This is a genomic window from Microbacterium sp. NPDC096154 (assembly GCF_040302945.1).
Classification (GTDB): domain Bacteria; phylum Actinomycetota; class Actinomycetes; order Actinomycetales; family Microbacteriaceae; genus Microbacterium.
Genome location: NZ_JBEOSM010000002.1, coordinates 396,557 through 450,594 on the forward strand (window position 1 = coordinate 396,557; position 54,038 = coordinate 450,594).

Sequence of the window (54,038 nt, forward strand, 5' to 3'; positions counted from 1 at the left end):
CCGTACATCGGGTCGAGGTCGTGCACCGGCAGCAGATACCCGTTCACGACAGACAGCCCGGCGACCCCCGCGATGCAGACACACGTGAGCAGCGTGAAGCGCAGGCCCTTCTTCCACAGCGCGAGGAAGGCGAACGGGAAGTTCACGAGCACGAAGATGAGCCAGAACGGCAGCTCGGTGGCCTGGTCGAGCAGCAGGGCCAGCCCCGCGGTGCCGCCGGTCACGGCACCGGCCGCCTTCAGCAGGTACAGCCCCAGCGCGGCGACGAACGTGCCGATGACGATGCCCTGCACGTCCTCGGCCACGGTGTGCCGGGTCTGCTCCCAGTCGAAGACGAGGGTGCGGTCGGCTGTCTCGTTCGTCACGCCTCAACGATACGGGCCCTTCCTGGGGCTTTCGTCACGCAGTCTGCTCAGCCACCTCTGTAACACGCGCGACATGTGCCAGGCCCCGCCGCGGGAATATGCCCGGGTACCCCCTCGTTGTGATCAGTGTCCGGCCTCGACCGGGGCCGCGGAAAGGCGCTCAAGACCGAAAGGCGCTCAAGACCACTGTGGGCAAGAACTACGTCGATATCGAGAACGATCACGGCGAGACGCTGCGTTACCGCAAGCACGTCAACGGCCGTGGTCTCGTCGCGCACGGAGCCAAGGTGCACCCCGATGCGCGCGTGGAAGCGGGCGCGTACATCGAACCCGGCGCGCAGGTCGCCGCCGGTGCGGTGGTGGCGCGCGGAGCCTGGATCGAGTCGGAGGCCCTGATCGGCCCCGACGCCTACATCGACGCGAACGCGCACGTCGGCCCGAAGGCCGCCGTGGGTGCGCGCGCGCATGTCGGGGTGCGCACCCGGGTGGGTGCGGGCGCCCGCATCGCGAAGAACGCGAAGATCGGCGACGACGAGGCGATCCCGGCCGGCGGCACGGTCGTGACCGACGCACGCGGGCTGCACCTGGCGGCCTGAGCGCCTCGCTGACTCGCGTCAGCAGCTCCCCCAGATGCCCAGGCCCTGCGCCTGGGCTTTCTGCTGTGCGGCGGCCAGCAGCTCTTCGTGCGCGTCGTTCGGCGGGATGACCATGACCTCGCCCGCGCCGGATGCCACCAGCTCGCGATTCACGAATCTCCCGTCCGCGGTCCACGCGTAGAGCAGCGCACGGTCGTACCGGTCGCGCGGCTCCCGGTCGGGCGCGACCCACAGCGTGGATCCCTCAGGCGCCAGCCCACGCAGTGCGTCGCGCGCGGCATCGGCTCCGCACTCCGGCTCATCCGACCCCGAAGCGCCCGGGCCCTCGGGAGTGTCCACCCCGATCAGTCGCACCCGCTCGAGGCCGCCGCCCTCCCCCATCAGGCTCAGCGTGTCGCCGTCGTACACGTGCTCGACCGTCATCGCGACGGCGCCCTCGGGACGCCCCGGCACATCCTGCGTCTCAGGCGCGGATGCGCCGCGCATGCTGGACACGGCGACGGCTCCGACGCCTCCCACGACCACCACAGCCGCCAGCAGCATCACCACCCGCGACCCACGGCCCATCCCCTCCCCTTTCGCGTGGCGGCCGAGCGTCACACGCCATTGCCCGCGGCGAGCGCAGGCGGAGGGCTTCCGGCGACGAAGAAGGAGGGAGCCGAAGGCGACCCGGGCCACCTTCGACGCCGGAAGTCCGCAGCCGGCGCGTGAACCTTGGACCAGAACTACCGGAGCCCGGACGCGACGGCGGCCGTGACCTCGAGCCAGGCCTCGCGCGACTCGTCGCTCAGCGCGTCGTAGTCGATCACGTCGCCGCGGTCGAGCGCCGGGTCGAACGGAACCGACACGACCTGGCGCGTCAGCTGGCCCATGTGGTCGACCAGCCGCCGCTCCAGGTCGGGATAGCTCGTGGGCGACGGGTGGCTCATGACGGTGACGGCATTGCGCAGCTTGTCCTCGTGACCGTGCGCGACGAGCGTGTCGGCCATGGATGCCAAGGTGCGGGCGCTGTCCTCCTTGACGATGGTGGTGAGCACCAGCACGTCGGCCGCGGCGACCGCCGACTGCCAGGTGCCGGCCTTCGAGTTGTTGCCCGTGTCGACGATGATGACGCGGTACGAGCGGCTGAGCGTGTCGTGCAGCAGCGCGAAAGCCTCCGCGTCGATCACGTCGCTGTCTCCGTCGAGGTTCTGCGAAGCGAGCACATCGAACTTGTTCTCACCCTGGCCCCGCACGAAGTCGATGAGGTCGGCCGAGCTGAGCTCCCCGGTGCCCACCGACTGCACGTGCCCGAGCAGGTCGATCGCGGTGTGGTCATGAGCCGGCGACGGCAGCGACCGGATGCCCAGCGTGCCCTTGTACTCGTTGTTGTCCCACGCGAGCACGCTGCCGCCGCGCACGCGCCCCAGGGTGGCCCCGAGCAGGTAGGTCGTGGTGGTCTTGCCCACGCCGCCCTTCTCGCCGATGACCGCGACGGTCTTGCGCCCCGAGAACGCGCGCTGCACCGTCTCGCGCCGCTCGCGCTTGAGCTGCTCGTGCTTGCCGGGCTTGAGGCGGAACCCCAGCTTGTTCATGCCGCCGCGGAAGCCCTCGGTCGCCGGCACGGGCTTGGACGGCTTGGCCGACTCGGCGAAATCGCGCGCGGTGAGCAGCCGTGCCTCGCGACGCGTGAGGCCATGGTCCGCCCCCGGCTCGGCCGGGACCGACGCGGCCCGGGACGACGGCGCGGCTGCCGGTACCGCGGCGGGGACGGGGGCGGCGGGGTCCGCCGACTTCGGCACGCTCGTGACGATCTCCTCCTGTGCGGGCGCAGCCGACGCGGGTGCAGCCGGCGCAGGCGCAGCCGCAGCCGGCGCAGGCGCAGCCGGCGCAGGCGCAGCCGGCGCAGGCGGGGCAGCAGGTGCGGGCGCGGACGCCGCAGCAGGCGCAGCCGGCGCAGGCGCAGGCGCAGCCGGCGCGGGCGGGGCAGGCGCAGCCGGCGCGGGCGGGGCAGCAGGTGCGGCCGACGCCCCGCCCGCGGGCGCCTCGACGTCCTCCTTGACCGACCCATCCGGATGCACGACGAGCATCCGCACGCCGTCGCTGCCGCTGGCCGCCACCTTGACCGGACGGCCATACTCCTGGGCGACGAGCACCACGGTGGTCAGCACGGCCTTGCGAGCCCCCGCCGCGTCGCGCGCTTTGACCGGGTGCACCGCGCCGTCGATGGTGACCTGACCGGAGCCGTCGTCGTTCGTGACGGCCGAGATGCGGGGGCGATCCTGAGCTTCGGTGCTGTCGGTCACGGTGTCTCCTCGACTCGGTTGCGGCGCGTGGCCCGCCAGGGGGCCGGAAGCCGGTGGAACTCGGGTTCAACCGTATCCCGCGCGCCCGCGAGCATTCAGCGCGGATTCCCCGGCGGGCATGGCGACAGCCGGGTAGGGGTGCCCACGCCGCGCCGCGTAATCTGGCGGCATGTCATCCGGCGGCATGTCATCTGGCGGCAAAGCGCAGCGCGGTCGCGGCGGGGCTCGCGGAGGGCGCCGCGCCGCCCCGCAGCGAGGCACGACCCCCCGCGCCCCCGCCCGGCGGGCGGCCGCACCCTCCCCTGCCCCGCCCGCGGAGGCTCCCCGTACCTTCCGACTGGGTGCGGTCCCGGGCGCGACACCCGGCAAGTGGATCGACCGCTGGCGCGAGCGCATGCCGCATGTCTCGCTCGAGCTCGTGCCGCTCGATGTCGCGATGCAGCGCGAGCCGATCCTGTCGGGCGACGTCGACGCCGCCCTCGTGCGGCTGCCGATCGACGCGAACGACCTGCACGTCATCCGGCTGTACGACGAGTCGCCCGTGGTGGTCGCGTCCATCGATTCGACGCTGATGGCGGCCGACGAGCTGGAGCCCCGGGATCTCGCCGGGGAGGTCGTGATCGTGCCGCGCGACGACGTGCTCGGTCCGCTGGAGCTTCCGGCGGCCGAGGCGCCGCGCTTCGACGCTCCCGAGACGACGGCTGACGCGATCGCGACGGCCGCTGCGGGTGTGGGCGTCGTGATCGTGCCGATGTCGCTGGCGCGCCTGCACCACCGTCGCGATGTCGACTACCGGCCGCTGCGCGAGGCGCCCACCTCGACCGTCGCCCTGGCATGGCACGCCGACCGCACGACCCCCGACGTCGACACGTTCGTCGGCATCGTGCGCGGCCGCACGGCGAACTCCTCGCGCTGACCGAGCCGTACCCCGGCCCCGCGCGCACGCGCGGTCGTACCCCTAGGTTCCCGCGGGCGGGTCGAGCAGCAGGTCGATGCGCTCGGAGAGGTATGCCGCGAGCGGCATGAGAGCGCCGGCCGCCGTCCAGCGGATGAGCGGCACCTCGCGGTCGAGCACGAGCGGACCGTCGGCGGGCGCCGAGAGGTCGAGGGGGCGCCATCCGAGGTGCACCGTCTCGCCCCTGTCGAAACCGCCGCGCACCGCCATGGCCCGCAGCTCGGCGCGCCGGCGCGCCGACTCGGCGGTGTAGCCGCGACGTCCCGGATCGACCGCGCGCAGCACCTCCCCCTCCTGGTGCACCGCGTCGTCGCCGATCAGCAGCACCCCCACGCGCCACACCGCGCCGACGCGCACGATGCGGGCGCCGCCGCCCAGAAGCCGCCGCACGCGTCCGGGCTCCTCAATGGCTCCGAGCGCCTCGCGCGGGGCGGACGCGAGGCGACGTCGCGCATCCGCGAGCAGCTGCGCGACGTCGTCTCTCATGCGGTCCAGGCTAACCACGCTCCCGGCTCATCAGCTGATCCGGCGGCGGTAGACCAGCACGGCCGCGCCGTACGCCACCACCAGGATGCCGACCATCCACGCCAGCGCGATCCAGATCTCGCCGCCGACCGGCTCCCCGGCGAACAGGGCGCGGATCGTGTCGACGATCGACGTGACGGGTTGGTGCTCGGCGAACCACGCGACGGGGCCGGGCATCGACTCCGTCGGCGCGAACGCCGAGCTGAGGAAGGGCAGGAAGATCAGCGGGTAGCTGAACGCGCTCGCCCCGTCGACGGTCTTCGCCGACAGACCCGCGATCACCGCGATCCAGGTCAGCGCGAGTGTGAACAGGATGAGGATGCCCGCGACCGCCAGCCACGCGAGCGGCGAGGCGCCGGTCCGGAAGCCCATGAGCAGTGCGACGCCCACGACGACGGCGACCGAGACGAGGTTCGCGACGAGCGAGGTCAGCACATGCGCCCACAGCACGCTCGATCGGGCGATGGGCATCGACTGGAAGCGCTCGAAGATGCCGCCTTGCATGTCGAGGAACAGCCGGTAGGCCGTGTAGGCGATGCCGGATGCCACCGTGATGAGCAGGATGCCCGGCAGCAGGTACTCGAGGTATGACGTGCCGGCCCCCGTGCGGATCGCCCCGCCGAAGACGTAGACGAACAGCAGCATGAGCGCCACGGGCGTGACCGCGGTCGTGATGATGGTGTCGGGGCTGCGCAGGATGTGACGCAGTGAGCGGCCCGTGAGGGCGGCGGTGTCCCCGAGGACGTGCGTGGTCATGAGAGGTCCTTTCCAGTGGATGAGGCTGCGGGATCCGGCTCGCCGACGAGCGCGAGGAAGACATCCTCGAGCGACGGCTGCTTCTCGACGTACACGGGTTCGCCGCCCGCGGGCAGCAGCGCCCGGAGCTCGGCGAGCGTGCCGTTCTGGATGATGCGGCCCTGGTGCAGGATCGCGATGCGGTCGGCGAGCTGCTCGGCCTCGTCGAGGTACTGCGTCGTCAGCAGCACGGTCGTGCCGCCGTCGGCGAGCTGCCGCACGGTCTGCCACACCTCGATGCGCGCCTGCGGGTCGAGGCCCGTGGTCGGCTCGTCGAGGAAGATCACCGACGGCGCGCCGATGAGGCTCATGGCGATGTCGAGCCGGCGGCGCATGCCGCCCGAGTAGGTGCCGGCGCGGCGCGCTCCGGCCTCGGTGAGCGAGAAGCGGTCCAGCAACTCGTCGGCGACGGCGGCCGGATCCTTCTGGTGCCGCAGACGTGCGACGAGCGCGAGGTTCTCGCGTCCGGTGAGGATCTCGTCGACGGCGGCGAACTGGCCAGTCAGGCTGATGGCCTCGCGTACCTTGTGCGGCTCGACCGAGACGTCGCGCCCGGCGACCTCCACCGTGCCGGCGTCGGCCTTCAGCAGCGTGGACAGGATGCGCACGAGCGTCGTCTTGCCGGCGCCGTTGGAGCCGAGCAGCGCGAAGACCGTGCCGGGCTCGACGTCGAAGTCGACGCCGCGCAGGACGGACAGTCCGGCGAACGCCTTCTCGACGCCGCGGATGCGGATGGCTGGGGGGTTGTTCATGGCGGATCTCCTGTGAGAGTGAACGCGGATGACGGTTTTCGGGCGCGACGAACAGCGCCCCGTTCGGGCGTTCGTCGCTCCGGTCCGCGCGGCCGGGCTGAGGGTCAGCAGGGCCGCGCGGATCCGGACGTGGGAGGGCCGCTCAGCGGTCGAGGGCGGTCAGCCCGCCGCGCGCTCCGCGTCCTCGATGGACTTCGTCAGGCGGGCGCGCTCCTTGTCGATCCAGCGCTCGCCGGCGTAGGCCTGGGCGAAGCTCTCGGCGAACTCGACCGGGTCGTCGCCCACGATCTGCCGCAGCGGCGTCTCGTCGGCTGCGGCGCGCTCCCAGAGGTCGGCGAGGTCGGTGAACATCGCGACGAGCGTGTCGCCGCCGGTGATGCCGCCGTAGTACATGAGGTAGCGGTGCATCGCCTTGGCGGCGGCGCCGTAGGGCTCAGGCAGCGCGTCGATGCGGCGCTTGTCCTGCTTGTACTGCTTCTTCTGCTCGAGGGGCCCGGTGAGGGCCTCGATCCACTTCGCGGCCATGTCAGTTCTCTCCTTCGGTGAGTGCGGCGTGGAGCTTTGCGATGCGTTCCGTGAGGAAGCTCCAGGTCCCCCAGAACTCGTCGAGCTGCTCGCGCCCCTGCGCGTTCAGCGAGTAGACCTTGCGCGGCGGGCCCTTCTCCGACGGCACCTTCTCGACGTCCACGAGCCCGCGCTGCTCGATGCGCAGCAGGAGGGCGTACACGGTGCCCTCGACGATGTCCTCGAAGCCTTCGTCGCGCAGTCGCGTCGTGATCTCGTAGCCGTATGCCGGCTGCGAGGCCAGGATCGCGAGCACGATGCCCTCGAGCGTGCCCTTGAGCATCTCGGTGGTCTGTCTGCCCATGTCGCTCCTCCTACTCTGTGTCACTGGGTACCGGTACATAGTAAGCATGAGTACCGGTACCTAGCAAGACCGAATAGCAAGAAAGCTAAGGCCCGCACGGATCTCCGTGCGGGCCTGAGCTCGTGGGTCGGGAGAGGACTACTTCCAGACGTCCGCCGCGATGTCGACGACCGCGCGGATCTTCGCCCACTGCTCGTCCTCGGTGAGCACGTTGCCCTCCTCGGTCGAGGCGAAGCCGCACTGCGGACTCAGCGCCAGCTGCTCGAGCGGCGCGAACTGCGATGCCTCGTCGATGCGGCGCTTGATCTCATCCGCGTCCTCGAGCTCGCCGCTCTTGGTCGTGATGAGGCCGAGGACGACCGTCTGCTCTCCCTTCGGCAGGAAGCGCAGCGGCTCGAACCCTCCGGCGCGGTCGCTGTCGTACTCGAGGAAGAAGCCGTCGTATGCCACGCCGAACAGCTGCTCGGCGATCGGCTCGTAGCCGCCCGAAGAGATCCAGGTCGAGCGGAAGTTGCCGCGGCAGATGTGGGTCGTCACCACCAGGTCGTCGGGCTTGCCCTCCAGCACGCGATTCAGGATCGACGCGTAGCGCTCCCCGAGCCCGTCGGTCTCGATGCCGCGCTCGGTGCGCGCGCGCTCGAGCTCGGTCTCGCTGCACAGGTAGGCCCAGGCGGTGTCGTCGAACTGCAGGTACCGGCCGCCGGCCTCGTAGAACGCGCGCACGGCGCCCCGGTACGCCTCCACGAGGTCGTCGACGTACTCGTCGCGACTCGCGTAGCCGCCGACGATGTTCTGCGGCTCGACGCGGAAGTCGAGCACGGTCGGCGACGGGATGGTCGCCTTCGCCTGGACGCCGGCGGCTTCGGCCAGCGGCAGCAGGGAACGGAGGTGGTCGACGTGCGGGTGCTCGCCGAACCGGATCCGGTCGCTCACCTGAACGGCGAGCTGTCGCGTCTGCGCCCCCTGGAAGGGCAGACCGTGGTCGGTCTCGACGATGTCCACGCCCTCGAGACCGCCGAAGAAGTCGAAGTGCCACCACGAGCGACGGAACTCGCCGTCGGTCGCCAGGGCCAGCCCGTTGTCGGCCTGCTTGCGCACGAGGTCGGCGATCTGGGCATCCTCGACCTCACGGAGCGCATCGGCCTCGATGCGTCCTGCGGCCTGGTCGGCGCGTGCGGCCTTGAGGACGTCAGGGCGGAGGAAGGAGCCGACGATGTCGGCGCGATACGGGGGGTTCACGGTCACGGGCGCCAGCCTAGCCCGCGCGCAGGCGACGCCGAAGAATGGCCCGTCACCCCGCGTAATACCGGGGTATCGGCGGGCCGACGCGCGTCGGAATCGCGGTTTATTTTGCGCACGAATCGCCGCGGGTTACTCTTCCCGCATGGGCATCCTTCATTACGGCACCGACTCCGCTCCGATTCACATCGCGGACCGCGCTCTGGCGCATCTGAAAGTGGTGGTCGTCGCCAAGCTCCGCCGCCAGGAGAGCTTCACGGTCTCGTGGCAGCACCCCGCCGAAGACGGCACCGGCCGAAGCACGATCTGGATGCACCCGTCGATCCCCGTGCGCTTCGAGTTCGACGAGGCCGTCGGTCCCGAGCTGAACCGCGCGTGGATCGAAGAGCTCGCACATTCCGCCAATGCCCTGGGCGGAATCACCCTGGTCGCCGAGCACGTCGGCACCGACGCCGACAACAGCCCGGAGTCGGACGGACGGCCCGAGGTCCCCGCCGCCTGACGCCCACGCGCAGAGAAGAAGTCCCCGTCCGGCTGACGCCGCGGCGGGGACTTCTTCGTGGGCGCCGGCCCGGGCTGTGGCGCCGCACGCCCGAGCGGATGGCCCCAGCCGTGCGGCGCCGAGGTCAGGCGTCGGTGGCGGGCTGCTCGCTCGGGTCCGGCGGCTCGGGCATCACCGTGAGTCCGTTGGGACCGCTGGCCGCCTTCATCAGCTCGTCGAGCCACGCGCGGTTGATGCGAGGCGCCCGACCGCCGGAGAAATGGAACTGCAGCGGGACCGACGGATGCAGCCAGAAGCTGCGCCGGCCGATGCCATCGCCAAGTTTGGTGTCGTACATGAATGGCTCGCCGCGGCGGAGCTTGTTCATGACGACGATGCGCAGATGCGCCAACGTCCGGTCATCGATATCGACGGAATCGGCCGCCGCCCCATAAATGAATCGCCCCACGGTGCGACGATACCCGAGTCGTCGCGCCGTGGGGCGCACCTGCCGCTGCAGAATGGGCAGGCTCTTCACATCCGGAGGTTTTATCCCGATATCCCCATATACGGAATCTCCCCTTCCGGATTACGTCACCCGACGAGCCTCATGCGTCGGGCGAGGTCTCCTGGCGACCGTGGATCTCGCCGCGCCAGCCGCCGGTCTCCGCGCCGCGCTTCTCCATGAACTTCTTGAACCGCTGGAGGTCCATCTGCGCCTGCGCGTCGTCGATGCCGACAGCCGCGCCGATCTTCTCGATGGCGCCCTGCGGCTCCCACTCCATTCGCAGCTTCACGTGCGTCTCGTCGCCGTGCGGCTCGAACTCTACGCGGCCGGCGTGGAACGCGCCGTCGGTGCTCTGCCACGCGACGTGGGAGTCGGGCACCTGGTCCACGATGTCGGCGTAGAAGCTCTCCTCCTTGCCGGCGATGCTCACGGTCCACTGCGTGCGCACGTCGTCGATCTGCTTCACCTGCTTCACCGCGCCGAGGTACTCCGGAAACGACTCGAACTGCGTCCACTGGTTGTAGACGGCGTTGATCGGCGCCTCGACGTCGATCTCGGCGGTGAGGGTGGTGGTCATGGTGGTGTCTCCTGGGTTCGGGTCTGCGTTCACTCTGATTGCTTGCGTTCGACGGTAGGCGCGACGAGAAAGGCCCTGAAATGGGGTTGACTCGGCGAGGAGCGCGAGTTATGCGGCGCGTGCCTCGGTTCGCCAAATCCGGCGACGCCCTGGCCGCGCATTCGCCAGGGCGCGCGCGGAAGTCAAGCCCTTCGCGACACCGCTCCCGCCGTCATAGGTTCTGGCCATGGCAGAGACACACGAGCGGGTCGAGGACACCCCGGGCATGAGGGTGGCGTTCTGGTCATGGGCCGTGATCGTGGCTGGCGGCCTCGCCGCGATGATCGTCCTGCCCCTCCTGGGGCGGTGATCGCGTGAAGCGCGCCCTCAAGGACAACGCCCTCACCTACCTGTTCCTGGCCCTGTTCCTCCTGACCGTGGCCGGACAGTCGATCGTCGGTCTGGCGTACGAGAACGAGCAGCTGGTCAGTCACGGGCGAGCGCCGGTGTCATACGGCGACTTCGTCACCTCGTCCGAGTTCCTCGTCGACCTCTCCGAGAACTGGCAATCCGAGTTCCTGCAGTTCTTCGTGTTCATCCTGGCGACGATCTGGCTGGTTCAGCGCGGGTCGCCCGAATCGAAGAAGCCCGAAGACGAGGGGGTCGGCAGCGACGAGGATCAGATGCTCGGTCGCCACGCGCGTCCCGACTCGCCGGCGTGGGCCCGGGCCCATGGATGGCGGCGCTGGCTCTATTCGAACTCGCTGCTGATCGTGATGGGGCTGGCGTTCGTGTTCTCGTGGCTGGCGCAGTCGCTCTCCGGCCACGTGGTCGCCAACGAGGAGGCGGCTCAGCACGGCGAGCTGCCCATCACCTGGGGCGCATACGTGATGTCGCCCGAGTTCTGGAACCGCACGCTGCAGAACTGGCAGTCGGAGTTCCTCGCGGTGGGCTGCATGGTGGCCTTCTCGATCTACCTGCGCCAGCGAGGTTCGGCCGAGTCGAAGCCCGTGGGCACTCCCCACGGCACCTCCGCGCTCGAATCCGAGTAGCGGCCGCCCCCGGACGCAGACGAGGGGTCGGTGCTCCCCGCACCGACCCCTCGTCGCGTGGCTCAGGCCCCGACGAGCTGCTTCAGGCGCTCGGCGAGCTCCTCGCTCGTGTGGATCTCCTGTTCGCAGTTGGCCTGCAGCAGCTGCAGCGCGTCGGTGGCGCCCATGGCGGTCACCGGGATGATGATCCCCTGATACGCCGCCATCTCGTAGTGCTCGTTGCCGAGAGCGGCCGAGAGCGTGACCTGGTCGCGCAGCTCCTCCGCGCTGCGCGCGATCAGCGACTCGGCGTGCTTGCTGATGCCGGTCGTGCTGGGCGACGGGGCGGTCGACTCGGGCACCTCGAGCAGCTGGAACACCTTCTTCAGGTTCTCGATCTGCTCGCGCGTCTCATCGGCGTGGTGACGGAACAGCTTCTTGATGTCGGCCGTCACGGCCGCCTCGCTCAGCTCCTCGAGCGCGGCGAGGGAGTCGTGCTCCATCGTCATCGCGGTGCGCAGCTGGAAGCGCAGCAGGTCTTCGGGAGTCTCGAGGTGGGTCTGACTCATGGGTCCTCCTTCATGCGAGCGCCGACGCATCCGCCGGCGCCCTCGACGCTAGGCGGGCCGGCGAGCGGCCAGCAGGGGATTGCGCAGACCCTGGACGGGCGCTAAATCGCGCGGGCACAGGCCGAGACCCCGCGCCCGTGCATATTGCCTCCCGGCTTATTGGCGAGAAGCGCTTCTGTCAACCCGCTTCCACTGAGCGAGAACCGCTTCTACCGTGCCTGCCGGGGGAAAGACAGAAGGAGACTTCGATGAGCAGGTTCCGTACGACGATCGCGGCGCTCGCCGCGGGCGGGGCGCTCACGCTCGGCTTGACCAGTTGCGCCGTGGGGACCGGCGGCGCCGACGACGCGGATGCCGCCTACGACGCCTCCGCGGAGCTCGAGGGCACGCTCGAGGTCATGGGATTCGGCGGCGTCGACGAGGTCGCCACCACGCGCATGGATCTCGCAAAGGCCGAGCTCGGCGACGGCGTGGACGTGAACGTGGTCGAGGGCGAACTCGATCTGCAGCAGTTCCTGTCGGCGGCCGCGACCGGCGACCCGCCGGACCTCATCTACGCCAACCGCGACCAGATCGGCTCGCTGGCCGCACGCGGCGCGATCATCCCGCTCGAGCGGTGCATCGAGGGCGAGGGCATCGACACCGACATGTACGTCGACTCGGCGCTCGAGCAGGTGACGCTCGACGACCAGGTCTACGGCATCCCGGAGTTCAACGTGGTGCAGGTGACCATGGCCAACGCCGATCTGCTCGAGCAGGCGGGCCTGACCCTCTCCGACGTCGACGGATCCGACTGGGAGGCGATGACCGCCGCGAACGAGGCGCTCATGAAGTCGGACGGCGGCAAGCTCAGCGTGATCGGCGTCGACAGCAAGCTGCCCGAGTTCTTCCCGCTGTGGGCCGAGGCGAACGACGTCGAACTGCTGAGCGAGGACGGCCGCACCGCGCACCTCGACGACCCGGGCGCCGTGGAGGCGCTCGAGTGGGCCGTGGGCATCTACGACGCCCAGGGCGGCTTCGGCGACGTGAAGGCGTACCGCGACTCGGCCGACTTCTTCGGCGAGGGCAACCAGTTCGCGACCGGCGTGCTGGGCGCGATGCCCATGGAGCAGTGGTACATCAACGTGCTCAACGACGTGTCGCCGGATGCGCCGATGGCCTTCACCACGGTCAAGGACCGCGAGGGCGACGCCATCGCGTACGCCTCGGGATCGGCCTGGGCCATCCCGGCGGGCGCCGCGAACCCCGAGGCCGCGTGCCGCTGGGCGCGCACGATGACGGCGGTCGACACCTGGGAGGCCGCGGCGCAAGCGCGCCTCGACCTGCGCAACGAGGAGGGCAAGCCGTTCACCGGCCTGCTCACCGGCAACGAGGACGCCGACGAGCTCATCCAGGGCATGGTGACCTCGGGCGGCGAGCCGTGGGACACCGCGATCGAGGCGATGTACGAGGCCAACGACAACACGTTCGCGCTGCCGGCCAGCCCCGCCGACGCGGAGTTCGAGACCGCCATGCAGGATGCCGTGAACTCGGTGCTGTCGGGTGAGGCCGAGCCGGCCGACGCCCTCGCGCAGGCCCAGCAGACGGCGCAGAAGGCCCTCGACGACGCGTGGGCCAAGATGGAGCAGGAGACGGAGTGACCTCCGTCTCAGCAGCGGCCACGGCGGCGGGGAGCTCCTCCCCGCCGCCGTCCGCGCCTCGGCGGCGACGCCGTTCGGGGGTGCGCGAGACGCGCGCCGCCTTCCTCTTCCTCAGCCCCTGGCTCATAGGGTTCGCGGTCTTCACCGCGTGGCCCCTGATCTACAGCGGCTACCTCTCCCTGACCGACTACGACGTCATCAACGACCCCACGTTCGTCGGCTTCGACAACTACGCTCGACTCTTCGCCGACCCCAAGGTGTCGACCGCCCTTGCGAACACGCTCTTCTTCACCGTGGTGCAGGTGCCGCTGTACGTGATCGTGTCGCTGGTGCTGGCCCTGCTGCTGGCCCGCGCGGGGCGCGCATCCGGCTTTTTCCGCACCGTGTTCTTCCTGCCGAAGATGACCCCGCCGGTGGCGGTGGGCATCCTGTTCCTGCTGCTGTTCAACGGCCAGAGCGGGCTGCTCAACACGGGGCTCGGACTCGTGGGCATCGATGGCCCCTCGTGGACGACGGATCCGGCCTGGGTGAAGCCGGGCCTCGTGATCATGAGCCTGTGGACGGTCGGCTCGAGCGTGCTCATCCTGCTGGCCGCCCTGCGAGGCGTGCCCGAAGAGCTGTACGAGTCGGCGCGGATCGACGGCGCCGGCCCGTGGCGGCAGTTCCTGAACGTGACCCTGCCGATGATCAGCCCGGCGGTGTTCTTCATCGTCGTGGTCAACACGATCGCGGGCCTGCAGACGTTCGATGAGGCCTACACCGCGTTCTTCGGCGCCGGCAACACGACCTACGGCAACGACGCGGCGCTGTTCTACGTGATCTACCTGTTCCAGCAGGCGTTCCAGTTCCTGAACATGGGGTACGCCTCGGCCATGGCCTGGCTGCTGTTCCTCGTGATCATGATCGTCACGGCCATCCAGGCGTTCGTCTCGCGGCGGCTGGTGCACTACGAGGGGGGCCGATGAGCACTCTGACCGAGCGGCTGACCGGCACCGGCGCCGCCGTCGGCACCCGCGAGGACGCCGCCATCGCCGACGGAAGGCGCCTGCCGTCGCGACGCCGCCGCAACCGGATCGCCCGTGTTGTGACGATCGTCGCGCTCACGCTGATCGCGGTGATCTTCGTCTACCCGTTCGTGTGGCTCGTGAGCGCGTCGTTCAAGCCGCGCAGCGAGGTGTTCGACAACCGCCTGATCCCTGAGACGTTCACGCTCGAGAACTACGTGCAGGTGTGGCAGGACGCACCGCTCGCGCTGTGGCTGCTGAACACCGTGGTGGTCACGGTGCTCGCGGCCGGCGCGGTCACCATCTCGAGCGCGATGGTGGCATGGGCGTTCGCGTTCTACCGGTTCCGCGGGCGCGGCGCGCTGTTCGCCCTCGTGCTCGGATCCATGATGCTGCCGGGCGCCGTCACGATGATCCCGACGTTCCTCATCTGGAACAGCCTCGGGGCGGTGAACACGCTCGTGCCGATGTGGGCGCACAACCTGTTCGGCAGCGCGTTCTACATCTTCCTGTTGCGGCAGTTCATGCTGGCGCTGCCGCGCGACCTGTTCGACGCGGCGCGCGTGGACGGCGCGAACCCCTGGCAGGTGTTCTGGCGCATCGCGCTGCCGCTCAGCCGCCCGGCGCTCGCGGTGACGGTGGTGTTCGAGGTGCAGGCCGTGTGGACCGACCTGATGCGTTCGCTCATCTACCTGCGCGACTCGGCCAACTTCACCGTGCCGCGGGGCCTCAAAGCCCTCGTCGACAACTTCGGCTTCGGCGGCGAATGGCACTGGGAGATCCTGGTGACTGCGAGCGTGATCACGACCATCCCGATGATCATCCTGTTCTTCGTCGCGCAGAAGCACATCATCGAGGGCGTGGCCGCCGGCGGCGTGAAGGGCTGAGCGGGTCGGCCGCCCGTCGAGGCCTCGCGCCCGTCGACCTCGCGACCGTCGACCTCGCGACCGTCGACCTGCGTCGCGGAGTCCGCTCCTCCGCCGTCGCGGCGTGCTCCGCCCCGGGACGCCCGCCGTCGCGGCGTGCTCCGCCCCGAGTGCACACCAATGTGCGTGTGTACTCGGGGGGCGGGTGCCCGTCCGAGTGCACACGCACATTGGTGTGCAGTGGAGCGCCGGGCCTTGGTGTGCAGTGGGGCCGTCGGGCCTTGGTGTGCACTGGAGCGCCGGGCCTTGGTGTGCAGTGGGCCGCCGGGCCTTGGTGTGCAGTGGGGCCGCCGGGCCTTGGTGTGCAGTGGGGCCGTCGGACCTCGGTGTGCAGTGGGCCCCAGGCCTCGCGCGCAGTGGCCGGGCGGTCAGTCCTCGGGGCCGCGGCCCGCGTCGAACGCCTCGGCGTAGCGGGCGGCCGCCTCGTCGAGCAGCGCCTCGCTCAGCACCGCCAGCGGCTCGATCTCGACCAGCAGCGGCTCGCAGTCGGGGCCACGGCACACCGTGCGCCCGTCGAGCACCCACGCGAAGCGGTCGGGGTTCTTCTCGGCCAGGTCGGCGTACTGGCGCACCTGGCGCGCGAGCCAGTCCTGAAGGTCGCGCGTCCACCACGGCTCGGGATGCAGGGGGTTGACCGACAGCCCGGGCAGCTTCAGCCCGCTCTCGGTGTCGACGCTCTGCTCGGCGGAGTCGTGCTCCGGCCCCTCCGAGTAGCGCACGTACGACTCCTCGCGCCCGCCCACGAGCTCGGCGAGCTCGGCGAGCGTGGTCAGGGTGCGCAGGTCAGTCGACCTGTTCTGACTGCGTGCGGATGAAGTCACGGTCGTCCTCGCTCAGCGACGCCCCTTCGGGCACGTCCGCGCCCGTGATCTCGGCGATCTCGCCGCGGACGTCGGCGGGCAGGTCGCCTGCGCTGTCGCGCAGCGTGTGCTTGGCCTCGATCGAGAGCCGCGGGTACCACTCGTGGATGTCGGGCAGTTCGGCGTTCATGCTGCCGACGCTAGGCGCGGCCGCGCCATGGCTCAACGGGTTGACACGGGCTCGCGGCTGCCTGCGGGCACGAGCCAGGCGGCGAGCACGGCGCCGACCGCGCCGCCCACGAGCTGGGCCAGGATGAACGCCGGCGCCGATGATGGGGCGATGCCGGCGAAAGTGTCGGAGAGCGTCCGGCCGATGGTGATCGCCGGGTTGGCGAAGCTCGTCGACGCGGTGAAGAAGTACGCGGCGCCGATGTAGGCGCCCACGGCGGGCGCGGCGAGATGCTGCCGACCCGTGCGCGCGAGCGCGAAGACCACGAGCACGAGGCCCGCGGTCGCCACGACCTCCGCCAGCAGATTCCCCGGGGTGGCACGGTCGGTCGTGCTGAAGGCGACCGGTGTGCCGAACATGGCGCCGGCGAGCACGGCACCGGCCAGGCACCCCGCGATCTGCGCGGCCGCATAGGGCATCACCGTGCGCCAGGCGCGCCCCCGCATTGCGGCGTCGGCCAGCGTCACGACCGGGTTGAAGTGGGCGCCCGAGATCGGCTGGAAGACCAGGATGAGCACCGCGAGCCCCAGCGCCGTCGCGAACGCGTTCTGCAGCAGCTGCAGGCCGACGTCGTCGGGCGAGAGCCGCTGCGCCATGATGCCGGAGCCGATCACCACGGCGGCGAGCAGGCCGCTGCCGAGCAGTTCGCCGACGAGTGGGCGCAGGAAGGCGGCGCGATGCATAGACCGCAGTCTATATGTTATCCGCGCCCCGGCATCAGCCCTTGAGCACCTCCGCGATGCGGTCGAGCGACCCGGGAACGAGCGCGTAGTACGCCCACGTGCCGCGCTTGCTGCGGCTCAGGAACCCCGCCTCGGCCAGGATCTTCAGGTGGTGCGAGACGGTCGGCTGCGCCAGGCCCACCGGCTCCGTGAGATCGCACACACACGCCTCGCGCCCCTCGCTCGCGGCCACGATCGACAGCAGGCGCAGCCGGGTGGGGTCAGCCAGCGCCTTGATGGCCCGGGCCAGTTCCTCCGCATCCTCCGCGCCGAGCGGCTCGCGGACGAGCGGGGCGCAGCAGACCGGCTGGATGACGTCGAGAGCAGCGGGCATGCATCGATGGTAATCGATATTGACAGATGTCGATACACCGGGTCACAATCAGCGCATCGACATCCATCGATATCCTTCGATGGACTGAGCCTGGAGTGCAGATGTCCCTCATCACCCTCGCGCCGATCCCGGTGGACTCCGCCGGCGACGAGCGCCTCACCGCCCTTCCCGTCGCGATCATCGGCGCAGGCCCCATCGGCCTCGCCGCGGCGGCCCACCTGTCCCAGCGCGGCATCCCGTTCACCGTCTACGAGCGCGGGCGCGACGCCGGCGCCGCCATCCGCCAGTGGGGACACACCCGCCTGTTCTCGCCCTGGCAGCACCTGGTCGACGACGCGGCCGCGCGCCTGCTCTCCGGCGCCGGATGGACGCCGCCGCGCGCCGAACGCGCGCCTTTCGGGCGCGAGCTGGTCGACGAGTACCTCGAGCCGCTCGCGGCACACCCCGCGATCGCGCCGAGCCTGCGCACCGGCGTGGCGGTGCTGGCCGTCACGCGCGAGGGCATGGACCGCACCCGCACGCGCGGCCGCTCACGCGCACCCTTCGTCCTGCGGCTCCGGCTGCCCGATGGCACCGTGGTGGACGAGACGGCCCGCGCCGTCATCGACGCGTCGGGCACGTGGGGCCAGGCCAATCCGCTCGGCTCCGGCGGACTCGACCCCCTGGGCTGGAGCGAGGTCGCCGACCGTGTGCTGCCCGCGCTGCCAGATGTGCGGGGTGCCGACCGCGCGCGTCTGTCCGGTCGCCGCGTCACCGTCGTCGGGGCGGGGCACTCCGCCGCCAACACCCTCATCGCCCTCGCGGCGCTGACCAGCGACGAGCCCGGGACCCGCGTGAGCTGGCTCATCCGCAACGCGTCCGCGAACAGGATCTCCAGCGCCGGCGACGAGCTGGAGGGACGCGGCGCGCTGGGAACGCGCGTGCAGCGCCTCGTGGCCGAGGGCCGGATCCAGGTGGTCGACCGGTTCGAGATCCTCGGGGCCGAGCGCGCCGGGGACGGCATGCGCCTGCTCGGCCTGCGCGGCGACGAGGCGGCCGCGCACGAGACCGACCTCGTGGTCGCCGCCACCGGGTTCCGGCCCGACCTGGGCATCCTGCGCGAACTGCGGCTCGAGCTCGACGACATCGTCGAGGCACCCCGCCGCCTCGCGCCGCTGATCGACCCCAACGTGCACTCGTGCGGCACCGTGTCGCCGCACGGCTATCGCGAGCTGGCTCACCCCGAGTCGGGGTTCTTCATCGTGGGCATGAAGAGCTACGGCCGCGCGCCGACCTTCCTGCTCAAGACCGGCTACGAGCAGGTGCGCTCCGTGGTGGCCTGGCTGGCGGGGGATGCCGCAGCCGCCTCCCGGGTCGAGCTCGTCCTGCCCGCGACCGGGGTCTGCTCGACCTCGGAGGGCTGCTGCGGCGACTCTCCGACGGACTCGTGCGCGCCCGCTTCCGTTCCCGCTTCGCAGGAGACGTCGTGCTGCCGCTGATCGCCGGTTCGGCCGGTGACTGCGCGCCGTCCACGATCTGCACCCCGGCCGGCCGGGCCATCCTGCTCCCGTCGTGCGGGGAGACGAGGATGGCGCGCGTCGCGATGCGGCTCGGCCTGTGGCTGCTCGAGCGCGGATGCGCACCGCGCGGCCGTGCGCCGCGGCGTCTCGACGTCGAGGACGTGCGACGGGAGCAGGCCCGGCGCGCGCACGCGCTCGCGGTCGAGCGCACGCGCGCCTGGGGCGCCTTCGAGAGTCACCGAGGCGGGCTGGGCCGATGACGCTCCACCCTCCGAGCGAGAATGGTGGCGTGATCCGCATCCGCTCGATGACCCCGGACGACTGGCCCGCCGTCGAGCGCATCTTCCGCGAGGGCATCGCCACGGGCGAGGCGACGTTCGAGATCGCGACGCCGTCGTGGCAGGCGTTCGACGCCGGCAAGGTCGACGACCCGCGGCTGGTGGCCGAGGACGACGAGGGCGCGGTGCTCGGATGGGCCGCCGCCTCGCAGGTGTCGTCGCGAGAGGCGTATCGCGGGGTGATCGAGCACTCCATCTACATCGCGGATGCCGCGCGCGGCCGGGGCGTCGGACGCATCCTGCTGAGCGCGTTCGTGAGCGCGGCGGACGCGGCGGGATTCTGGACCATCCAGTCGTCGATCTTCCCCGAGAACGAGGCGAGCCTGCGCCTGCACGAGGGAGCGGGATTCCGCCAGGTCGGGCGCCGCGAGCGCATCGCGCAGTCGCGACTCGGGCCGCGCGCCGGTCAGTGGCGCGACACGATCCTCATCGAGCGCCGCCGCGCCGAGTGACCGCGGTCCCGGCTCCCGCCGACGGACCCTGACCCGCACCCCGGGTGCGGCCATAGACTCGGATCTATGGATACCGGGTCCGCTCTCGCCACCATCGCGGATCCCACACGCGCGCGCATCCTGCGCCTGATCCTGAGCTCCCCGGGCGGTCGCGCCCGCGTGGGCGAGCTCGCCGACGCGCTCGGACTGCGTCAGCCGACCGTCAGCCACCACATGAAGGCGCTGCTGGCCGAGGGCGTCGTGACGCGCGAGCAGGATGGCCGGCGCGCCTGGTTCGCGGTGGCCCCCGATCGGGCCGAGACCGTCGCCTCGCTCGTCGGCGCCGAGACCGCGCCGAGCGAGCCCGATCTCGACCGCATCGCCGTCGACCTGGCGCTGCGCTTCCGCGGCACGTTCAGCGCGGAGACCGTGGCGCAGGTCGTGTGCGAGAGCGCGGAGCTCCTCTCGCGCGGCGAGGCGGCGCCGCGGCACCTCGCGTCGCGCACCGCCGCGTTCACCGCGACGCGCCTCGAGGCGCTGGCCCGGGCGCAGGGCGAGCGGTCGGATCGCCCGGAGGTGCTGTTCGTGTGCGTGCAGAACGCGGGGCGCTCGCAGCTGGCGGCGGCCATCCTGCGTCATCTCGCCGGCGACCGGGTGACCGTGCGCACCGCGGGGTCGATGCCTGCTGCCGACATGCGCTCGACGATCGTCACGGCGCTCGACGAGATCGGCGTGCCGGTCGCGGGAGAGTTTCCCAAGCCCCTCACCGATGAGGCGGTGCGCGCGGCCGACGTGGTGATCACGATGGGCTGCGGCGACGCCTGCCCGGTCTATCCCGGCCGCCGCTATCTCGACTGGGAGCTCGACGACCCGGCCGGTCTTCCCCTCGCCGAGGTGCGCCCCATCCGCGACGACATCGAGCGCCGCGTGCGCGACCTGCTGGCCGAGCTGCTCTGACGCCTCGGCCTCAGCGCTGCTGGAGCAGCCGGATGAACTCGTCGGCCCGCTCCAGGTGGATGCGCGCCTTCTCGCGGCGCTCCTGGGCGTCGGCGATCAGCTCGGCCAGGCGGGCGCGCGTCTCGGCGTCGTCGGGGTCGGCGGCGAGCGCATCGGCGATGCGCAGCAGGTCGGCCATCTGCTCGAGCGAGTACCCGAGCGGCTTCATGCGACGGATCAGCAGCAGGCGTTCGAGGTCGCGCTCGGTGTAGAGCCGGTAACCGCCGTCGCTGCGGCCCGAGGGCGTGAGCAGGCCGATCTCGTCGTAGTGGCGCAGGGTGCGCAGCGACACCTCGGAGCGCTCGGCGACCTCGCCGATCCGCATGGTGCCGGTCGCCGTCATCCGCTTCCTCTCATCGACAACCCTCACGTTACGGTAAGGTTGTTGCGCGCGGGCGGCTCTCGCCCGCACGATCATCCATTATCCGGTGACCCGGCCCCGTCCGGGGCGGTCGCCCTGCGCCGCCTTGGAGGTAGCCGTGCCCCCCGCGATCACCCCGACCGGCACCCGCTTCGCGTCGTCTGTGCGGGATGCGCTGCGCTCGCCCCGCCTGCTCACGCGCGAGGTGCTGGCCGGCCTCGTCGTCGCTGTCGCGCTGATCCCCGAGGCGATCGCGTTCTCGATCATCGCGGGCGTCGACCCGCGCGTCGGCCTGTTCTCGTCGTTCGTGATGGCCGTCGCGATCGCGTTCCTCGGCGGCCGCCCGGCCATGATCTCGGCCGCCACGGGCGCCGTCGCGCTTGTCATCGCCCCGGTCATGCGCAACCACGGGCTCGACTACCTGCTCGCCACGGTCATCCTGGGCGGCGTGATCCAGGTCGCGCTCGGACTGCTCGGCGTCGCGAAGCTCATGCGCTTCATCCCCCGCAGCGTCATGGTCGGCTTCGTGAACGCGCTGGCGATCCTGATCTTCCTCTCCCAGCTCGAGCAGCTGATCGACGTGCCCTGGATGGTCTACCCGCTTGTCGGGGCGGGGCTGCTCATCCTGTGGCTGTTCCCCAAGCTCACCGCCGCGGTGCCCGCACCGCTGATCGCCATCGTCGTGCTCACCGGCGTGGTCGTCGCGTTCGGGATCGCGGTGCCCACGGTGGGGGATCAGGGCGAGCTGCCCGACAGCATGCCGCTGCTGCTCGTGCCGGATGTGCCGCTCACGCTCGAGACGCTCGGCATCATCGGCCCCTACGCCCTCGCCATGGCGGCGGTGGGCCTGCTCGAGTCGCTCATGACCGCCAAGCTGGTCGACGACATCACCGACACGCACTCGTCGAAGACCCGTGAGTCGTGGGCACAGGGCGTGGCGAACGTGCTGTCGGGCTTCTTCGGCGGCATGGGCGGCTGCGCCATGATCGGCCAGACGATGATCAACGTGAAGGCGTCGGGCGCGCGCACGCGCATCTCGACGTTCCTCGCCGGGGTGTTCCTGCTCATCCTGGTGGTGGTGCTCGGCGACGTCGTGGCGATCATCCCGATGGCGGCGCTGGTGGCCGTGATGATCATGGTGTCGGTGCTCACGTTCGACTGGCACAGCATCCTGCCGTCGACCCTGAAGCGGATGCCCAAGAGCGAGACCGCCGTCATGCTCGCGACCGTCGCCGTCACGGTCGCGACGCACAACCTCGCGCTGGGCGTGCTCGTGGGCGTCGTCGTCGCCGCGGTGCTGTTCACCCGGCGCGTGGCGCACTTCACGGCGGTGCGCCGCACAGTGTCGCCCGACGGGTCCGAGGCGCGCTACACGGTGGACGGCGAGCTGTTCTTCGCGTCGTCGAATGACCTCACCACGCAGTTCGAGTACGTCGCCGACCCTCCGCGCGTGGTCATCGACATGTCGGGCTCGCACGTGTGGGACGCCTCGTCGGTCGCCGCGCTCGACGCCATCGTCACGAAGTACGAGCGCCACGGCGCGGCGGTCGAGATCGTCGGGATGAACGAGGCCACGACCGCCTTCCACGGCCGGCTCTCGGGCGAGCTGGGCGGGGGACACTGACGCATCCCATTGCGGTACCGATAGACGGCTATCTATGCTTTCCTCAACGGCACTCACGAGGGAGCATCCGATGACCGACGCCAAGCCGACCGTCCTGTTCGTCTGCGTGCACAACGCCGGCCGCTCGCAGATGGCCGCCGGCTACCTGCAGGCGCTCGCCGGCGACCGCGTCGAGGTGCTGTCCGCTGGCTCCGAGCCGAAGGACCGGATCAACCCCGTCGCGGTCGAGGCGATGGCCGAGGAGGGCATCGACATCGCCGGCCGCACACCTCAGGTGCTGACCGTCGACGCCGTGCGCGAGTCGGATGTCGTCATCACCATGGGTTGCGGCGACGCGTGCCCGATCTTCCCCGGCAAGCGCTACGAGGACTGGGAGCTCGACGACCCCGCCGGCCAGGACATCGAGGCGGTGCGGTCCATCCGCGACGAGATCAGGGCGCGGATCGAGCAGCTGATCGCCGACATCGCCCCCGCCGCGCAGTCGGCCTGACCCGGCGGGGCGACCCGTGGGGAACTGCCCGGGCGACCGGTGAACCGGCGGGGCGACCGGCGGGGGGTGTCCCATTTGTGGCCCGAATGGCGCCGGCAAACGGGACGAAACTGGGACACGGTCGAAGGCTTAACGGCCACAACTGGGACACGGGGCACGGTGGGGTGGGCCTGCGACCCGCCGGCATGCACCGGCGCCACGTCCCGCCGCCGCGCGCCCGCGCCACCGCAAGGCACTGAGCACTCTGCCGCCCGAAGGGGCGCAAACAGCCGGATCGCTCATCATTATCGAAAGATCCCGGCATTTTTCGCCCAATCTGTCGCGCAAGAGCACGTGACACACCCGGATCCTGGTCATACCCCACCGACCTCGGAGTGACCATGACCACCACCCTCGCCCCCTCAGGCACCGCGACGCGCAACGCCGCCGCCGCATCCTCGTCCACGCCGACGACCGAGTCCGCCGGTCACGCGATCGTGCGCACGCTGGAGGAGCACGGCATCCCGCGCGCGTACGTCGTGCCCGGCGAGAGCTACCTCGAGGTGCTCGACGGCCTGCACACCTCGTCGATCGAGACGATCGTGTGCCGCCAGGAGGGCGGAGCGGCGTACATGGCCGAGGCCGAGGGCAAGTTCAGCGACCTGCCCGGCATCGTCATGGTGACCCGCGGGCCGGGTGCCGCCAACGCCCTCGTCGGCCTGCACACCGCCTGGCAGGACTCCACCCCGCTCGTGCTGTTCGTCGGACTCATCCCCGTCGACCATCGCGACCGCGAGGCGTTCCAGGAGTTCGACATCCACGGCTGGTTCGACAAGGGCGCCAAGCGCGTGCTCGTGCTCGACTCGGCCGAGCGCGCGGCCGAGACGGTCGCCGAGGCCATCTTCGCCGCCCGCTCCGGCCGCCCCGGTCCCGTGGTCGTCGGCCTGCCGGAGGACGTCATCCGCCAGCAGGTGCCCGTCACGGTGCACCCGCCGATCCCGGTCGCGGAGGGCGGCATCGCCGGCGCGGACGCCGGCGCGCTGATCGAGGCGCTGCGCGAGAGCGAGAAGCCGCTGTTCGTCACGGGCGGCAGCGACTGGACCCCCGAGGCGTCGGCGCAGCTCACCGCCTGGCTCGAGCAGCACGGCATCGCGGCGGCCGCCGAGTGGCGCACCGAGGGCGTCGTCGGCTTCGACTCGCCCAGCTACGTGGGTCCGATCGGCTACGGCCGCCCCAAGCCCACGTACGACCTGTTCGAGGAGACCGATCTGCTGGTCTTCGTCGGCACCGTGCCGGGCGACGTGCTCACCAGCGGCTACATCGCGCGGCAGGGATGGCACGCCCGCAACTTCCTCGTCTCGATGGATCCGTCGCTCCGCGGCCGCTCGGGCGCCGTGTCGCACCAGATCGTGGCGAAGCCGTGCGCATTCGTGCGCGACCTCGTCGCCCTCGACCTCGAGACCAAGCCCGAGTGGCGCGAGTGGACGGCCCGCATGCGCGGGCAGCAGGAGGAGTTCGCGGCTCTGCCCGAGCCCCGCACCGACGACGAGGCCCCCGCGCGCATGGACACCCTCATGGCGCACCTCGTTCCTCAGCTGCAGGATGACGCGCTCGTCACGCTCGGAGCGGGCGAGCACACCAACTGGGCGCACCGCTACTTCCCCGTGCGCCAGTACCCCGCGATGGTGAGCGCCGGCAACGGCTCGATGGGGTACTCGATCCCCTCCGCTGTGACCGCCTCGCTGCGCTTCCCCGGCCGCCAGATCGTGACGATCGCGGGAGACGGCGAGTTCCTGATGAACGGTCAGGAGCTGGCGACCGCGCGCCAGTACGACGCCGCTCCCCTGGTGGTCGTGATGGACAACCAGGAGTACGGCACCATCCGCACGCATCAGGAGCGGCACCACCCGGGCCGGATCTCGGGCACGCAGCTCGTGAACCCCGACTTCGCCGGCATGGCCACGGCGTTCGGCGGGTTCGGCGTGCGCGTCGAGCGCGACGCCGACGTGCCGGCGGCCGTGAGCGCCGCGCTCGACGCGCAGCGCGACGGGCGCTTCGCGCTCATCCATCTGATCGTCGGCCAGCGCGCCCAGGCGTACTGACCGGCCACCGCCCGCAGACCTCGCACCACCCACACCGCACCACCCACATCACACAATCCGAAGGAGGACAGCATGCGCAACGAGATCGACTGCGACGCCCTGCAGCACGAGGGCCGTCCCTACTGGTTCGACAAGCACCCCTCGCAGGCCGAGGGCGAGGACTTCTGACGCCACGGTCTGAGTTCCCCGACGAGATCACGCGAGGCGGGCGTCCGAAGGCGGACGTCCGCCTCGCTCTGTCAATCCCCTCGCGCGGCCGGATCGCCGGATGCACGCTGGGGACATACGACAGGAGGTGCATCCATGACCAGCACACCGAACGGCGCGGAGGGGACCAGCGGCGAGCAGCGCGGCCCGGAGGACGACCTCGTGAGCGAGGATCCGGACCTCAGCACCGGCGACGACCCCACGGTGGACGAGGGCCCCTCGGCCGAGGCGCCGGATGAGGACGGCCTGGGCATGGCCGATCCGCCGACCGACCAGCCCAGCGGTGAGGGCGTGGACCCCTCGCAGGAGGATCCCGACCTCGGCGTGCCCGACATGGCCGCGACCGAGCAGCCGTCGGGAGGCTCCGGGCAGAACGCCGACCCCGGCCATCCGTCGCAGGCCGAGGGGGACGACCCCGCCGACCCGGCCGACGCCGAGGTCCAGCCGGCCGAGGGCCATCCCTCCCAGGCCGAGGGCTGATCGCGGCTCTGCAGACGCGAAGGCCTCTGCCGCCGCGGGCGCACAGCCCGGCAGGCGCGGAGGCCTTCGCGTGTCAGCTGACGAACGGGATGGCGAGGAACGACGGGTAGCGGTACCAGATGCCGCCGCTGGCCTTCACGGCCGCGATGATCGGGAACACGATCGCGATCACGCCCGCGGCCAGCAGGATCGGGATGCCGATCAGGATGACGCTGAGGATGCCGCCGGCGAAGTACGCGATGAGCAGCGTGAGCTGGAAGTTCAGCGCCGCCGCGGTGTGCGCGCGCACGAACGGACCGCGATCCCGCATCACCAGGTAGGCGATGAGCGGAGCGAGGAAGCTGAAGAAGATCCCGCCGATGTGGGTGAGCGTCGCCCACATCTTCTCGTCGCTCGGGTTCATCGGCTGCGGCGCTCCGGCGTAGGGCTGCTGCGGGTACGGGTACGTCATGTGCTCAGGATAGGGTCGCCGGGCGCGCGGGCTGCCCTTGCTCCCCGCGCGACGGGTCGCGTCGCGGCAGGTCGCGTCAGAGATCCCGATACGTCGTGCGCGCATACGCGTGGTACGGCGCCGGCGCCACCGTCGCGGCGACGCGCACCTGTGCATGCGGCTCGACGTTCGCCTTGCGCGAGTTCGGCTCCTCGCCCCACAGCACCTCCACGCGCGCGCCATCCGGCACGTCCACATCGATCGACGCGAGCGACAGGTACAGCTGGTCGTACGCGACGTACCCCGCGTCGGTGGAGACGCCGACGCGGCGGCCATCCTGCACGACCTCGTCGAACTGGTAGAAGCCGTACCGCGCCTTGGGCCATTCGAGGTACTTCGCCGGGGTGCCGGGCTCGAGCTGCGACTGCACGATCTTCGCGACGTCCGCGGCGTCCCAGATCAGCGTCGCCTTGCGGCGCGCGGGCGTCTCGGCGATGCGCTGCAGCGCCTCCTTCCCGATGAAGTCGTGGTCGAAGTTCACCGAGCGCCCGAGCCCTAGGTCGTACGGCGTGAGCAGGAAGTTCTCGACCGGTCCGTTCAGCGACCCGCCGATGGAGCCGGCGCGCGCAAGTGGCAGCCACTCCCGGTACTCGGCGAACAGCGGGTCGTCGCCGAAGATGGCGGGGAAGGGCGTCGGCACCCACCCCGACTCGAGGGGCGTCACCGAGTACGCCTTGGCGCCGATGCGCACGATGCCGTGCTCTGCGCCGGCCTCGAGCAGCGCCTGCCGCACGGCCTCGCCCTCGCTGTACGGGCCGAAGAACTCGAAGCCGGGCTGCCCCGCCATGCCGTGGCGCAGGCCCTGCACCGTGGTGCCGGCGGCGGCGCCGGGGAGGTGGAACGTGAAGTCGTGGATGTGGAAGAACCTGACCTCGGGCACGGGCCCCCCGAGCAGCTTCTCGAGCACCGCGTGCGCGTGCGGGCCCTGCAGCTCGTAGCGGTAGAACGTGGGATCGCCCTCGCGCATGTTCGAGTTGCCCTCGAGCCGGTACCCGATGTCCTTCCCCTCCTGCTCTGATGCGCGCTCGGCGTGGAAGCGCACCCAGTCGATCAGCACGTGGTGGCCGATCAGCACGACGCTCTCGCCCTGCGCGGTCGGGTGGTTCAGGTTGAACAGGATGCCGTCGCCGATCACGTGACCGTCGTGGTTCACCGAGATCAGCTGCTTGGCGACGCCGGGGCGGAAGTTGGAGAACGTGTTCACGGCGATGCCGCTCAGCACCTCGGCGATGTCGTCGCCCGTGAGGAACAGCTGCGTCATGTGGTGCGACTGATCCATGAGGGCGACCGTCTCGTTCCACGACCGCGACTCGCTGCGCCAGTTCGAGAACTCCGGATGAACGGGGAAGGTGAACGCGGGATAGTCCACGTCGCGCAGCAGCTCGACGGGGTCTCCGACGCGGGCGAGCGCCTGGGCGAGGGTCTCTGACATGTCGATCTCCTTCGATCGGATGCGGCATCCGGGATGCGGGTGCGGTCAGCCTAGAAACGCGCCTCGCCCCGGGGTAGCGTGCCTTCCGTTGAAAGGAATCTTCGATGGCGAAGTCCTCCGCCGGCGCCTCGGCGCTGTCGCGCGTGCTCGCGGTGCTCGACGCGTTCACGACCGATGCCCCGTTCCTCACGCTCACGCAGATCCACCGGCGTTCGGACATCCCTCTGTCGTCGGTGCACCGCATCGTGGCCGAGCTCGTGGAGCATGGGCTGCTGGAGCCCGTCGCCGGCCGCACGTACCGGCTGGGCAACCGGCTGTGGGAGATCGGCAGCAAGACCCCGGGCGCCCTGGGTCTGCGCGAGATCGCGGAGCCGTACCTGCGCCGCCTGCACGACCTGATCGGCCAGCACGTGCAGCTCGCGGTGCGCATCGACACGGACGTGCTGATGATCGAGCGGCTCTCCGCACCGGATGCCGTGATCAACGGGTCGATCGTGGGCGACCGGATCCCGATCCAGCACTCCACGAGCGGCATGGTGTTCCTCGCTTTCGGCGAGCCGGGGCTCGTCGACGCCGTGATCGAGCGGGGCATCCATCCGGTCACGGCGGCGGGGCTGCGCACGGCAGAGGCGCTGCGCGCGGAGGTCGAGGCGACGCGCCGCCGCGGCTACGCGATCGCCGACGGCTGGATCCACCCCGCGTCGCGCGGCCTGGCGGTACCCGTGCGCGGGTCGGAGGAGGTGGTCGTCGGCGCGCTCGGAGCGGTCATCCCGAACGACGCGTCGTCGCCGCGCCGCGTCGCGACGCTGCTGCGGGAGACCGCCCACCGCATCTCCGACGCACTGCTGCGCGCGTACCTGCCCGCCGGCCACCCGCGCGCCCTGCCCGGCGGCTCGCTGCGCGCCCTCGTGGCGTCATCCGCCGAGTCGATGCGCTACCTCGAGCGCCGTGCCCGCGGACGGGGGTGACCCGAGGTGGGCGCACCTCGGCGCCCGGGCAGCGCACCGCGGCGGCCGGGCAGCGCACCCCGGCACCCGGGGAGCGCACCCCGGCGGCCAGGGCATCCAACGGCCCATCCGAGTGCACACCAATTTTCGTGTGCACGCGCGAGTACACACGAAAATTGGTGTGCAGTGGGCGGGGCGGGCCCGGGGCGGGTCAGCCTGCGGCCAGCCCGGCCGGGGCGACGGTGCGCGCCAAGGGGAACACCGCCTCGACCGTGAACACCCCGCCGTCCGACGCCCACGTGAGCTCTCCCCCTGCCAGTCGCACGCGCTCGTCGAGGTGGGCGAGCCCGAAGCCGCCCGACAGCTCCGCGGGCGCAGCCTCGGCAGAGGCGGCGGGGGCGCTGCCCACGCGCACCCGCACCGACCGGTCGCTCCACGCCACCGCGACCAGGACCCGGGCGGCGTCGCCGTCGTGCTTCGCGGCGTTGGCCAGGGCTTCGCGCACCACGCAGTACGCCGCCAGGTCCACGCTGGGCTCGAGGTGACGCGGCTCGCCCTCCACCTCGACGGCGATCTCCGCCGTGATGCTGCGGACGCGCGCGACCAGCTGCCCGATGTCGGCGAGCCCCCTCGGACGCTCGGGCGCGACCGCCGCCGGCACCTCGTCGCCGCTCTCGAGCACGCGCACCAGCGCGTCCAGCTCGCGCAGGGCGTCCGCTCCGCCCTGTTCGATGGGCGGCACGGCCCGCGCGGCGCGTTCGGGGTCCTGGTCGATGATGCGCCGCGCCCCCGCGGCCTGCAGAACCATGACGGTGATGGCGTGCCCGATCATGTCGTGCAGGTCGGAGGCCAGCCCGGCACGCTCCCGATCCACCGCCCGCGCTGCCGCGGCGACCTCCGCCTCGAGCTGCAGGATGTGCCGGCGCCGCCTCCCCGCGAAGAAGCCCGCGACCCAGACCGCCAGCACGAACGCCGCAGCCGTGGTGAGGTTCGAGGCGAGCACCTCCGGGTAGACGTACGCGACGGGCATCAGATAGCCGTACGCGACGACGAGCGCCGGGAGCGAGACCCACACCGGGGCGTGCGCCGCCACCGCGGCGAGCGCGAGCAGCACCGGCACGTGCGCGCTCCAGCTGTCCCAGACGAAGTCACCCCGGTTGAACAGCAGCACTGCGCTCGCGTGACCGGCGATGACGAGCACGAACACGGCGCCCGGGAACCGACGGCGCCACAACAGCACCCAGAGGACGACAGCCAGATACGCGCACGCGTGCGGCACGGTGCGAGCGGGAAACGACGCGGCGGCCAGCACGACGCTCGCGAGCACTCCGCTCGCGGCCACCAGGACGTCCGAGCGGTCGACGCGAAGCATCCGGCGCACACGCGCGTGCGGCCCATCGGGCTCGGTCGCACCGGGGTCGGTCGACAGGCGGCCCTCATCGTGCAGTACGTGCAGCAGGCGCCGCAGCTCGTGCATGGCCTCGACGCCGATCGACTCGACGGCGGCGAAGGCCTCCCGCGCCCGGCCCCGATCCCCGCGGAGCGCCTGACGCGCCGCGGCCGCGTGGCTGAGCATCCCGTACACCGACACCCGGATGATGCCGTTCAGGTCGGATGCGATGCGCGCGCGTTCCGCGCGCACCGCGTCACCCGCCGCCCGGCGCGCTCGCTCGAGCCGCCCGATGCGCGCCTGATGCCGGTGCGCCAGCGCGCCGAGCCCCCAGGCGAGCGCGCACGTGACACCCGTCACGCTCGCCGACCACACGACCATCTCGGCCAAGGTGGTCGACGAGCTTCTCGTGCCCCAGTACGTGACTGCGAGACAGACGAGCAGGTAGGCCCACGAGGCAGCGAACGCGCCGGCCCCGGCCCACGCGGGTCGGCGCGCGGCGACGGCGCCGAGAGCGATCAGCACGGACACGAAGGTGATCTCAGCTGCGTCGGGCGTGAAGCCCGGCACGACGACGAAGGCCGCGCTCTGGATGACCATGACAGCTGCCAGCGCGATGAGCGGCGCGTGCGTGCGCCACAGCAGCGGCACGAGCGTCATCACCGCCGCCAGCCCGACCGGGGCCAGGGCGTCCTGTCCGACGGCCCCGAGCAGCACGAACGTGTAGGCGGTGCCGACCACCGCCACCAGCACCACGTCGAAGCGCTCCGGCACGGGCACGGTGCGTCCCGCGCTCCTCGGCAGGGCGACTGCCACATCCGGATCCAGCATGACGACTCCTTCGATCGGTCCTGCATCCGATCGACAGCCGATCGGTTCTGCATCACAGCGTGCTGCCGGTGCGGCGGCGGCGCGTCCACCCCCGGGTGGAATCGATTGTTCGCCCTGTGGGTGGAGTTCGCACCCGCGACAACGCACGCGACGCCGGAGCCACCGTGCAGCTCCTTCTGGCAGAGCGCTCCATCCGGCGCCACACTGTGGCTATGACGAGTGATGCGGGGCTCCCTGCGGGCAGTTCAGGGGCGGTGCGGGTGGTGCTCGTCGACGATGAGGCGCTCATCCGTGCCGGCCTGCGGATGCTGCTCGACGCCGAGCCGGGCATCGAGGTGGTGGGCGAGGCCTCCGACGGACACGACGGGGTGCGCCTTGTCACCGACACCAATCCGGACGTCGTGATCATGGACGTCCGGATGCCCGGCGTCGACGGCGTGGAGGCGACGCGTCGGCTCACATCGTCGGACTTCGCGGAGGCCCATGGCACCCCGCCGGGCATCCTGATCCTCACGACGTTCAGCGACGACGTCGCCGTGCGAGACGCCGTGCGGGCCGGCGCCGCGGGCTTCCTGCTCAAGAGCGCGGCCCCATCGGTGCTGCCCGAGGCGGTGCGGGCACTGGCCAAGGGCGAGGGCTGGCTCGACCCCGCCGTGACACGCGCGCTGTTGCAGGAGCTCGCCTCGCGCAGCGAGCCGCCGACCGCGACACCCGCCGAGATCGAGGCGCTGACGCGCCGCGAGCGCGAGGTGCTGCTCGCCATGGCCGATGGCCGCACGAACGCGCAGATCGCCCAGCAGCTCTACCTCAGCGAGGCCACGGTCAAGTCACATGTGCACCGCATCTTCCTGAAGCTCGGCATCACCGACCGCGCCCAGGCGGTCTCCCTCGCCTTCCGCACGGGCCTCGCCCGCAGCTGAGGCGCCCTCGGGGAACCGCTGATGGACCGATCGCCACACAGATCATGTGCGGGGATGTCGGGAGCCCCGGTTCGCGACCCATGATCGGCCCGCTCGACGCGAACACCAAGCCGAACGGCCGACAGCCGCCCGGAGCGCCTCGCCGCTACTGTGATCGGCATGAGCCAGCCCACAGCGGGGATGCCGCTGCGCGACTATCGCGTGCACCGCTACGTCAACGCGTTCTGCCCGCGGTGCCACGAGGAGAACCCGGATCGCCCGCTCTCGGAGGTGCGCCGGCTGTCGGGGTGGCTCGCCGACCGTGACGGAAAGGTGTGGCTCGAGCGCGGCTGCCCGGAGCACGGCCTCATCCGCACGATGTACGACGAGTCGGCCGAGATCCTCACGTATCTCGAGCAGTGGACCGCGCCGACCAAGGTGCACACGCCCGACACGATCGGCAACTTCAAGCCCGTGCCCTCGGCGTACGAGGACGGCCTGCCGGCCATGCAGACGCAGCACACGTGCATCCTGCTGCAGGACATCACCGACCACTGCAACCTGCGCTGCCCGACATGCTTCGCCGAGTCGAGCCCCGCGGCGAGCGCGGTCGCGCCGCTGGCCGAGGTGCTGGCCTCGGTGGACGCGCGGCTGGCCCGCGAGAACAACCGCATCGACGTGCTGATGCTGTCGGGCGGCGAGCCGACGCTGTACCCGTGGCTCGAGCAGCTGCTCGAGCACCTGGTGGCCAGGCCGGTGGTGCGCATCCTGATCAACTCGAACGGGCTGCGCATCGCGCAGGACGACGCGTTCGTCGAGGTGCTGAAGAAGCACCGGCAGCGTGTGGAGATCTACCTGCAGTACGACGGCGAGTCGAAGGAGGCGTCGGCCTACCACCGCGGCGCCGACATCCGCCGGTTCAAGGAGCGCGCGCTCGAGCGCCTCTCCGCCGCGGGAGTCTTCACCACCCTCACGATGACCGCCGCCCTCGGCGTCAACGACGGCGAGATCGGCGCCGTGATCCGGCGCGCCATGGAGACGCCGTTCGTGGGCGGGGTCACGATCCAGCCGGTGTTCGGGTCCGGGCGCTCGGCGGGCATCGATCCGGATGACCGCCTCACGCACACGGGCGTGCTCGCCCGGCTCGGGCCGCAGACCGAGGGCCAGGTGACGTGGCGCGACCTCACGGCGCTGCCGTGCAGCCATCCGCACTGCTGCTCGGTCGGCTACCTGCTGAAGGATGACGCGGGCGAGTGGAAGTCGCTCGTCGGGCTGATCGGGCACGACCGGCTCAAGGAGTTCCTCGAGCTCGAGCCCGACCTCATCGCCAATCGCATCGCGGACTCGCAGGTCAACAAGAAGATCCGCGAGGTGGTGAAGACCTCGCTGCTCGACCTGCTGAGCGAGCAGTCATCGCTGTCGCACCCGTCGATGGTCGACATCTGGCGCGACATCTGTCAGGCGTGCGACCTCGGCATCGGCACGCTGGCGACGCTCGCCGCGTCGCGTCTGCCCGGTCAGCACCAGCGTCTGCGCCGCATGATGGGCGAGCGCGTCAAGCGCATCACGATCAAGCCCTTCATGGACATCAACACGATGATCGAGGAGCGCCTCACGCAGTGTTGCGTGCATGTCGCGACGGTCAACGAGGCCCCCGCCGCCGACGGGGGCGCCGCCCACCAGTGCGCCCCGTTCTGCGCCGTGCAGGCGTGGGCGCCGCTCGGCCGCACGCGCCTGTCGACAGCGACCGGATCGCGCGACCGTGACGAGCGGATGACGGCGGTGCGCGAGACGGGAGCCCGCGGCGGACGCCCCCTCCTCCCGGTGACGACATGACCGGGGCGACATCGGGGTACGAGCACCTGAACCGCTACGACGACCGCGTGGGCGATCCGGAGCCCGCGTTCGACCCGCTGCGGCTGTGCGTGTTCACGACGGTCGCGCTGATCACGTGCGTGCTCGGCCCCGTGGCGCTGCTGGGGTTCAGCATCGTCGCGATCGCGGGGTACGCGCGGGCGCGGCGCGGCGGCCTGCTGCGCTCGAAGTGCCGACTCGGCGACACGCGGCTGGTGCTCGCGTACCTGTCGGCGATCGCGGTGCTGGCGGCGGCGGCGATCCCGTTCTGGGTGCTGCTGTGGATGCGGGTGCTCAGAGGCTGACCGGTGTTCCCGACGCTGCAGGATCTGCTGGGCTGGGGCCCGCCCGTCGACACGCACTCGACGTTCGTCGCGCTGGGCATCGCGGCCGCGATGGCGGTGTTCGTGATCGAGAAGCGCCGGCGCCATGTTCGCGACGACCGCATCTGGTTCCTCGTGCTGGGCGCCCTCTTCGGCGCCGCAGTCCTCGCACGTCTGGGCACGTGGGCCCAGCACCTCGACCCGTCGCGCAATCTCAGCCTCGTCGACCAGCTCGCCTACGGGAACGCGTCGATGCTGTCGGCGCTCGTCGGCGCGTGGCTGGGCGTGCATGTCGCCAAGCGCATCGTGCGCTATCCGCACAGGTCGGGCGACCTGTTCGCGCCGGCCGTCGCGCTGGCGATGGCGATCGGCCGCATCGGCTGCCTGCTGACCGAGAAGCCGGGCACGCCCACGGGCACGGGGTGGGGCATCGTGCTCGACGCCGACGCCGCCGCCTACACGGGTGGGCCTGCCGGCGTGCCGCTGCATCCGAGCTTCGTGTACGAGATCGTCTTCCACGCCGCCGCGTTCGCCGTGCTGTGGTTCTGGCTGCGGCATCGAGCGATCGCCCCGGGCGAGACCCTCACGCTCTACATCGCCGCGTACGGGCTGTTCCGCTTCCTGGTCGAGTTCGTGCGCGGCAACGAGGTGGCGTGGATAGGCATGACACGACCGCAGCTCTTCCTGCTGGCGACGCTGCCGCTCCTGTTCGCGCGCATCGCGTGGATGGTCAGGACGGGCCGCTTCCGCCTGCCGCCGCCCCTGCCGGGCACGGCCTACACGTTCGGTGCCGCGGCGCCTGCTGCGGCTGCCGCCGCAGCGGCCGAGCGGTCGATCGCCTCCGCTTCCCTTCCGACGACTCGACAGGACGAGCCATGACCCCAGAGAACCCCGTCGCGGGCTGGTATCCCGACCCGCAGGACGCGGCCATGCTGCGCTGGTGGGACGGCGCCCAGTGGTCCGCGCAGACCCAGCCACTCCCGACCGAGCCGCCGCAGACGCCGCCATGGCAGGCGGAACCCGGGCAGCCGTATCCGCCTCCGGTGTACGCGCCGCGCGAGTCGGTGCCACAGCTCGGCGGGCTGCGCTTCGGGGCGTGGATCTGGATCGGCCTGGCGATCGGGGTGCTCCTGCCCCTGGCGGTGTTCTTCAGCGGGTTCTCGGGAGGGTTCGACAGCTTCAGCGCCGCGCTGCTCGTGCTCGGAGCGGTGCTCGTGGCGGGCATCGTCCTGATGTTCTTCCCGCGGCTGCGGGGCCTCGGCACGGGCCTGCTGATCAGTGTCGCCGCGACGCCCATCGTGACCTTCGGGGTGTGCGTCGTCATGCTGTCGGCCTCGGGCTTCGTGTAGGCGGGACCCTAGCCGCGCAGCAGGGCCCGCAGCGCGCCGATCGTGTCGGTCTCAGCGGCTCTCTTGTCGCGGCGATAGTTCTTCACGCGTGCGAATCTCAGCGCGACGCCGCCGGGGTAGCGGGTGGAGCGCTGCACGCCGTCGATCGCGATCTCGACGACGGTCTCCGGGCGCACGTGCACCACGTGGGCCGTGCGGCGCGTCTCGATGGTCGGGAAGTGCTCCGTCTGCCACCGCAGGGTCGCGTCGGTGAGGCCCTTGAAGGTCTTGCCGACCATGACGAAGCCTCCGGGCTCGCCGAACTCCCCCTCGGGATCGCGCGCGCCGAGGTGCAGGTTCGAGAGCATGCCCGTGCGGCGCCCCGAGCCCCACTCGACCGCGAGCACCACCAGGTCGAAGGTGAGCACCGGCTTGACCTTGAGCCAACCCTTGCCGCGACGGCCGGCGATGTACGGCGAGTCGAGGTCCTTCACCATGACGCCCTCGTGGCCCGCGGCGAGCGCGGCCCGGGCAAACTCCTCGGCCTGAGCGGCGTCGTCCGTGACGATGCCGGGCATGCGCGACGCACCCGCGACGCGCTGCAGCTCGTGCAGTCGCGCGGCCAGCGGCTCGTCGATCAGGTCGCGTCCGTCGACGTGCAGGATGTCGAAGAACCAGGGCCTCAAGGCGATCGACGCCGCTGCCTCCGATCCGAAGCGCGCCATGGTGTCCTGGAACGCGCGCGGGGAGCCGTCGTCGTCGAGCGAGAGGGTCTCTCCGTCGAGGATGGCGCGCTCGGCGGGCAGCGCGCGCACGGCCGTCACCAGCTCCGGAACCCGGTGCGTGACGTCGGCGAGGCTGCGCGTGTAGACGCGCACGTCGTCGCCGTCCGGCTTGCCGCGGTCGAGGTGCACCTGGATGCGCGCTCCATCGAGCTTGTACTCGACCGACGCCTCGCCGCCGATCGCCTCGAGCGCCGCCGCCGCGGAGGGCGCGGTCGACGCGAGCATGGGAAGCACGGCCCTGCCGACCCGCAGCCCGACGGCCGCCAGCTCATCCGCATCGTCGGCGAGCGCGATCAGCGCGGTCTCGCCCAGATCTCCCGAGAGCATCGCCGCCCGCCGCACCGTCGCGATGTCGCGGTCGGCCGCCCTGGCGATCGCGTCCTGCAGCACACCCTCGAGCGCGCCCGTGCGCAGCTCGCCCAGGATCACGCGCGCCACGAAATCCCACTCGTCCGCCGTGGCGTGGCGCGCCAGCTCCTCGAGCTCGAGCCGGCGGGCCTCGGCGGATCCGCGCCCCTCCGTCGCAGCGAGGCGGTCGAGCGCCGCATCGACGTCGAGCACCGTCAGCTGGGGCTCGACGGCGTGCTCGACCGCGAGTGCGGCGAGCCCGCGCCAGCCGACGCCGATCCGCCCCTGGCGCGGGGTGGCGGTGAGGAAGCCGATCGCCGGCGCGATCTCCTCGGGCTCCAGCCGACGCAGCGCCTCGGCGAGCGCGGCCACCTTCTTCAGGCGCGACGACGTTCCCGCGACCTCCCGCGTCGCCGTGACCAGCTCGCTCAGCAGCATGCCGTCATTGTCCTCCGGGCCACCGACGTCCGGAGCGGTCATCGTCCGCTGAGCGGGGCGATCCGGCGCTCGCGGTCGTCGGCCGGAGGCTCAGGCCGCTCGGGCCGGTACCGCGGAGAGGGTGCGGGCACGCTCGGGGCTCAGGTCGAGTCCGCTCATCGAGCCGGCCGCGTACGCCATCTCCTCGAGCACCCGGGGGTCGAGCGAGATGGCCTCGTCCGATTCGCACACGAAGCGCAGGGGGATCGCGGCGTGCACCCACACCGATTCGCGGCCGCCCTGCGGACGCCGCCACGACATCAGGAACGACTCGCCCCGCCGCAGCTTCGTGAACGCCACCATGCGAGCGTGCATCAGCAGCTCGTCCTCCACCTCGATCGCCTGCTGCGTCGACCCGTAGAACAGCTGCCCCATGACATCCTCCTGATCGCGCCGCAGTCGCGGCCTGTCGTCTCGCTCCCCCGATAGTAAGATGATCTAATAATCAGATAGGCGTTGCAAGTCGGCCATTCGGAGGACACGCGGCGCACCAAGACGCCGAAAGGCGCGGAATGACGCGGTCGTGCGACGCAGGAGGGAAGTAGGCTCGCCCGGATGGCACTCCCGACGCATGACGCCGCATCCGGCTACTGGTACCCCGATTCGGAGGGGGCCAGCACGGTCGACGTCCTCAATCTGCTGCGGCGCTACCGCTCGGCCGAGACCGCGATGCGTGCGCGCACGCGCGCCTCCATGCGGATGAACGAGACCGACCTGATGGCGTTGCGCTACCTGCTGCGCGAGCAGCACGCGGGCCGCGCGGTGCGACCGGTCGATCTCGCGCGCCACCTGCACATCTCGACCGCCTCCGTCACGACGCTGGTCGACCGCCTGGTGCGCGACGGCCACGCACTGCGCGAACCCCATCCCACCGACAGACGCACGCAGATCGTCGTCCCCACCAAGCACAGCGACGACGAGGTGCGCGCCACTCTCGGCCCCATGCACCAGCGCATGCTCAACCTCGTCGATGGGCTCAGCGAGCATGACCGCGCGGTCGTTGCGCGCTTCCTCGACGGCATGACGGCCGCGGTCGAGGAGGCGGCCGTGCACGACAAGCCGGAGTGAGCCTCGCCCGCGGCGGCAGGCGATCCGCCGCTCAGGCGATCCGCGGCTCAGGCGATGCGGTGCTCGCGGATGGCGGACGAGAGCGTCGCGCCGTTCAGCTCCAGATAGATCTGCCCCTCGGTCACTGACAGCGTGACCGTGTTGCGGCGCTCGAGGGCCGCCACCGCGTCGTCGACGAAGCCCGGATCGAAGCTGCGCAGCAGGATGTCCCCGGCCCGGTGGATCCGCTTTCCATCCCAGGCGGCGAGCACTTTCTGGGGATCGCGGTGCGTGTAGACCGCGACGCGGTCGGCGGCCTTGCTGCCAAAGTGGAGACGCTCGGCATCCGGCGCCCCCACCTCGATCCACGCCACGAGCGATCCCGTGAGGTCGCGCACCACCACCGCCGGCTCATCGGCCTGCGAGATGCCCTCGCCGAACGCGATGCCCTCCTCATACTCCAGGCAATACGCCAGCACACGCGTCATCATGTACGCGTCGGTCTCGGACGGATGCCGCGCTACGCGCAGGCTGAGCTCGTCGTACACCCCGCGGTCCACGTCCGCCAGCTGCACGGTGAACGTGTACATCGTCGCGCCGAGGGCCATGAGGAAAGAGCCTACGCGCTGGGCGCACCGTGGCGAGGCCGCTTGAGAGCGCAGGCGGCGAGGAAGCGTTTTGGTGGTCAGCGCTCGTCGCGCCGACTCTCCTCGCCGGGTTCTTCCGGCCCCTCGCCGTCGACTCGCCTCCGCCCGAAGAGGGTCCCGAGCGCACCGGCGACACCAGCTGCGGCTCCCTTGACAGCAGCGCCTGCTTCCTCGGCGGCGGTCGCGGCGCGTGGCTTATCCGGGATCCCGTCGCCGTCGATGTCGACGGCGCGGAACGCCTCAGTGGCACGGTCGAGCGTGGAGGTGCCGAGACGCGCAGCCGCGGTGGCACCCTCAGATGCCGAAGCGATCATCCTCTCGCCGACCTCGACGGCCGCCCGCCCCCAGCGGCGAGCATCCTTCGACTCGTGTCCCGACTCGATGCCGAGACGCCCGCGGAAGTCGAGGATGCCGAGCGCTACCCGGTTGCTCGACGTCACCGCGGCCGGGGAATCGAATGGGTTGAGGAGCACCTTGGCGTTAGCGCGCTGGACGGTGGCGTCCATCTGCGCGAGGAGACGTTCGGTGCTGCGACCGATGAGGTCGAGTCGGTTCTGGCGAGCGGCGCGGAGCCCGAGCCGGTGACTCTCCAGGTCCTCGGGCGACGCGTCGAGCACACGGTCGAGCTCCAGAACGGCGATGCCGTCCTGCAGCTGGAAGGTGCGGGCGATGACGGCGAGCCACTCCCGGACGCGTGGCTCGGCCCTCTTGGTCGCCTTGGCTACATCACCGAGATCAGCCTTCTTCTCGAGCTTCTCAGCAATGGCATCGAGCTGGCGCAGCGCGTATGCCTGGGTGCGCGCGATGGTCATGCCTGTCGCCTGCGCCTTCGACCATGTGACCTCGGATACGCGTCCGACCTGCTCGCGGATGGTGAGCGCCTCTTCGACGACGAGGTCGACACCGATCATGTCGGCGAGCACGGAGTCCTTCTGCGCGCGGAGGACGTCGTCGAGCTTCTCATCGATCTCTTGCAAGTACTCGACGATGCTGTCCATCTGCTCCTGCATCGCGCGCTGCTGCATCATCGTCGACAGAGCAGTGAGGGCGAACGGGCCGGCGAGAAGCATGGTGGGCGCCTGTGCGATCTGCACCCACTGCTTGATGTCACCGGGATTTCCGACCATGGCGTGGCTGACGCCCGGCGTCTTGGTCGGCATCAGCCCGTACTTTCGGATGGCCTCCGCCGACTCGGCCGTCAGCTTCACCCAACGACCGGAGTTCGCCGCGACCTCCGCCCCGACGCCGGCCGCAGCGCCCGCTGTGTGCGCGATGGAGCGGAGCCGCTGCAGGTCGAGCTCACGAGTTGGCACGCGCTCGAGTCCGGTCGAGAGAAAGAACCGTTGGATGTCGGACTCGTCGCCGAGGACGGCGAGACCATCGCCGTCGCTCACCAGCTCGATCTCGCTGCCCATCTCACTCCTCCGGCGATGGATGCCCTTCACCCCTTCGCCTACCGCAGACCGTACCGGGTGGGAAGGACATACGCGTCGTGCGGCCCCGCAGACCGCGTGGCCCGCCTGAAGCCATTGCTATGGCCCGGCACGAACACGCACCGGTCGCACACATGGCGAAACCCCCGCGATCCCTGTGTTTCCCAGGGTTCTGCGGGGGTTTCGGATGGCGGTGACGGTGGGATTTGAACCCACGGTAGGGGGTTACCCTACACAACTTTTCGAGAGTTGCACCTTCGGCCGCTCGGACACGTCACCGGGATCGAGTTTACGGGAGGTTCATCGGGCCGCCAAATCGTGAGGCCCTCCCGCTGCTGGACATCCGCTGTCAGGATGGCCGCATGGCCGTCATCGAGAACGCGAAGATCACCGTCGTCGGCGCTGGATCGGTCGGCGCCGCCACCGCATATGCCTCCCTCATCCGCGGCTCCGCCCGCAAGGTCGCCCTCTACGACATCAACGCCGCGAAGGTCGAAGCCGAGGCGCTCGATCTGGCCCACGGGTCGCTCTTCACGGGTTCGAGCGAGATCACCGGATCCGCTGACATCGCCGTGACCGAGGGGTCACATGTCGTGATCGTCACGGCCGGCGCCGCGCAGCGGCCCGGGCAGACGCGCCTCGAGCTCGTCGGCACGAATGCCCGCATCTTCCGCTCGATGATCCCGCAGCTGGTGGAGGCCTCTCCGCACGCCGTGTTCGTGATCGTGTCGAACCCGTGCGACGTGCTGACGCTGCTGGCACAGGAGCAGACGGGCCTGCCGCCCGAGCGGGTGTTCGCCTCCGGCACGGTGCTCGACACCTCCCGCCTGCGCTGGCGTCTCGCCGAGCTGGCGGGCGTCGCGGCGCGGTCGGTGCACGCGCACATCGTGGGCGAGCACGGCGACACCGAGTTCCCCCTGTGGTCGAGCGCCGCGATCGGCCCCGTGCCGCTTCTCGACTGGAAGCGCGACGGCGGCGCGCTCACCCGCGGGGAGCTCGACCAGGTGGCGCACGAGGTGCGCACGGCGGCGTACAAGGTGATCGAGGGCAAGGGCGCCACGAACTACGCCATCGGCCTGTCGGCCATGCGCATCGCCGAGGCCGTGCTGCGCGACGAGCGGGCGGTGCTGCCGGTCTCGACCGTGCTGACCGACTTCCACGGGCTGTCGGATGTCGCCCTGTCGGTGCCCTCGATCGTCGGCTCGTCGGGCGCGTTCCCGATCCACGAGACCCGGTTCTCGGATGAGGAGCTCGGGCTTCTGCACGCCTCGGCGGAGACCACCAAGGCGACCGCCGCCCAGGTGCGGGAAGACTGACCGCACCCGACCCGGCCGCCGACGTCGCGAACTCCGGAGATCTCGCGAACTCCGGAGCGCATCCGCCCATTGGCTCCTGCGAAGCGGGGATCCGCGGATGAAGCCGGGGCACGGCGAGCGCCGGCGCCCCCGGCCGCCGCGCGGCCTCGAACGGATGTCCGAGGCCCCGCCTACGCTGGACGGCATGGCCAGCAAGCGACCCACCACCGCCCCGTACAAGTGCACGGAGTGCGGATGGACGGCCGCCAAGTGGGTGGGCCGTTGCGGCGAGTGCCAGCAGTGGGGCACGGTCGTCGAGGCGGCCGAGCAGACCGGCATCACGCGCCGCCTCGACCCGATGATCCCCACGTCGGCCGCGCGTCCGATCACGCAGGTCGACACCTCCGAGGCGCCGCGGCGCGCGAGCGGCGTGGCCGAGTTCGACCGCGTGCTGGGCGGGGGCATCGTGCCCGGCGCGGCCATCCTGCTGTCGGGGGAGCCGGGGGTCGGCAAGTCGACCCTGCTGCTCGAGGTCGCCGCCCGCTCGGCCGCCGAGGGCCGCCGGGTGCTCTACATCAGCGCCGAGGAGTCGCCCACCCAGGTGCGCATGCGCGCCGAGCGCACCGGCGCGCTGCACGACGAGCTGTTCCTGGCAAGCGAGACCGACCTCGCCACCGTGCTCGGCCAGATCGACTCGGTCGAGCCGCAGCTCGTGATCGTCGACTCGGTGCAGACCGTGTCGTCGTCGCTCTCCGATGGCGCCGCCGGTATGCCCGGCCAGGTGCGCGAGGTCGCGTCGACGCTCATCCGGGTCGCGAAGGATCGCGGGCTCCCGATCATCCTGGTGGGTCACGTGACGAAGGACGGCCAGGTAGCAGGCCCGCGCCTGCTCGAGCACCTGGTCGACGTGGTCTGCCAGTTCGAGGGCGACCGGCAGACCGCGCTGCGTTTCGTGCGTGCGCTCAAGAACCGCTTCGGTCCCACCGATGAGGTCGGCTGCTTCGAGATGACGGGCGACGGCATCGCCGAGGTGCCCGACCCGAGCGGGCTGTTCCTCTCACAGGGCACGCCCGAGCCCGGCACGTGCGTGGCCATCGCCCTGGAAGGGCGGCGCGCGATGCCGGTCGAAGTGCAGGCGCTCACCATCCCGAGCAGCGCACCGAACCCCCGCCGCATCGTCCACGGCGTCGACTCGTCGCGCGTCGCGATGGTGCTTGCGGTGCTCGAGCGGCGCGCGGGCATCAAGACCAGCGACCTCGACGTCTACGTCTCGACGGTCGGCGGCGTGAAGTTCACCGAACCCGCGGCCGACCTCGCGATCGCCGTGGCCGTCGCCGGATCGGTACGCCACTGGGCCGTTCCGCGCGACATCGCGGCGGTCGGCGAGCTCAGCCTCGCAGGTGAGGTTCGTCCCGTCACGCAGGCCCCACAGCGCCGCAGCGAGGCCGCTCGCCTCGGCTACACGCGCGTGATCGACGACCGATCGGCCAAGCTGCGCGCGGCCCTCGACGACGTGCGCGCCCAGAGCAAGCCGCTCGCGCTCGAGGACGTGCCGCAGTTCTGACGGCCCGCCGCGGCTCTAGCGGCGGCGCATACGGCGGCGCTGGCTCGGCAACGCCACGAGGACGACGGGGATCAGCAGCCCCGCCAGGCAGACGACCGCGAGAAGCATGCCCATGGCCTCACGGTAACCGGCTCACTCCCCCAGATCCAGAGCGTGCAGCAGGTCGGCCGGCGACGCCTGCATCGGGTGCGGCCCGGCGATGTCGAGGAACACCGTCGTGATCGTGTCGCGGTGCTTCGAGAGGAACGACCGCAGCCAGGCCGGCGAATACAGACCGATGCCCGGCGGCAGGTTCTCGGGCTTGTTCTTCGCGTCGCTGAACAGCAGCAGAGCGACCTGCCCGCTCTCGGGATCGCGGTACGTCCACACCTCGCCGCCGTCGAGCGGATCGTCGCGCTTACCGGGCTTCAGCAGGGGCACCACCGTGTTGCCGTTGCGCAGCGCCAGGGCGACCGCCGCCATATCCTGCCGCTCCAGCGCCTGCGCCAGGGCCTCTGAGCGGAACTCGACGTCGGGGGTCTTCTTCGTTCGCTTGCGGGACGCCATGTGTTCAGACTACGGCTACGCAGATCTAAGACTTCGGCCAGCGGGGATCAAGCATTCTGTCAGGTTCGCCCGAGGCCGATTGATACTCTTGTCATGCCCGTTCGGGTGCGGCATCGGTGGGGACTGGTGGATCACCGCACTCTCAAAAGCAGGTTTGGTGCTCAGCACCCTGGGGGCCTGCGCGGGACGACGTGACAAGGCCCGGAGCGATGCTCCGGGCCTTCTCCGTGTGCGGGGAATCCCCGACGACTCACTCCTTGTGGAGCTTGTCCTGCACCGCGCCCGCCGCCTTCTCCACGAAGTTCGGCAGCTCGGTGGTGCCGTAGAAGCGCGAGTCCGGATGCGTCGGCCCAGGCATCGGCGCACTCGTGGTGGGCCCGTCGTGGTATGTGAACTCGCCCTTGCCGTCCGGGGTCGGGCCGCTCGCCCACGCGCCTTCGGCGGCCGCCGCGCCGTCGCTGAAGTTCAGGTACTGGTACGCGACCTCGCCGTGCTCCTTCGACTGCGGGAAATTGCTCGGCACGGGAAGCGTCTCGGCACCCGACTCCTTGAGCTCCTCGATCGCCGCGAGCCACTGGTTCTGGTGCATCGTGTCGCGCGCGATCAGGAACGCCAGCAGGTCACGCACACCCGAGTCATCCGTCATGTGATAGAGCCGAGCCGCCTGCAGCCGGCCCTGCATCTCGCCGTTGGCGTTGGCCGTGAAGTCGGCCAACAGGTTGCCGCTCGCCGTGATGTAGCTGCCCTGCCAGGGGTTGCCGTTGCTGTCGACCGGACGGGCGCCGGCACCCGCGACGATCGCGTGCTGCACATCCGTGCCGCCGACCACGGCTGCGACCACGGGGTCTGCCTGCACGGCCTCGTCAGTGATGCCGAGCGGCGACTTCTCGAGCAGCTGCGCGATCATGATGGCGAGCATCTCGACGTGACCCATCTCCTCGGCTCCGATGCCGAACATGAGGTCGCGGTACTTGCCGGGGATGTGCATGTTCCATGCCTGGAACTGGTACTGCATGGCGATCGTGATCTCGCCGTACTGGCCGCCCAGCACCTCCTGCAGCTTCCGCGCGTAGACCGCGTCGGGCGCGTCGGGCTTGACCGTGTGCTGGAGTTCCTGCCTGTGGAAGAACATGCGTGTCTCTCCTCTTGCCCCGAGGGGCGATCACTGGGTGGTTGGACATCCAGTGAACGCGCGCACGAGGCGCTCCGAACACGGGCTTCCCTGACCCGGGGGGAGATGACACAATTCGCCGCGCGGCCGGGGAACCGCGCCCGCTGGATCAGGGCGTCGCGTGCTCGGGGACGAGAGTGATGCCGCCGAGCAGATTCGCCGACTCCGACAGCTGCTCCAGCCACGCCGGGTTGAGCTCGGGACGCTCCGACTCCTCGAACGTGAACCGCAGGGGGATCGACGAACTGAGCCACACCGTGCTGCGGCCGCTGCCGTCCTCGTGCTGCAGCGACAGCGTGAAGGCCTCGTCGCGCCGCAGCTTCGCCACGATCACGGCCTTGACGTGCGCCAGCGCGCGATCCTCGATCTCGATCGGAGTGCTGAGGGAACCGTAGTACAGCGTGCCCATAGGTCCACGGTAGGAGGGACGGCGCCGGTTTTCCAGACCCGTTTTGCGTATCGCCTCGCCCTCCGTCAAGAGGCATGCATGTCCTCGCAGGATGCGCCCAGCGCTCGGACAGGATGACGTCAGCGCAGGAAGAAGCGCACGTCGCCGTCCGACTTGATGTCGCCGATGCGCACGGTGAGGCGGTACGACGCGTCACCGCCGGGTGCGCGAGGCCGGTTCTCGCTGGCGCAGGTTCCGACATCCGATCGGGTGCGGTCCCACACCAGCGGCTCGGCGCTCTCGACCGTCTGCCCCGCCGCCAACGTCACCACCATGTCGCTCGGCTCGCTCTGGCAGTCGGTCGAGCGCCACCAGCGGTCGCTGCCGCTCGTGATCACGAACTCCTGCTTCGACGTGCCGACGTCCATCGTGCACGGCACGGGCCCGGTGTTCGTCAGGCGCATGCCGAGCTGCACCGGCTTGGTCTCGAAGATCTCGCCATAGACCACCGGCTCGAGGTCGATCACCTCCGGATCGCAGGGCTGCGGCGTGGGCGGCTCGGTCGAGCTGGGCGTGGGGCTCGGTGTGGGCGTCGGGGCCGGGCTCGACGGCACGGGCGTGACGACCGGTGCCGCGGCGGTCTGCGCAGGCTCGGGCTGCGCGAGCATCTCCGCCAGGCCCCGCCACGGCTGCGCGATCACGAGCCACACGATGCCCGCGGTCACCAGCAGGGCGAGCAGCAGCACGGCGATACGGCGCCGCCGGTACACGGCGGGCGAGTGTCGACGGCGCGGCTCGGATCCCACGCATCCAGCGTAGGCGCGCGTCGCTGAACGATCGGTTCCGACGCGGGCGGTCGGCGATGGGACGCCTCGGCGACCGCCGGTGCCGCCTACAGCAGCTTCAGCATGCGGGTGTTGCCGAGCGTGTTGGGCTTCACGTGCGCGAGATCGAGGAACTCGGCGATGCCCTCGTCACGGCTGCGCACCAGCTGGGCGTAGACATCCTGATCCACGATCTGCTCGCCGATGGGGGCGAAGCCGCGCCGGGTGAAGAACTCCACCTCGAACGTCAGGCAGAACAGGCGAGACAGACCCAGCTCCCGCGCCTGCCGCTCGAGGCCCTCAACGATCGCCCGCCCCACTCCCCGGCGCAGCCATCCGCTGTCGACCATCAGGGTGCGCACCTCGCCGAGGTCTTCCCACATGACATGCAGCGCACCGCACCCGATGACCTCGCCGTCGGCCTCGGCCACGAGGAACTCCTGCGTCGCCTCGTACAGCACGACGAGGTCCTTGCCGAGCAGGATGCGCTTCTCGACATACGGCTGCAGCATCTGGTGGATGCGCACCATGTCGGCCGCACGGGCCGGGCGCACGACGAACGGGGCTCCCGGCGTCTCGGTCATCCCCCCAGCCTACGGCGCTCCCCCTGGGACGTTGGCGGGTACCGGGCGACCGCCCCGCCGCCGCTGACGCACCCGCGCCGCCGCTCGCGGGCCGGAGACGCCGACGGGGCGGATGCCCACAGGCACCCGCCCCGTCGGATCGGGATCGAGTCGGCGTCAGCTCGCCGCGATGTCGGGCGTCGCCGAGATCGCGCCGCCGGTGTTCACGCCGACCGCGACCTTCTCGCCGCGAGGCGCGTTCTCGAACACGAAGCGTCCGTCCTCGACGTCCACCTTGATGTGGTGGCCCGACTCGAGCTGACCGTTCAGGATGCGCTCCGACAGACGGTCCTCGACCTCGTGCTGCATGGCCCGGCGCAGCGGGCGGGCGCCCAGCGCGGGGTCGAAGCCGATCTCGATCAGGCGCTCCTTGGCGGCCTGCGACAGCTCGATCGTCATGTCGCGGTCGAGCAGGCGGTCGTTCAGGCGCTTGGTGAACAGGTCGACGATCTGCACCAGCTCGGGCTTCGACAGCTGCGGGAACACGATGATGTCGTCCACGCGGTTGAGGAACTCGGGCTTGAAGTGGCGCTTGAGCTCTTCGTCGACCTTGCCCTTCATCCGCTCGTACGTCGTGGTCGTGTCGCCCTCGACCTGGAAGCCGACCGGGCCACCGGCGATCGCCGACGAGCCGAGGTTCGTCGTCATGATGATCACGGTGTTCTTGAAGTCGACCACGCGGCCCTGACCGTCGGTCAGACGACCCTCCTCGAGGATCTGCAGCAGCGAGTTGAAGATGTCGGGGTGCGCCTTCTCGATCTCATCGAACAGCACGACCGAGAACGGCTTGCGGCGCACCTTCTCGGTGAGCTGGCCGCCCTCCTCGAAGCCGACGAACCCGGGAGGGGCTCCGAACAGCCGCGAGACGGTGTGCTTCTCGCCGAACTCCGACATGTCGAGCGAGATCAGCGCGCCCTCGTCGTCGAACAGGAACTCGGCGAGCGCCTTGGCGAGCTCGGTCTTTCCGACGCCCGTGGGGCCGGCGAAGATGAACGAGCCCGAGGGGCGCTTCGGGTCCTTGAGGCCCGCACGCTGACGGCGGATCGTCTTGGACAGGGCGGCGATCGCCTCCTCCTGGCCGATGACGCGCTGGTGCAGCGCCTTCTCCATGAAGACGAGGCGGCTGGTCTCCTCCTCGGTGAGCTTGAATACCGGGATGCCCGTGGCCTGGGCCAGCACCTCGGCGATCAGGCCCTCGTCGACCGTGGCGGTCGCCCCGGCGTCGCCCGAGCGCCACTGCTTCTCGAGGCGCAGGCGCTCGGCGAGCAGCGACTTCTCCTCGTCGCGCAGGGCAGCGGCCTTCTCGAAGTCCTGCTCCTCGCTGGCGATCTCCTTCGCCTCGCGCACCTGGGCGATCTTGTCGTCGAACTCGCGCAGCTCGGGCGGCGACGACAGGATCGACAGGCGCAGGCGGGCGCCGGCCTCGTCGAGCAGGTCGATGGCCTTGTCGGGCAGGAACCGGTCGCTCACGTAGCGGTCGGAGAGGTTCGCGGCGGCGACGATGGCGCCATCCGTGATCTGCACCTTGTGGTGCGCCTCGTAGCGGTCGCGCAGCCCCTTCAGGATGTTGATGGCGTGCGGCAGCGACGGCTCGGCGACGTTGACCGACTGGAAGCGCCGCACGAGCGCGGCATCCTTCTCGAAGTGCTTGCGGTACTCGTCGAGCGTCGTGGCGCCGATGGTCTGCAGCTCACCGCGGGCGAGCATCGGCTTGAGGATCGAGGCCGCGTCGATCGCGCCCTCGGCCGCACCCGCACCCACCAGCGTGTGGATCTCGTCGATGAAGATGATGATGTCGCCGCGCGTGCGGATCTCCTTGGTCACCTTCTTGAGGCGCTCCTCGAAGTCACCGCGGTAGCGCGATCCGGCGATCAGCGAGCCGAGGTCGAGCGAGTACAGCTGCTTGTCCTTCAGCGTCTCGGGCACGTCGCCCTTGACGATCGCCTGCGCTAGTCCCTCGATGACGGCCGTCTTGCCGACACCGGGCTCGCCGATCAGCACCGGGTTGTTCTTGGTGCGGCGCGACAGGATCTGCATGACGCGCTCGATCTCCTTCTCGCGCCCGATGACCGGGTCGAGCTTGTTGTCACGAGCGGCCTGCGTGAGGTTGCGGCCGAACTGGTCGAGCACCTGCGAGCCGCCCTTGGCGGCGCCGTCGCTCTCCTGCTGCGCGCCGGCGTTGACGCCCACGGGCTCCTTGCCCTGGTAGCCCGAGAGCAGCTGGATGACCTGCTGGCGCACCTTGTTGAGGTCGGCGCCGAGCTTGACCAGCACCTGGGCCGCGACGCCCTCGCCCTCGCGGATGAGGCCGAGCAGGATGTGCTCGGTGCCGATGTAGTTGTGGCCGAGCTGCAGCGCCTCACGCAGCGACAGCTCGAGCACCTTCTTCGCGCGCGGCGTGAAGGGGATGTGCCCCGTCGGCTGCTGCTGACCCTGGCCGATGATGTCCTGCACCTGCTCGCGTACGGCGTCGAGGGAGATGCCGAGCGACTCGAGCGCCTTCGCGGCGACGCCCTCGCCCTCGTGGATCAGGCCGAGCAGGATGTGCTCGGTGCCGATGTAGTTGTGGTTGAGCATCTTCGCCTCTTCCTGGGCGAGGACGACCACACGACGGGCACGGTCGGTGAATCTCTCGAACATCTCACTCCTCCTAGGCGAGGCCGGCGACGTCGACCCACACCTGGGCCGCGCCGTGATTCCACGGTAGCCAGCGGGCGACCGCCGCGGCCCCGTGTTCGCCGTGGGCATAGCGACCACCCGGCGTCACGGCGGTCGACTTAACGAAAGTCGTTGACTTAACGAAAGTCGTTGTTATCGTTAGTCGTTGTTCGCGCACTGCCACCGAGGGGGACACATGGAACGACAGCAGGGCATCGACCGCGGCGACCGCACCGCAATCTGGTTCACTGCGATCGTGGCGACCATCGCCGCGATCTGCGTGGTCGTCGCCGCCGTTCAGCGGGTCATCGAAGTGCTCACCGCTCGACAAATACCGGTGCTGGCGCCCTTCCGCGGCGAGCGCGCGGCACTGCCGATCGGTCCGGACGGCGCCGACGTCATGGTCACCGTGAACGAAGCCGTGATCCCGGCGAGCGACCTCGCTCCGATCACGACCGCGTCACTCGTGCTCGAGGCCATCGTCGGCGCGACCGGCATCCTCGGCGCGCTCGCCTGTCTGGCGCTGCTGTGCGTCAACCTCGCCCGCGGCATCGCGTTCAGCCGCGCGAACACGCGCCTGCTGATGCTCGGCACCGTCGCGATCATCGTGGCCTGGGCCGGCGGCGGCCTCTTCCGCACGATGGGCGTCAACGGCACGTTCGCCGCGGTGAGCGACCGTTCGTACGACAACGTGCTGTTCGCCACCGACCTCACGCCCGTCGCGATCGTGCTCACGCTCGCCGCGGTCGGCACGGCGTTCGGTGTGGGCGAGCGCCTGCAGCGCGACACCGAGGGGCTCGTGTGACCCCGGCCGACGACGACGAGCCGACCGGAGTGCACTGCCGGCTGGATGAGCTCCTCGTGGAGCGCGGGATGACGCTCACTCGGCTGAGCGAGCTGGTGGGGGTGAGCATCGTGAACCTGTCGATCCTCAAAAACGACCGGGCCAAGGCCATCCGGTTCTCGACGCTCATCGCGATCTGCCGGGCGCTCGACTGCGAGATCGGCGACGTGCTGGTGCGCGCCGACTGAGCCCACCCGGCGACACGTGTCAGCGCCCGGCGACGAAGTGCGGCCGCGGGCCCTCGATCCGGCCCCCCGCCCTCGCCGAACCGTGCATGAGACAGGCGAGATCGATCGATGTGAGCGAGTCGCGCAGAGCGAGGGCCGACGTCATCTCGCGTCACACGCAGCGATCGCGCCTCGGCCTTTCACTACCGTGTGAGGGATGCGCGGGACGGGCCCGCCTGCCAGGAGAACCCATGAGCACCACCACCACAGCGAAGCGGGCCGTCAGGAAGCGCCCCTTCTACGCCTCGTTCGGCTTCCAGATCGTCGCGGCGCTCATCGTCGGCATCGTGCTCGGCCTGATCGCGCGAGCGATCGGACCGAACGCCGACGAGACGCCCAACAGCCTCGCCGCCACGCTCGACACCATCGGCAGCTCGTACGTCACGCTGCTGCGGGCGGCGGTCGTGCCGCTCGTCTTCACGGCAATCGTCGCGAGCATCTCGAACCTGCGCCGCGTGCAGAACGCCGCGCGCCTCGCAGGGCAGACCCTGCTGTGGTTCGCGATCACGGCGTTCATCTCGGTGAGCATCGGCATCGCGCTCGCCCTCGCCCTGCAGCCCGGCGCCCGCGACGGCGAGGGCCTCGAGACCGCCGAGCCCAGCCGCGTCGGCTCGTGGTGGGACTTCCTGACCGGCCTGGTGCCGCAGAACTTCCTGGGGCTCGCCGTGTCGACCAGCTCGCCCGCGGACGGCGTCTACAGCTCGAGCGTGAACTTCAACATCCTGCAGATCATCGTCGTGTCGATCGTGGTCGGCATCGCCGCGCTGCGCGCCGGCCGCAAGGCCGAGCCTTTCCTGGCGTTCACCGAGTCGCTGCTGAAGGTCATCCAGCGCGTCGTGTGGTGGATCATCCGGATCGCCCCCATCGGCACCGCCGGCCTGATCGGCAACGCGGTCGTCGAGTACGGCTGGGAGAAGCTGACCTCGCTCGCATGGTTCGCGCTGGCAAACTACATCGGCCTCGCCCTGGTGCTGTTCGTCGTGTACCCGCTGCTGGCGAAGGCGCACGGCCTGTCGATCAAGCAGTTCTTCACGGGCGCGTGGCCGGCCATCCAGCTGGGCTTCGTCAGCCGTTCGTCGCTCGGCACCCTGCCCCTGACGCAGCGCGTGACCGAGCGCAGCCTCGGCGTGCCTCGCGAGTACGCGTCGTTCGCGGTGCCGTTCGGGGCGACGACCAAGATGGACGGCTGCGCCTCGGTGTACCCCGCCATCGCGGCCATCTTCGTGGCGCAGTTCTTCGGCATCGAGCTGTCGTTCATCCAGTACGTGCTGATCGTCGTCGTCTCGGTCGTCGGCTCGGCCGCCACCGCCGGCACGACGGGCGCCACCGTGATGCTCACGCTCACCCTGTCGACCCTCGGCCTGCCGCTGGAGGGCGTCGGCCTGCTGCTGGCGATCGACCCGATCATCGACCTCGGCCGCACCGCCGTGAACGTCGCCGGCCAGGCGCTCGTGCCCACGCTGGTCGCGAAGCGCGAAGGTATCCTCGACCGCGAGCTGTACGACGCTCCCCGCCTCGGCCTGCCGTTCCTCGACGACTCCGACGAGGAGGAGGCCGAGCGCGAGGCGGCCACCGCCGCGCAGCGCGAGGGCGACGCCGAGCGGGTCGGAGAGACCACGCCGGTCGCCGATGCCGTCGCGGACCGCGTGACCCCGGTCGCGGACGGCGACAAGGAGGACGCGAAGGCCTGACGGCCCGCTGGTCGCCTGCCACAGAGGGGCGCTCATCCTGCACCGGATGGGCGCCCCTCTCGCGTGCCGTGGTCGGCGCGGGCCGGGGTCGGGGCGGGCCGGGGTCGGGGCGTGCCGGGGTCGGGGGCGGAGCCGGGGTCGGGTCAGGCGCGGCCGGGTCAGGCGCGGCCGGCGTCGCGCACCGCGCCGCGGGCGTCGACCGCGAGCTCCTCGGCGTCGATCGCAGCCATCAGCTCGCGCATCACCTCTTCGCCCAGGTTGCCGCGGTCGCGCTCCTCGATCAGCATCGCGCGGCGCGCCGCCAGCCACCCCTTCGACAGCTCCGTCAGGTCGTCGTAGCCGGGGCGCGCCGCGTCGGCGAGGGGGACGCCGTCGCTCTGCTCCATCACCTGACCGGCGCGATCCGTGTCGCGCTCCACGCGCAGCAGCGACTGCGCCATCCGGTCGAACATGTCGGCTCCGTCGGGGCCGAAACGCTCCTTCCATTCGGCCCGCTTGGCGCGCAGATACGCCTTGCCGACCTCCTGGCTGCGCGCCTGCATCGCGCGGATCTGCCGCGCGTCGGCGGTGTGCTCGTCGGACGCACCCACGCCGAGCCGCTTGATGAGCGGCGCGAGCGTGAGGCCCTGCAGCAGCAGGGTGCCGACCGTGACCACGAACGCCACCACCACGAGCTTCTGCACGTGGGACTCGGGCATCGCCTCGCCCGTGAGGTCGGGCAGCGCCGCCGCCATCGCGAGCGTCACGACGCCGCGCATGCCGGCCCACGACACCACGGCACGCTCCTGCACCGACAGCACAGGCTCGAGCATGCGCTGGCGCAGGCTGCGCTCGGTCACCTCGATTCCGCGGCGCTCGAGCGCCGCGCGGCGCTTGCGGAACGCGGCCGCCCGCGGGTCATCCGGATTCGCTCGGAACGCCTCGAGCGCGTGCTTCCAGCGCATGATCTTCATGCCCTGCCACATGCGGCCCCACGCGTAGCTGCCGTAGACGAACAGCGGGCGCATCAGCAGCACCACCGCGAACACCGCCAGCGCGAGCGCGATCGTCACCCCCGCGCTCTCGGTGCCGAGCTCGCGCAGCACGCGCGGCAGCTGGAGGCCGATGTACGCGAACACGAAGCTCTCGAGCAGGAAGTCGACCGACAGCCACAGCGGGCGCTCCTGCTGCCGGGTCGTGTAGTTCGTGCGCGGCGCGTGATAGCCGACGTGCAGCCCCATCGCGACCACCGCGAGCACGCCCGATCCGCCGATGTGCTCCGCGATGGCGTACGCGCCGAACGGCACCAGCAGACCCGCGGTGCTGACCACGACCGGGTCGTCGAATCGCGTGCGCAGGAAGTGCAGCACCATGCCGAAGGCGAGTCCCACGGCGACCCCCACCACCACGGCCACGGCGAACGCCCAGATCCCGTCCCACACCGTGACGGTGGCGCCGGCGACGATCGCGGCGAACACCCGCACGAGGGTCAGCGACGTCGCGTCGTTGATCAGGCTCTCGCCCGACAGGACGGTCATCACGCGGCGCGGCAGGCCCAGCTTGCGCCCCACCGCGGCGGCCGAGACGGCGTCAGGCGGCCCCACGATCGCGCCCAGCAGCAGGCCGCCGGCGAGCGTGAGCTCGGGCATGATCCACCACGCCACCAGGCCGACCGCGAGGGCCGTGAACAGCACCAGGCCCACCCCGAGGCGCCGGATGTGCGGCATGCTGCGCCGGAACCCGACGAACGAGACCTCCAGCGCGGCGGAGTACAGCAGCGGCGGCAGGGTGAGGTTCAGCAGCAGGTGCCCGTCGATGTCGAGCGTCGGGATCGCCGGGATGAGCGAGAGCAATGCCGCCGCCACCGTGATCACGAGCGGCGCGGGCCATCCCCGCCACCGGGCGAACGCCCCCACCGCGAGCGCGCCGACCAGCACGTAGAAGATCTCGGGGTTCATGGCTGCCAGGCTAACCGGGCGCACCGACGCGCAGTCGCGGGGCGGATGCCGCGTGCGGCGCGGCGCTGCACCTCGAGCGCCTCGACAAGCGACCGGCGGCGCGGCACTGACATCGCCGCCCGAGGGAAGGGCGCGGCGCGCATCCGGCCTCTCACTCGGCGCCGTCTCGCGCGACGCCATCCCGCTCGGGACGCATGCGGCGCATCGCCACGGCGACGGCCCCCGCCAGCACGGCGGTCGCACCGGCCAGCACCGTGCACGACGAGCGGACCCCGACGAGGTCGGTCAGGCCGCCCGTCGCGATCGTCGGCAGCGAGATGGCGAGGTAAGCGACCAGGAAGAACGCGGAGAG

General features: G+C 70.8%; 60 protein-coding genes and 1 tRNA gene (2 of these 61 running past the window's edge). 28 read left to right on the forward strand and 33 right to left on the reverse strand.

Translation table 11 applies throughout. The features are described 5' to 3' along the window. On the reverse strand, positions 1-365 hold the 5' portion of the coding sequence (locus ABTW64_RS04365) for a YitT family protein (RefSeq protein WP_350619555.1). Its footprint begins 274 nt before the window's first position; only the first 365 of its 639 coding nucleotides appear in the window; the start codon lies at positions 363-365; its stop codon lies off the left edge, out of view. Positions 366-553: 188 nt separating this feature from the next. Here ABTW64_RS04365 and ABTW64_RS04370 point away from each other — a divergent pair, with 188 nt between their 5' ends. After that, positions 554-961, forward strand: coding sequence for a transferase (locus ABTW64_RS04370; protein ID WP_350619557.1), 408 nt, complete (start codon positions 554-556; stop codon positions 959-961). A gap of 18 nt (positions 962-979) precedes the next feature. Here the strand turns inward: ABTW64_RS04370 and ABTW64_RS04375 are convergent, their stop codons facing one another. Together ABTW64_RS04375 and ABTW64_RS04380 are read right to left on the reverse strand one after the other, a co-directional pair. Continuing rightward, positions 980-1,528 (reverse strand): thermonuclease family protein, encoded by a 549-nt coding sequence (locus ABTW64_RS04375; protein WP_350619559.1) that lies wholly within the window; start codon positions 1,526-1,528, stop codon positions 980-982. A gap of 158 nt (positions 1,529-1,686) precedes the next feature. Continuing rightward, the gene (locus tag ABTW64_RS04380) at positions 1,687-3,246 is read right to left on the reverse strand and encodes a MinD/ParA family ATP-binding protein (RefSeq protein WP_350619561.1); all 1,560 of its coding nucleotides are present in this window, start codon (positions 3,244-3,246) and stop codon (positions 1,687-1,689) included. 337 nt (positions 3,247-3,583) lie between these two features. On the opposite strand from ABTW64_RS04380, the gene ABTW64_RS04385 reads away from it, so the two are divergent. Further along, positions 3,584-4,162, forward strand: a complete 579-nt coding sequence (locus tag ABTW64_RS04385) for a LysR substrate-binding domain-containing protein (RefSeq protein WP_350619734.1) — start codon at positions 3,584-3,586, stop codon at positions 4,160-4,162. 42 nt (positions 4,163-4,204) lie between these two features. Here the strand turns inward: ABTW64_RS04385 and ABTW64_RS04390 are convergent, their stop codons facing one another. The 6 genes from ABTW64_RS04390 to ABTW64_RS04415 form a co-directional block, all read right to left on the reverse strand. Further along, entirely contained in the window at positions 4,205-4,687 is a 483-nt protein-coding gene (locus ABTW64_RS04390) for a glutaminase (RefSeq protein ID WP_350619563.1), read from the reverse strand. A gap of 30 nt (positions 4,688-4,717) precedes the next feature. Next, a complete protein-coding gene (locus ABTW64_RS04395) occupies positions 4,718-5,482 on the reverse strand; it encodes an ABC transporter permease (protein ID WP_350619565.1) in 765 nt (254 codons plus the stop codon). Then, positions 5,479-6,273, reverse strand: coding sequence for an ABC transporter ATP-binding protein (locus ABTW64_RS04400; RefSeq protein WP_350619567.1), 795 nt, complete (start codon positions 6,271-6,273; stop codon positions 5,479-5,481). The genes ABTW64_RS04395 and ABTW64_RS04400 overlap by 4 nt, the downstream gene beginning before the upstream one ends. Before the next feature lie 159 nt (positions 6,274-6,432). Continuing rightward, positions 6,433-6,798 (reverse strand): DUF1048 domain-containing protein, encoded by a 366-nt coding sequence (locus ABTW64_RS04405; protein ID WP_350619569.1) that lies wholly within the window; start codon positions 6,796-6,798, stop codon positions 6,433-6,435. A gap of 1 nt (position 6,799) precedes the next feature. Next, positions 6,800-7,141, reverse strand: a complete 342-nt coding sequence (locus tag ABTW64_RS04410; protein ID WP_350619571.1) for a PadR family transcriptional regulator — start codon at positions 7,139-7,141, stop codon at positions 6,800-6,802. A gap of 138 nt (positions 7,142-7,279) precedes the next feature. Next, positions 7,280-8,386: a 5-methyltetrahydropteroyltriglutamate--homocysteine S-methyltransferase gene (locus ABTW64_RS04415; RefSeq protein WP_350619573.1), complete on the reverse strand. Its 1,107-nt coding sequence runs from the start codon at positions 8,384-8,386 to the stop codon at positions 7,280-7,282. A gap of 139 nt (positions 8,387-8,525) precedes the next feature. On the opposite strand from ABTW64_RS04415, the gene ABTW64_RS04420 reads away from it, so the two are divergent. Further along, a complete protein-coding gene (locus tag ABTW64_RS04420; protein ID WP_350619575.1) occupies positions 8,526-8,882 on the forward strand; it encodes a DUF7882 family protein in 357 nt (118 codons plus the stop codon). A gap of 124 nt (positions 8,883-9,006) precedes the next feature. Here ABTW64_RS04420 and ABTW64_RS04425 read toward each other — a convergent pair whose 3' ends face one another. Next, a complete protein-coding gene (locus ABTW64_RS04425) occupies positions 9,007-9,399 on the reverse strand; it encodes a DUF7882 family protein (RefSeq protein WP_350619577.1) in 393 nt (130 codons plus the stop codon). Between the two features lie 70 nt (positions 9,400-9,469). Beyond that, the gene (locus tag ABTW64_RS04430) at positions 9,470-9,946 is read right to left on the reverse strand and encodes an SRPBCC family protein (RefSeq protein ID WP_350619579.1); all 477 of its coding nucleotides are present in this window, start codon (positions 9,944-9,946) and stop codon (positions 9,470-9,472) included. Positions 9,947-10,172: 226 nt separating this feature from the next. On the opposite strand from ABTW64_RS04430, the gene ABTW64_RS04435 reads away from it, so the two are divergent. Next, positions 10,173-10,295: a hypothetical protein gene (locus ABTW64_RS04435; protein WP_350619581.1), complete on the forward strand. Its 123-nt coding sequence runs from the start codon at positions 10,173-10,175 to the stop codon at positions 10,293-10,295. Between the two features lie 4 nt (positions 10,296-10,299). Continuing rightward, positions 10,300-10,977: a DUF6766 family protein gene (locus ABTW64_RS04440; RefSeq protein WP_350619583.1), complete on the forward strand. Its 678-nt coding sequence runs from the start codon at positions 10,300-10,302 to the stop codon at positions 10,975-10,977. A 62-nt stretch (positions 10,978-11,039) separates the two neighbouring features. Here ABTW64_RS04440 and ABTW64_RS04445 read toward each other — a convergent pair whose 3' ends face one another. Next, entirely contained in the window at positions 11,040-11,525 is a 486-nt protein-coding gene (locus ABTW64_RS04445) for a YciE/YciF ferroxidase family protein (protein ID WP_350619585.1), read from the reverse strand. A gap of 248 nt (positions 11,526-11,773) precedes the next feature. Between ABTW64_RS04445 and ABTW64_RS04450 the strand changes: the two genes are divergently transcribed. The 3 genes from ABTW64_RS04450 to ABTW64_RS04460 all read left to right on the forward strand — a co-directional run bounded on the left by ABTW64_RS04450 (position 11,774) and on the right by ABTW64_RS04460 (position 15,056). Beyond that, positions 11,774-13,165 (forward strand): ABC transporter substrate-binding protein, encoded by a 1,392-nt coding sequence (locus tag ABTW64_RS04450; protein WP_350619587.1) that lies wholly within the window; start codon positions 11,774-11,776, stop codon positions 13,163-13,165. Between the two features lie 80 nt (positions 13,166-13,245). Next, the gene (locus tag ABTW64_RS04455) at positions 13,246-14,130 is read left to right on the forward strand and encodes a carbohydrate ABC transporter permease (protein WP_350619589.1); all 885 of its coding nucleotides are present in this window, start codon (positions 13,246-13,248) and stop codon (positions 14,128-14,130) included. After that, positions 14,127-15,056, forward strand: coding sequence for a carbohydrate ABC transporter permease (locus ABTW64_RS04460; protein ID WP_350619591.1), 930 nt, complete (start codon positions 14,127-14,129; stop codon positions 15,054-15,056). Before ABTW64_RS04455 ends, ABTW64_RS04460 begins: the two co-directional genes overlap by 4 nt. Positions 15,057-15,463: 407 nt before the next feature. Here ABTW64_RS04460 and ABTW64_RS04465 read toward each other — a convergent pair whose 3' ends face one another. The 4 genes from ABTW64_RS04465 to ABTW64_RS04480 are packed head-to-tail and all read right to left on the reverse strand — an operon-like array spanning position 15,464 to position 17,180. Continuing rightward, on the reverse strand, positions 15,464-15,916 hold the full coding sequence (locus ABTW64_RS04465) for a DUF6098 family protein (protein WP_350619593.1): 453 nt from the start codon (positions 15,914-15,916) through the stop codon (positions 15,464-15,466). Beyond that, positions 15,879-16,085: a hypothetical protein gene (locus tag ABTW64_RS04470; protein WP_350619595.1), complete on the reverse strand. Its 207-nt coding sequence runs from the start codon at positions 16,083-16,085 to the stop codon at positions 15,879-15,881. Before ABTW64_RS04470 ends, ABTW64_RS04465 begins: the two co-directional genes overlap by 38 nt. A 32-nt stretch (positions 16,086-16,117) precedes the next feature. Next, positions 16,118-16,807, reverse strand: coding sequence for an aquaporin (locus tag ABTW64_RS04475; RefSeq protein ID WP_350619597.1), 690 nt, complete (start codon positions 16,805-16,807; stop codon positions 16,118-16,120). Positions 16,808-16,841: 34 nt separating this feature from the next. Beyond that, positions 16,842-17,180, reverse strand: a complete 339-nt coding sequence (locus tag ABTW64_RS04480; protein WP_350619599.1) for a metalloregulator ArsR/SmtB family transcription factor — start codon at positions 17,178-17,180, stop codon at positions 16,842-16,844. A gap of 101 nt (positions 17,181-17,281) precedes the next feature. On the opposite strand from ABTW64_RS04480, the gene ABTW64_RS04485 reads away from it, so the two are divergent. The 4 genes from ABTW64_RS04485 to ABTW64_RS04500 all read left to right on the forward strand — a co-directional run bounded on the left by ABTW64_RS04485 (position 17,282) and on the right by ABTW64_RS04500 (position 20,405). Then, positions 17,282-18,658: an FAD-dependent oxidoreductase gene (locus tag ABTW64_RS04485; RefSeq protein WP_350619601.1), complete on the forward strand. Its 1,377-nt coding sequence runs from the start codon at positions 17,282-17,284 to the stop codon at positions 18,656-18,658. Continuing rightward, the gene (locus tag ABTW64_RS04490) at positions 18,646-18,939 is read left to right on the forward strand and encodes a hypothetical protein (protein ID WP_350619603.1); all 294 of its coding nucleotides are present in this window, start codon (positions 18,646-18,648) and stop codon (positions 18,937-18,939) included. The genes ABTW64_RS04485 and ABTW64_RS04490 overlap by 13 nt, the downstream gene beginning before the upstream one ends. Positions 18,940-18,986: 47 nt before the next feature. Beyond that, complete coding sequence (locus ABTW64_RS04495) at positions 18,987-19,469, forward strand: GNAT family N-acetyltransferase (RefSeq protein ID WP_350619736.1); 483 nt, start codon at positions 18,987-18,989, stop codon at positions 19,467-19,469. A 66-nt stretch (positions 19,470-19,535) separates the two neighbouring features. Continuing rightward, positions 19,536-20,405, forward strand: a complete 870-nt coding sequence (locus ABTW64_RS04500) for a metalloregulator ArsR/SmtB family transcription factor (protein WP_350619605.1) — start codon at positions 19,536-19,538, stop codon at positions 20,403-20,405. A 10-nt stretch (positions 20,406-20,415) separates the two neighbouring features. On the opposite strand, the gene ABTW64_RS04505 is transcribed toward ABTW64_RS04500, so the two are convergent. Next, the gene (locus ABTW64_RS04505) at positions 20,416-20,787 is read right to left on the reverse strand and encodes a MerR family transcriptional regulator (protein ID WP_350619608.1); all 372 of its coding nucleotides are present in this window, start codon (positions 20,785-20,787) and stop codon (positions 20,416-20,418) included. Positions 20,788-20,923: 136 nt separating this feature from the next. Between ABTW64_RS04505 and ABTW64_RS04510 the strand changes: the two genes are divergently transcribed. The 4 genes from ABTW64_RS04510 (at position 20,924) to ABTW64_RS04525 (ending at position 25,687) form a co-directional block, all read left to right on the forward strand. Further along, entirely contained in the window at positions 20,924-22,429 is a 1,506-nt protein-coding gene (locus ABTW64_RS04510; RefSeq protein WP_350619610.1) for a SulP family inorganic anion transporter, read from the forward strand. 70 nt (positions 22,430-22,499) lie between these two features. Next, positions 22,500-22,919, forward strand: coding sequence for an arsenate reductase ArsC (locus ABTW64_RS04515; protein ID WP_350619612.1), 420 nt, complete (start codon positions 22,500-22,502; stop codon positions 22,917-22,919). Between the two features lie 380 nt (positions 22,920-23,299). Next, the gene (locus tag ABTW64_RS04520; protein ID WP_350619614.1) at positions 23,300-25,000 is read left to right on the forward strand and encodes a thiamine pyrophosphate-dependent enzyme; all 1,701 of its coding nucleotides are present in this window, start codon (positions 23,300-23,302) and stop codon (positions 24,998-25,000) included. A 303-nt stretch (positions 25,001-25,303) separates the two neighbouring features. Further along, positions 25,304-25,687 (forward strand): hypothetical protein, encoded by a 384-nt coding sequence (locus ABTW64_RS04525; RefSeq protein ID WP_350619616.1) that lies wholly within the window; start codon positions 25,304-25,306, stop codon positions 25,685-25,687. A 73-nt stretch (positions 25,688-25,760) separates the two neighbouring features. Here ABTW64_RS04525 and ABTW64_RS04530 read toward each other — a convergent pair whose 3' ends face one another. Beyond that, the gene (locus ABTW64_RS04530; RefSeq protein ID WP_350619618.1) at positions 25,761-26,138 is read right to left on the reverse strand and encodes a DUF4870 domain-containing protein; all 378 of its coding nucleotides are present in this window, start codon (positions 26,136-26,138) and stop codon (positions 25,761-25,763) included. Positions 26,139-26,214: 76 nt separating this feature from the next. Then, entirely contained in the window at positions 26,215-27,609 is a 1,395-nt protein-coding gene (locus ABTW64_RS04535) for an aminomethyl transferase family protein (protein WP_350619620.1), read from the reverse strand. A 104-nt stretch (positions 27,610-27,713) separates the two neighbouring features. On the opposite strand from ABTW64_RS04535, the gene ABTW64_RS04540 reads away from it, so the two are divergent. Continuing rightward, the gene (locus ABTW64_RS04540; protein ID WP_350619622.1) at positions 27,714-28,577 is read left to right on the forward strand and encodes an IclR family transcriptional regulator; all 864 of its coding nucleotides are present in this window, start codon (positions 27,714-27,716) and stop codon (positions 28,575-28,577) included. A 190-nt stretch (positions 28,578-28,767) separates the two neighbouring features. Here the strand turns inward: ABTW64_RS04540 and ABTW64_RS04545 are convergent, their stop codons facing one another. Further along, entirely contained in the window at positions 28,768-30,777 is a 2,010-nt protein-coding gene (locus ABTW64_RS04545) for a sensor histidine kinase (protein ID WP_350619624.1), read from the reverse strand. A gap of 212 nt (positions 30,778-30,989) precedes the next feature. On the opposite strand from ABTW64_RS04545, the gene ABTW64_RS04550 reads away from it, so the two are divergent. The 5 genes from ABTW64_RS04550 to ABTW64_RS04570 all read left to right on the forward strand — a co-directional run bounded on the left by ABTW64_RS04550 (position 30,990) and on the right by ABTW64_RS04570 (position 35,202). After that, positions 30,990-31,697 (forward strand): response regulator, encoded by a 708-nt coding sequence (locus ABTW64_RS04550; protein ID WP_350619626.1) that lies wholly within the window; start codon positions 30,990-30,992, stop codon positions 31,695-31,697. 159 nt (positions 31,698-31,856) lie between these two features. After that, the gene (locus ABTW64_RS04555; RefSeq protein WP_350619628.1) at positions 31,857-33,512 is read left to right on the forward strand and encodes a radical SAM protein; all 1,656 of its coding nucleotides are present in this window, start codon (positions 31,857-31,859) and stop codon (positions 33,510-33,512) included. Continuing rightward, positions 33,509-33,835, forward strand: a complete 327-nt coding sequence (locus tag ABTW64_RS04560; protein ID WP_350619630.1) for a hypothetical protein — start codon at positions 33,509-33,511, stop codon at positions 33,833-33,835. Before ABTW64_RS04555 ends, ABTW64_RS04560 begins: the two co-directional genes overlap by 4 nt. 3 nt (positions 33,836-33,838) lie before the next feature. Next, positions 33,839-34,732 (forward strand): prolipoprotein diacylglyceryl transferase, encoded by an 894-nt coding sequence (locus ABTW64_RS04565; protein ID WP_350619632.1) that lies wholly within the window; start codon positions 33,839-33,841, stop codon positions 34,730-34,732. Beyond that, a complete protein-coding gene (locus ABTW64_RS04570; protein WP_350619634.1) occupies positions 34,729-35,202 on the forward strand; it encodes a DUF2510 domain-containing protein in 474 nt (157 codons plus the stop codon). Before ABTW64_RS04565 ends, ABTW64_RS04570 begins: the two co-directional genes overlap by 4 nt. Positions 35,203-35,210: 8 nt before the next feature. Here the strand turns inward: ABTW64_RS04570 and ABTW64_RS04575 are convergent, their stop codons facing one another. Continuing rightward, the gene (locus tag ABTW64_RS04575; RefSeq protein ID WP_350619738.1) at positions 35,211-36,752 is read right to left on the reverse strand and encodes an ATP-dependent DNA ligase; all 1,542 of its coding nucleotides are present in this window, start codon (positions 36,750-36,752) and stop codon (positions 35,211-35,213) included. A 90-nt stretch (positions 36,753-36,842) separates the two neighbouring features. Next, on the reverse strand, positions 36,843-37,166 hold the full coding sequence (locus ABTW64_RS04580; RefSeq protein ID WP_350619636.1) for a DUF7882 family protein: 324 nt from the start codon (positions 37,164-37,166) through the stop codon (positions 36,843-36,845). 180 nt (positions 37,167-37,346) lie between these two features. On the opposite strand from ABTW64_RS04580, the gene ABTW64_RS04585 reads away from it, so the two are divergent. Further along, positions 37,347-37,859: a MarR family winged helix-turn-helix transcriptional regulator gene (locus ABTW64_RS04585; RefSeq protein ID WP_350619638.1), complete on the forward strand. Its 513-nt coding sequence runs from the start codon at positions 37,347-37,349 to the stop codon at positions 37,857-37,859. 47 nt (positions 37,860-37,906) lie between these two features. Here the strand turns inward: ABTW64_RS04585 and ABTW64_RS04590 are convergent, their stop codons facing one another. The 3 genes from ABTW64_RS04590 to ABTW64_RS04600 all read right to left on the reverse strand — a co-directional run bounded on the left by ABTW64_RS04590 (position 37,907) and on the right by ABTW64_RS04600 (position 40,197). Beyond that, positions 37,907-38,446: a YaeQ family protein gene (locus tag ABTW64_RS04590; RefSeq protein ID WP_350619640.1), complete on the reverse strand. Its 540-nt coding sequence runs from the start codon at positions 38,444-38,446 to the stop codon at positions 37,907-37,909. Positions 38,447-38,523: 77 nt separating this feature from the next. Beyond that, a complete protein-coding gene (locus tag ABTW64_RS04595) occupies positions 38,524-39,900 on the reverse strand; it encodes a hypothetical protein (protein ID WP_350619642.1) in 1,377 nt (458 codons plus the stop codon). A gap of 206 nt (positions 39,901-40,106) precedes the next feature. Continuing rightward, positions 40,107-40,197: transfer RNA gene (locus ABTW64_RS04600), tRNA-Ser, on the reverse strand. 83 nt (positions 40,198-40,280) lie between these two features. Here ABTW64_RS04600 and ABTW64_RS04605 point away from each other — a divergent pair. Together ABTW64_RS04605 and radA are read left to right on the forward strand one after the other, a co-directional pair. Beyond that, positions 40,281-41,234 carry an L-lactate dehydrogenase gene (locus ABTW64_RS04605; RefSeq protein WP_350619644.1) on the forward strand — a complete coding sequence of 318 codons (954 nt, stop codon included), beginning with the start codon at positions 40,281-40,283 and terminating at the stop codon, positions 41,232-41,234. A 184-nt stretch (positions 41,235-41,418) separates the two neighbouring features. Continuing rightward, complete coding sequence (gene radA, locus ABTW64_RS04610) at positions 41,419-42,777, forward strand: DNA repair protein RadA (RefSeq protein WP_350619646.1); 1,359 nt, start codon at positions 41,419-41,421, stop codon at positions 42,775-42,777. A gap of 132 nt (positions 42,778-42,909) precedes the next feature. Here the strand turns inward: radA and ABTW64_RS04615 are convergent, their stop codons facing one another. The 6 genes from ABTW64_RS04615 to ABTW64_RS04640 all read right to left on the reverse strand — a co-directional run bounded on the left by ABTW64_RS04615 (position 42,910) and on the right by ABTW64_RS04640 (position 48,969). Continuing rightward, positions 42,910-43,323 (reverse strand): dehydrogenase, encoded by a 414-nt coding sequence (locus tag ABTW64_RS04615; protein WP_350619648.1) that lies wholly within the window; start codon positions 43,321-43,323, stop codon positions 42,910-42,912. A gap of 250 nt (positions 43,324-43,573) precedes the next feature. Further along, on the reverse strand, positions 43,574-44,455 hold the full coding sequence (locus tag ABTW64_RS04620) for a manganese catalase (protein ID WP_350619649.1): 882 nt from the start codon (positions 44,453-44,455) through the stop codon (positions 43,574-43,576). Between the two features lie 148 nt (positions 44,456-44,603). Further along, entirely contained in the window at positions 44,604-44,903 is a 300-nt protein-coding gene (locus tag ABTW64_RS04625; protein ID WP_350619650.1) for a DUF7882 family protein, read from the reverse strand. A gap of 119 nt (positions 44,904-45,022) precedes the next feature. Then, on the reverse strand, positions 45,023-45,688 hold the full coding sequence (locus ABTW64_RS04630; RefSeq protein ID WP_350619652.1) for a hypothetical protein: 666 nt from the start codon (positions 45,686-45,688) through the stop codon (positions 45,023-45,025). Between the two features lie 86 nt (positions 45,689-45,774). After that, positions 45,775-46,290: an amino-acid N-acetyltransferase gene (locus ABTW64_RS04635; RefSeq protein ID WP_350619654.1), complete on the reverse strand. Its 516-nt coding sequence runs from the start codon at positions 46,288-46,290 to the stop codon at positions 45,775-45,777. Positions 46,291-46,446: 156 nt separating this feature from the next. Continuing rightward, a complete protein-coding gene (locus tag ABTW64_RS04640; RefSeq protein WP_350619656.1) occupies positions 46,447-48,969 on the reverse strand; it encodes an ATP-dependent Clp protease ATP-binding subunit in 2,523 nt (840 codons plus the stop codon). A 214-nt stretch (positions 48,970-49,183) separates the two neighbouring features. Between ABTW64_RS04640 and ABTW64_RS04645 the strand changes: the two genes are divergently transcribed. From ABTW64_RS04645 to ABTW64_RS04655, 3 genes are all read left to right on the forward strand, one after another. Then, entirely contained in the window at positions 49,184-49,792 is a 609-nt protein-coding gene (locus tag ABTW64_RS04645) for a hypothetical protein (RefSeq protein ID WP_350619658.1), read from the forward strand. Then, positions 49,789-50,019 (forward strand): helix-turn-helix domain-containing protein, encoded by a 231-nt coding sequence (locus ABTW64_RS04650; protein WP_350619660.1) that lies wholly within the window; start codon positions 49,789-49,791, stop codon positions 50,017-50,019. Before ABTW64_RS04645 ends, ABTW64_RS04650 begins: the two co-directional genes overlap by 4 nt. A 230-nt stretch (positions 50,020-50,249) precedes the next feature. Next, complete coding sequence (locus ABTW64_RS04655) at positions 50,250-51,749, forward strand: dicarboxylate/amino acid:cation symporter (protein WP_350619662.1); 1,500 nt, start codon at positions 50,250-50,252, stop codon at positions 51,747-51,749. Between the two features lie 158 nt (positions 51,750-51,907). Here ABTW64_RS04655 and ABTW64_RS04660 read toward each other — a convergent pair whose 3' ends face one another. Beyond that, on the reverse strand, positions 51,908-53,686 hold the full coding sequence (locus tag ABTW64_RS04660) for a cation:proton antiporter (RefSeq protein WP_350619664.1): 1,779 nt from the start codon (positions 53,684-53,686) through the stop codon (positions 51,908-51,910). A 151-nt stretch (positions 53,687-53,837) separates the two neighbouring features. Beyond that, a protein-coding gene (locus tag ABTW64_RS04665) for an MFS transporter (protein ID WP_350619666.1) crosses the window boundary here: on the reverse strand, positions 53,838-54,038 show its 3' portion. The gene runs 1,017 nt beyond the window's last position; the window shows 201 of its 1,218 coding nt (coding positions 1,018-1,218); its start codon lies off the right edge, out of view; it ends in the stop codon at positions 53,838-53,840.

Excerpts from the sequence above, each read along its gene's own strand:
- ABTW64_RS04375 (WP_350619559.1), bottom strand. The coding sequence starts at position 1,528 with ATGGGCCGTGGGTCGCGGGTGGTGATGCTGCTGGCGGCTGTGGTGGTC.
- ABTW64_RS04390 (WP_350619563.1), bottom strand. The coding sequence starts at position 4,687 with ATGAGAGACGACGTCGCGCAGCTGCTCGCGGATGCGCGACGTCGCCTC.
- ABTW64_RS04395 (WP_350619565.1), bottom strand. The coding sequence starts at position 5,482 with ATGACCACGCACGTCCTCGGGGACACCGCCGCCCTCACGGGCCGCTCA.
- ABTW64_RS04400 (WP_350619567.1), bottom strand. The coding sequence starts at position 6,273 with ATGAACAACCCCCCAGCCATCCGCATCCGCGGCGTCGAGAAGGCGTTC.
- ABTW64_RS04405 (WP_350619569.1), bottom strand. The coding sequence starts at position 6,798 with ATGGCCGCGAAGTGGATCGAGGCCCTCACCGGGCCCCTCGAGCAGAAG.
- ABTW64_RS04410 (WP_350619571.1), bottom strand. The coding sequence starts at position 7,141 with ATGGGCAGACAGACCACCGAGATGCTCAAGGGCACGCTCGAGGGCATC.
- ABTW64_RS04420 (WP_350619575.1), top strand. The coding sequence starts at position 8,526 with ATGGGCATCCTTCATTACGGCACCGACTCCGCTCCGATTCACATCGCG.
- ABTW64_RS04430 (WP_350619579.1), bottom strand. The coding sequence starts at position 9,946 with ATGACCACCACCCTCACCGCCGAGATCGACGTCGAGGCGCCGATCAAC.
- ABTW64_RS04435 (WP_350619581.1), top strand. The coding sequence starts at position 10,173 with ATGGCAGAGACACACGAGCGGGTCGAGGACACCCCGGGCATGAGGGTG.
- ABTW64_RS04445 (WP_350619585.1), bottom strand. The coding sequence starts at position 11,525 with ATGAGTCAGACCCACCTCGAGACTCCCGAAGACCTGCTGCGCTTCCAG.
- ABTW64_RS04450 (WP_350619587.1), top strand. The coding sequence starts at position 11,774 with ATGAGCAGGTTCCGTACGACGATCGCGGCGCTCGCCGCGGGCGGGGCG.
- ABTW64_RS04460 (WP_350619591.1), top strand. The coding sequence starts at position 14,127 with ATGAGCACTCTGACCGAGCGGCTGACCGGCACCGGCGCCGCCGTCGGC.
- ABTW64_RS04470 (WP_350619595.1), bottom strand. The coding sequence starts at position 16,085 with ATGAACGCCGAACTGCCCGACATCCACGAGTGGTACCCGCGGCTCTCG.
- ABTW64_RS04475 (WP_350619597.1), bottom strand. The coding sequence starts at position 16,807 with ATGCATCGCGCCGCCTTCCTGCGCCCACTCGTCGGCGAACTGCTCGGC.
- ABTW64_RS04480 (WP_350619599.1), bottom strand. The coding sequence starts at position 17,180 with ATGCCCGCTGCTCTCGACGTCATCCAGCCGGTCTGCTGCGCCCCGCTC.
- ABTW64_RS04485 (WP_350619601.1), top strand. The coding sequence starts at position 17,282 with ATGTCCCTCATCACCCTCGCGCCGATCCCGGTGGACTCCGCCGGCGAC.
- ABTW64_RS04495 (WP_350619736.1), top strand. The coding sequence starts at position 18,987 with ATGACCCCGGACGACTGGCCCGCCGTCGAGCGCATCTTCCGCGAGGGC.
- ABTW64_RS04500 (WP_350619605.1), top strand. The coding sequence starts at position 19,536 with ATGGATACCGGGTCCGCTCTCGCCACCATCGCGGATCCCACACGCGCG.
- ABTW64_RS04505 (WP_350619608.1), bottom strand. The coding sequence starts at position 20,787 with ATGACGGCGACCGGCACCATGCGGATCGGCGAGGTCGCCGAGCGCTCC.
- ABTW64_RS04515 (WP_350619612.1), top strand. The coding sequence starts at position 22,500 with ATGACCGACGCCAAGCCGACCGTCCTGTTCGTCTGCGTGCACAACGCC.
- ABTW64_RS04520 (WP_350619614.1), top strand. The coding sequence starts at position 23,300 with ATGACCACCACCCTCGCCCCCTCAGGCACCGCGACGCGCAACGCCGCC.
- ABTW64_RS04525 (WP_350619616.1), top strand. The coding sequence starts at position 25,304 with ATGACCAGCACACCGAACGGCGCGGAGGGGACCAGCGGCGAGCAGCGC.
- ABTW64_RS04530 (WP_350619618.1), bottom strand. The coding sequence starts at position 26,138 with ATGACGTACCCGTACCCGCAGCAGCCCTACGCCGGAGCGCCGCAGCCG.
- ABTW64_RS04535 (WP_350619620.1), bottom strand. The coding sequence starts at position 27,609 with ATGTCAGAGACCCTCGCCCAGGCGCTCGCCCGCGTCGGAGACCCCGTC.
- ABTW64_RS04540 (WP_350619622.1), top strand. The coding sequence starts at position 27,714 with ATGGCGAAGTCCTCCGCCGGCGCCTCGGCGCTGTCGCGCGTGCTCGCG.
- ABTW64_RS04545 (WP_350619624.1), bottom strand. The coding sequence starts at position 30,777 with ATGCTGGATCCGGATGTGGCAGTCGCCCTGCCGAGGAGCGCGGGACGC.
- ABTW64_RS04550 (WP_350619626.1), top strand. The coding sequence starts at position 30,990 with ATGACGAGTGATGCGGGGCTCCCTGCGGGCAGTTCAGGGGCGGTGCGG.
- ABTW64_RS04555 (WP_350619628.1), top strand. The coding sequence starts at position 31,857 with ATGAGCCAGCCCACAGCGGGGATGCCGCTGCGCGACTATCGCGTGCAC.
- ABTW64_RS04560 (WP_350619630.1), top strand. The coding sequence starts at position 33,509 with ATGACCGGGGCGACATCGGGGTACGAGCACCTGAACCGCTACGACGAC.
- ABTW64_RS04570 (WP_350619634.1), top strand. The coding sequence starts at position 34,729 with ATGACCCCAGAGAACCCCGTCGCGGGCTGGTATCCCGACCCGCAGGAC.
- ABTW64_RS04575 (WP_350619738.1), bottom strand. The coding sequence starts at position 36,752 with ATGCTGCTGAGCGAGCTGGTCACGGCGACGCGGGAGGTCGCGGGAACG.
- ABTW64_RS04580 (WP_350619636.1), bottom strand. The coding sequence starts at position 37,166 with ATGGGGCAGCTGTTCTACGGGTCGACGCAGCAGGCGATCGAGGTGGAG.
- ABTW64_RS04585 (WP_350619638.1), top strand. The coding sequence starts at position 37,347 with ATGGCACTCCCGACGCATGACGCCGCATCCGGCTACTGGTACCCCGAT.
- ABTW64_RS04590 (WP_350619640.1), bottom strand. The coding sequence starts at position 38,446 with ATGGCCCTCGGCGCGACGATGTACACGTTCACCGTGCAGCTGGCGGAC.
- ABTW64_RS04595 (WP_350619642.1), bottom strand. The coding sequence starts at position 39,900 with ATGGGCAGCGAGATCGAGCTGGTGAGCGACGGCGATGGTCTCGCCGTC.
- ABTW64_RS04605 (WP_350619644.1), top strand. The coding sequence starts at position 40,281 with ATGGCCGTCATCGAGAACGCGAAGATCACCGTCGTCGGCGCTGGATCG.
- radA (WP_350619646.1), top strand. The coding sequence starts at position 41,419 with ATGGCCAGCAAGCGACCCACCACCGCCCCGTACAAGTGCACGGAGTGC.
- ABTW64_RS04615 (WP_350619648.1), bottom strand. The coding sequence starts at position 43,323 with ATGGCGTCCCGCAAGCGAACGAAGAAGACCCCCGACGTCGAGTTCCGC.
- ABTW64_RS04620 (WP_350619649.1), bottom strand. The coding sequence starts at position 44,455 with ATGTTCTTCCACAGGCAGGAACTCCAGCACACGGTCAAGCCCGACGCG.
- ABTW64_RS04625 (WP_350619650.1), bottom strand. The coding sequence starts at position 44,903 with ATGGGCACGCTGTACTACGGTTCCCTCAGCACTCCGATCGAGATCGAG.
- ABTW64_RS04635 (WP_350619654.1), bottom strand. The coding sequence starts at position 46,290 with ATGACCGAGACGCCGGGAGCCCCGTTCGTCGTGCGCCCGGCCCGTGCG.
- ABTW64_RS04640 (WP_350619656.1), bottom strand. The coding sequence starts at position 48,969 with ATGTTCGAGAGATTCACCGACCGTGCCCGTCGTGTGGTCGTCCTCGCC.
- ABTW64_RS04645 (WP_350619658.1), top strand. The coding sequence starts at position 49,184 with ATGGAACGACAGCAGGGCATCGACCGCGGCGACCGCACCGCAATCTGG.
- ABTW64_RS04655 (WP_350619662.1), top strand. The coding sequence starts at position 50,250 with ATGAGCACCACCACCACAGCGAAGCGGGCCGTCAGGAAGCGCCCCTTC.
- ABTW64_RS04660 (WP_350619664.1), bottom strand. The coding sequence starts at position 53,686 with ATGAACCCCGAGATCTTCTACGTGCTGGTCGGCGCGCTCGCGGTGGGG.